This is a genomic window from Methanocalculus alkaliphilus (genome assembly GCF_024170505.1).
In the GTDB taxonomy this organism is placed as follows: Archaea; Halobacteriota; Methanomicrobia; order Methanomicrobiales; family Methanocorpusculaceae; genus Methanocalculus; species Methanocalculus alkaliphilus.
Window position 1 is genome coordinate 1 of sequence record NZ_JALJYG010000002.1, and the last position, 57671, is coordinate 57671.

General features: G+C 52.1%; 56 protein-coding genes and 1 pseudogene (1 of these 57 running past the window's edge). 28 read left to right on the top strand and 29 right to left on the bottom strand.

Going from position 1 to position 57671, the window contains the following annotated elements:
- Positions 1 to 142 precede the first annotated feature (142 nt).
- Positions 143 to 1117 (top strand): sensor histidine kinase, encoded by a 975-nt coding sequence (locus J2T58_RS01655; RefSeq protein WP_253486934.1) that lies wholly within the window; start codon positions 143 to 145, stop codon positions 1115 to 1117.
- Positions 1118 to 1268: 151 nt separating this feature from the next.
- A complete protein-coding gene (locus J2T58_RS11180; RefSeq protein ID WP_253486936.1) occupies positions 1269 to 3149 on the top strand; it encodes a HAMP domain-containing sensor histidine kinase in 1881 nt (626 codons plus the stop codon).
- Here J2T58_RS11180 and J2T58_RS01665 read toward each other — a convergent pair.
- Positions 3136 to 4560 carry an aldehyde dehydrogenase family protein gene (locus tag J2T58_RS01665; RefSeq protein WP_253486938.1) on the bottom strand — a complete coding sequence of 475 codons (1425 nt, stop codon included), beginning with the start codon at positions 4558 to 4560 and terminating at the stop codon, positions 3136 to 3138. The genes J2T58_RS11180 and J2T58_RS01665 overlap by 14 nt on opposite strands.
- Positions 4561 to 4651: 91 nt before the next feature.
- On the opposite strand from J2T58_RS01665, the gene J2T58_RS01670 reads away from it, so the two are divergent.
- Genes J2T58_RS01670 through J2T58_RS01680 form a run of 3 tightly spaced genes read left to right on the top strand, consistent with a single transcriptional unit; the run spans position 4652 to position 6739 of the window.
- On the top strand, positions 4652 to 6172 hold the full coding sequence (locus tag J2T58_RS01670) for an MBL fold metallo-hydrolase (RefSeq protein WP_253486940.1): 1521 nt from the start codon (positions 4652 to 4654) through the stop codon (positions 6170 to 6172).
- A 31-nt stretch (positions 6173 to 6203) separates the two neighbouring features.
- Complete coding sequence (locus tag J2T58_RS01675; RefSeq protein ID WP_253486943.1) at positions 6204 to 6413, top strand: DUF5683 domain-containing protein; 210 nt, start codon at positions 6204 to 6206, stop codon at positions 6411 to 6413.
- 2 nt (positions 6414 to 6415) lie between these two features.
- Positions 6416 to 6739: a DUF3784 domain-containing protein gene (locus tag J2T58_RS01680; protein ID WP_253486945.1), complete on the top strand. Its 324-nt coding sequence runs from the start codon at positions 6416 to 6418 to the stop codon at positions 6737 to 6739.
- A 4-nt stretch (positions 6740 to 6743) separates the two neighbouring features.
- On the opposite strand, the gene J2T58_RS01685 is transcribed toward J2T58_RS01680, so the two are convergent.
- Both J2T58_RS01685 and ftsA read right to left on the bottom strand, forming a co-directional pair.
- Positions 6744 to 8387 (bottom strand): AMP-binding protein, encoded by a 1644-nt coding sequence (locus J2T58_RS01685; RefSeq protein WP_253486948.1) that lies wholly within the window; start codon positions 8385 to 8387, stop codon positions 6744 to 6746.
- 66 nt (positions 8388 to 8453) lie between these two features.
- Positions 8454 to 9809, bottom strand: a complete 1356-nt coding sequence (gene ftsA, locus J2T58_RS01690; RefSeq protein ID WP_253486952.1) for a coenzyme F390 synthetase — start codon at positions 9807 to 9809, stop codon at positions 8454 to 8456.
- Between the two features lie 100 nt (positions 9810 to 9909).
- Here ftsA and mutS point away from each other — a divergent pair, with 100 nt between their 5' ends.
- Genes mutS through J2T58_RS01715 form a run of 5 tightly spaced genes read left to right on the top strand, consistent with a single transcriptional unit; the run spans position 9910 to position 17354 of the window.
- Positions 9910 to 12534, top strand: a complete 2625-nt coding sequence (mutS, locus tag J2T58_RS01695; RefSeq protein WP_253486954.1) for a DNA mismatch repair protein MutS — start codon at positions 9910 to 9912, stop codon at positions 12532 to 12534.
- Positions 12535 to 14322 (top strand): DNA mismatch repair endonuclease MutL, encoded by a 1788-nt coding sequence (mutL, locus tag J2T58_RS01700; RefSeq protein ID WP_253486957.1) that lies wholly within the window; start codon positions 12535 to 12537, stop codon positions 14320 to 14322. It abuts the gene before it with no gap.
- 49 nt (positions 14323 to 14371) lie between these two features.
- On the top strand, positions 14372 to 15682 hold the full coding sequence (locus J2T58_RS01705; protein WP_253486960.1) for a protoporphyrinogen/coproporphyrinogen oxidase: 1311 nt from the start codon (positions 14372 to 14374) through the stop codon (positions 15680 to 15682).
- The gene (locus tag J2T58_RS01710) at positions 15679 to 16659 is read left to right on the top strand and encodes a glycosyltransferase family 4 protein (protein WP_253486962.1); all 981 of its coding nucleotides are present in this window, start codon (positions 15679 to 15681) and stop codon (positions 16657 to 16659) included. Before J2T58_RS01705 ends, J2T58_RS01710 begins: the two co-directional genes overlap by 4 nt.
- A complete protein-coding gene (locus tag J2T58_RS01715) occupies positions 16656 to 17354 on the top strand; it encodes a glycosyltransferase family 2 protein (RefSeq protein WP_253486964.1) in 699 nt (232 codons plus the stop codon). Before J2T58_RS01710 ends, J2T58_RS01715 begins: the two co-directional genes overlap by 4 nt.
- 53 nt (positions 17355 to 17407) lie before the next feature.
- On the opposite strand, the gene J2T58_RS01720 is transcribed toward J2T58_RS01715, so the two are convergent.
- The 4 genes and pseudogenes from J2T58_RS01720 to J2T58_RS01730 all read right to left on the bottom strand — a co-directional run bounded on the left by J2T58_RS01720 (position 17408) and on the right by J2T58_RS01730 (position 20228).
- Positions 17408 to 17902: a DUF4411 family protein gene (locus J2T58_RS01720; protein WP_253486966.1), complete on the bottom strand. Its 495-nt coding sequence runs from the start codon at positions 17900 to 17902 to the stop codon at positions 17408 to 17410.
- Position 17903: 1 nt separating this feature from the next.
- The gene (locus J2T58_RS01725) at positions 17904 to 18911 is read right to left on the bottom strand and encodes an ImmA/IrrE family metallo-endopeptidase (protein ID WP_253486968.1); all 1008 of its coding nucleotides are present in this window, start codon (positions 18909 to 18911) and stop codon (positions 17904 to 17906) included.
- A 3-nt stretch (positions 18912 to 18914) separates the two neighbouring features.
- Positions 18915 to 19067: pseudogene (locus J2T58_RS11185) on the bottom strand (helix-turn-helix domain-containing protein); the annotation flags it as partial.
- Positions 19068 to 19196: 129 nt separating this feature from the next.
- Positions 19197 to 20228: a radical SAM protein gene (locus J2T58_RS01730; protein ID WP_253486969.1), complete on the bottom strand. Its 1032-nt coding sequence runs from the start codon at positions 20226 to 20228 to the stop codon at positions 19197 to 19199.
- A gap of 152 nt (positions 20229 to 20380) precedes the next feature.
- Between J2T58_RS01730 and J2T58_RS01735 the strand changes: the two genes are divergently transcribed.
- Together J2T58_RS01735 and J2T58_RS01740 are read left to right on the top strand one after the other, a co-directional pair.
- Positions 20381 to 20599 carry a hypothetical protein gene (locus tag J2T58_RS01735; protein ID WP_253486970.1) on the top strand — a complete coding sequence of 73 codons (219 nt, stop codon included), beginning with the start codon at positions 20381 to 20383 and terminating at the stop codon, positions 20597 to 20599.
- A 55-nt stretch (positions 20600 to 20654) separates the two neighbouring features.
- Positions 20655 to 20990: a hypothetical protein gene (locus tag J2T58_RS01740; protein WP_253486971.1), complete on the top strand. Its 336-nt coding sequence runs from the start codon at positions 20655 to 20657 to the stop codon at positions 20988 to 20990.
- Here the strand turns inward: J2T58_RS01740 and J2T58_RS01745 are convergent.
- Both J2T58_RS01745 and J2T58_RS01750 read right to left on the bottom strand, forming a co-directional pair.
- Positions 20987 to 21769: an ABC transporter permease gene (locus J2T58_RS01745; RefSeq protein ID WP_253486972.1), complete on the bottom strand. Its 783-nt coding sequence runs from the start codon at positions 21767 to 21769 to the stop codon at positions 20987 to 20989. The genes J2T58_RS01740 and J2T58_RS01745 overlap by 4 nt on opposite strands.
- Positions 21770 to 21774: 5 nt before the next feature.
- The gene (locus J2T58_RS01750; RefSeq protein WP_253486973.1) at positions 21775 to 22680 is read right to left on the bottom strand and encodes an ABC transporter ATP-binding protein; all 906 of its coding nucleotides are present in this window, start codon (positions 22678 to 22680) and stop codon (positions 21775 to 21777) included.
- A 154-nt stretch (positions 22681 to 22834) separates the two neighbouring features.
- Here J2T58_RS01750 and J2T58_RS01755 point away from each other — a divergent pair, with 154 nt between their 5' ends.
- Positions 22835 to 23203, top strand: a complete 369-nt coding sequence (locus J2T58_RS01755; protein ID WP_253486974.1) for a hypothetical protein — start codon at positions 22835 to 22837, stop codon at positions 23201 to 23203.
- 2 nt (positions 23204 to 23205) lie between these two features.
- On the opposite strand, the gene J2T58_RS01760 is transcribed toward J2T58_RS01755, so the two are convergent.
- On the bottom strand, positions 23206 to 24618 hold the full coding sequence (locus J2T58_RS01760; RefSeq protein WP_253486976.1) for an MFS transporter: 1413 nt from the start codon (positions 24616 to 24618) through the stop codon (positions 23206 to 23208).
- 263 nt (positions 24619 to 24881) lie between these two features.
- Between J2T58_RS01760 and J2T58_RS01765 the strand changes: the two genes are divergently transcribed.
- The 8 genes from J2T58_RS01765 to J2T58_RS01800 are packed head-to-tail and all read left to right on the top strand — an operon-like array spanning position 24882 to position 32652.
- Positions 24882 to 25673, top strand: a complete 792-nt coding sequence (locus J2T58_RS01765) for a 2-amino-3,7-dideoxy-D-threo-hept-6-ulosonate synthase (RefSeq protein ID WP_253486978.1) — start codon at positions 24882 to 24884, stop codon at positions 25671 to 25673.
- A gap of 5 nt (positions 25674 to 25678) precedes the next feature.
- Complete coding sequence (locus J2T58_RS01770; RefSeq protein ID WP_253486980.1) at positions 25679 to 26464, top strand: 2-amino-3,7-dideoxy-D-threo-hept-6-ulosonate synthase; 786 nt, start codon at positions 25679 to 25681, stop codon at positions 26462 to 26464.
- Complete coding sequence (locus J2T58_RS01775; protein WP_253486981.1) at positions 26461 to 27447, top strand: 3-dehydroquinate synthase II; 987 nt, start codon at positions 26461 to 26463, stop codon at positions 27445 to 27447. The genes J2T58_RS01770 and J2T58_RS01775 overlap by 4 nt, the downstream gene beginning before the upstream one ends.
- The gene (locus J2T58_RS01780) at positions 27425 to 28279 is read left to right on the top strand and encodes a prephenate dehydrogenase/arogenate dehydrogenase family protein (RefSeq protein WP_253486982.1); all 855 of its coding nucleotides are present in this window, start codon (positions 27425 to 27427) and stop codon (positions 28277 to 28279) included. The genes J2T58_RS01775 and J2T58_RS01780 overlap by 23 nt, the downstream gene beginning before the upstream one ends.
- A complete protein-coding gene (locus J2T58_RS01785; RefSeq protein ID WP_253486983.1) occupies positions 28273 to 29064 on the top strand; it encodes a prephenate dehydratase in 792 nt (263 codons plus the stop codon). Before J2T58_RS01780 ends, J2T58_RS01785 begins: the two co-directional genes overlap by 7 nt.
- Positions 29064 to 30341: a 3-phosphoshikimate 1-carboxyvinyltransferase gene (gene aroA / locus J2T58_RS01790; RefSeq protein WP_253487276.1), complete on the top strand. Its 1278-nt coding sequence runs from the start codon at positions 29064 to 29066 to the stop codon at positions 30339 to 30341. Before J2T58_RS01785 ends, aroA begins: the two co-directional genes overlap by 1 nt.
- Positions 30326 to 31657: a shikimate dehydrogenase gene (gene aroE / locus J2T58_RS01795; RefSeq protein ID WP_253486984.1), complete on the top strand. Its 1332-nt coding sequence runs from the start codon at positions 30326 to 30328 to the stop codon at positions 31655 to 31657. The genes aroA and aroE overlap by 16 nt, the downstream gene beginning before the upstream one ends.
- Entirely contained in the window at positions 31657 to 32652 is a 996-nt protein-coding gene (locus J2T58_RS01800; protein ID WP_253487277.1) for a chorismate synthase, read from the top strand. The genes aroE and J2T58_RS01800 overlap by 1 nt, the downstream gene beginning before the upstream one ends.
- An 8-nt stretch (positions 32653 to 32660) precedes the next feature.
- Here the strand turns inward: J2T58_RS01800 and J2T58_RS01805 are convergent, their stop codons facing one another.
- Genes J2T58_RS01805 through J2T58_RS01830 form a run of 6 tightly spaced genes read right to left on the bottom strand, consistent with a single transcriptional unit; the run spans position 32661 to position 40245 of the window.
- On the bottom strand, positions 32661 to 33302 hold the full coding sequence (locus tag J2T58_RS01805; protein ID WP_253486985.1) for a type I 3-dehydroquinate dehydratase: 642 nt from the start codon (positions 33300 to 33302) through the stop codon (positions 32661 to 32663).
- Positions 33299 to 35866 carry a U32 family peptidase gene (locus J2T58_RS01810; RefSeq protein ID WP_253486986.1) on the bottom strand — a complete coding sequence of 856 codons (2568 nt, stop codon included), beginning with the start codon at positions 35864 to 35866 and terminating at the stop codon, positions 33299 to 33301. Before J2T58_RS01810 ends, J2T58_RS01805 begins: the two co-directional genes overlap by 4 nt.
- Before the next feature lie 57 nt (positions 35867 to 35923).
- Positions 35924 to 36637 (bottom strand): phosphate signaling complex PhoU family protein, encoded by a 714-nt coding sequence (locus tag J2T58_RS01815; protein ID WP_253486988.1) that lies wholly within the window; start codon positions 36635 to 36637, stop codon positions 35924 to 35926.
- Positions 36638 to 36642: 5 nt separating this feature from the next.
- Positions 36643 to 37407 (bottom strand): phosphate ABC transporter ATP-binding protein PstB, encoded by a 765-nt coding sequence (gene pstB, locus J2T58_RS01820; protein ID WP_253486990.1) that lies wholly within the window; start codon positions 37405 to 37407, stop codon positions 36643 to 36645.
- Between the two features lie 7 nt (positions 37408 to 37414).
- Complete coding sequence (pstA, locus tag J2T58_RS01825) at positions 37415 to 39352, bottom strand: phosphate ABC transporter permease PstA (protein WP_253487278.1); 1938 nt, start codon at positions 39350 to 39352, stop codon at positions 37415 to 37417.
- Positions 39353 to 39378: 26 nt separating this feature from the next.
- On the bottom strand, positions 39379 to 40245 hold the full coding sequence (locus tag J2T58_RS01830) for a phosphate ABC transporter substrate-binding protein (RefSeq protein WP_253486992.1): 867 nt from the start codon (positions 40243 to 40245) through the stop codon (positions 39379 to 39381).
- 137 nt (positions 40246 to 40382) lie between these two features.
- On the opposite strand from J2T58_RS01830, the gene J2T58_RS01835 reads away from it, so the two are divergent.
- Both J2T58_RS01835 and J2T58_RS01840 read left to right on the top strand, forming a co-directional pair.
- Positions 40383 to 41387 (top strand): phosphate signaling complex PhoU family protein, encoded by a 1005-nt coding sequence (locus J2T58_RS01835; RefSeq protein ID WP_253486994.1) that lies wholly within the window; start codon positions 40383 to 40385, stop codon positions 41385 to 41387.
- 52 nt (positions 41388 to 41439) lie between these two features.
- Positions 41440 to 41826, top strand: coding sequence for a thioredoxin family protein (locus J2T58_RS01840; RefSeq protein WP_253486995.1), 387 nt, complete (start codon positions 41440 to 41442; stop codon positions 41824 to 41826).
- Here the strand turns inward: J2T58_RS01840 and J2T58_RS01845 are convergent.
- Complete coding sequence (locus J2T58_RS01845; RefSeq protein WP_253486996.1) at positions 41788 to 43188, bottom strand: deoxyribodipyrimidine photo-lyase; 1401 nt, start codon at positions 43186 to 43188, stop codon at positions 41788 to 41790. The genes J2T58_RS01840 and J2T58_RS01845 overlap by 39 nt on opposite strands.
- Before the next feature lie 69 nt (positions 43189 to 43257).
- Here J2T58_RS01845 and J2T58_RS01850 point away from each other — a divergent pair, with 69 nt between their 5' ends.
- Positions 43258 to 44145, top strand: coding sequence for a winged helix-turn-helix transcriptional regulator (locus tag J2T58_RS01850; protein ID WP_253486997.1), 888 nt, complete (start codon positions 43258 to 43260; stop codon positions 44143 to 44145).
- A 13-nt stretch (positions 44146 to 44158) separates the two neighbouring features.
- Here J2T58_RS01850 and J2T58_RS01855 read toward each other — a convergent pair whose 3' ends face one another.
- A complete protein-coding gene (locus J2T58_RS01855; protein WP_253486998.1) occupies positions 44159 to 44635 on the bottom strand; it encodes a pyridoxamine 5'-phosphate oxidase family protein in 477 nt (158 codons plus the stop codon).
- A 43-nt stretch (positions 44636 to 44678) separates the two neighbouring features.
- Positions 44679 to 45854: an MFS transporter gene (locus J2T58_RS01860; RefSeq protein ID WP_253486999.1), complete on the bottom strand. Its 1176-nt coding sequence runs from the start codon at positions 45852 to 45854 to the stop codon at positions 44679 to 44681.
- Between the two features lie 115 nt (positions 45855 to 45969).
- Between J2T58_RS01860 and J2T58_RS01865 the strand changes: the two genes are divergently transcribed.
- Positions 45970 to 46686 (top strand): HAD family hydrolase, encoded by a 717-nt coding sequence (locus J2T58_RS01865; RefSeq protein WP_253487000.1) that lies wholly within the window; start codon positions 45970 to 45972, stop codon positions 46684 to 46686.
- Here J2T58_RS01865 and J2T58_RS01870 read toward each other — a convergent pair.
- Together J2T58_RS01870 and J2T58_RS01875 are read right to left on the bottom strand one after the other, a co-directional pair.
- On the bottom strand, positions 46672 to 47382 hold the full coding sequence (locus tag J2T58_RS01870) for an HFX_2341 family transcriptional regulator domain-containing protein (RefSeq protein WP_253487002.1): 711 nt from the start codon (positions 47380 to 47382) through the stop codon (positions 46672 to 46674). The genes J2T58_RS01865 and J2T58_RS01870 overlap by 15 nt on opposite strands.
- A 337-nt stretch (positions 47383 to 47719) precedes the next feature.
- Positions 47720 to 48079: a DUF1622 domain-containing protein gene (locus tag J2T58_RS01875; protein WP_253487004.1), complete on the bottom strand. Its 360-nt coding sequence runs from the start codon at positions 48077 to 48079 to the stop codon at positions 47720 to 47722.
- 99 nt (positions 48080 to 48178) lie between these two features.
- Here J2T58_RS01875 and hxlB point away from each other — a divergent pair, with 99 nt between their 5' ends.
- Genes hxlB through J2T58_RS01890 form a run of 3 tightly spaced genes read left to right on the top strand, consistent with a single transcriptional unit; the run spans position 48179 to position 50927 of the window.
- Entirely contained in the window at positions 48179 to 48781 is a 603-nt protein-coding gene (hxlB, locus tag J2T58_RS01880; RefSeq protein ID WP_253487006.1) for a 6-phospho-3-hexuloisomerase, read from the top strand.
- 10 nt (positions 48782 to 48791) lie between these two features.
- Positions 48792 to 49886, top strand: coding sequence for a pyridoxal phosphate-dependent aminotransferase (locus J2T58_RS01885; protein ID WP_253487008.1), 1095 nt, complete (start codon positions 48792 to 48794; stop codon positions 49884 to 49886).
- A 9-nt stretch (positions 49887 to 49895) separates the two neighbouring features.
- Entirely contained in the window at positions 49896 to 50927 is a 1032-nt protein-coding gene (locus J2T58_RS01890; protein ID WP_253487010.1) for a M42 family metallopeptidase, read from the top strand.
- A 6-nt stretch (positions 50928 to 50933) separates the two neighbouring features.
- On the opposite strand, the gene lysS is transcribed toward J2T58_RS01890, so the two are convergent.
- The 8 genes from lysS to J2T58_RS01930 all read right to left on the bottom strand — a co-directional run.
- Positions 50934 to 52442, bottom strand: coding sequence for a lysine--tRNA ligase (lysS, locus tag J2T58_RS01895; RefSeq protein ID WP_253487011.1), 1509 nt, complete (start codon positions 52440 to 52442; stop codon positions 50934 to 50936).
- Positions 52443 to 52567: 125 nt separating this feature from the next.
- A complete protein-coding gene (locus tag J2T58_RS01900) occupies positions 52568 to 53263 on the bottom strand; it encodes a TIGR00266 family protein (protein WP_253487012.1) in 696 nt (231 codons plus the stop codon).
- 67 nt (positions 53264 to 53330) lie between these two features.
- Positions 53331 to 54242, bottom strand: coding sequence for an energy-coupling factor ABC transporter ATP-binding protein (locus J2T58_RS01905; protein ID WP_253487013.1), 912 nt, complete (start codon positions 54240 to 54242; stop codon positions 53331 to 53333).
- Positions 54239 to 55003 carry a cobalt ECF transporter T component CbiQ gene (gene cbiQ / locus J2T58_RS01910; RefSeq protein WP_253487014.1) on the bottom strand — a complete coding sequence of 255 codons (765 nt, stop codon included), beginning with the start codon at positions 55001 to 55003 and terminating at the stop codon, positions 54239 to 54241. Before cbiQ ends, J2T58_RS01905 begins: the two co-directional genes overlap by 4 nt.
- Before the next feature lie 25 nt (positions 55004 to 55028).
- A complete protein-coding gene (locus J2T58_RS01915; protein ID WP_253487015.1) occupies positions 55029 to 55502 on the bottom strand; it encodes a hypothetical protein in 474 nt (157 codons plus the stop codon).
- Positions 55489 to 56127: a cobalt transporter CbiM gene (gene cbiM / locus J2T58_RS01920; RefSeq protein WP_253487016.1), complete on the bottom strand. Its 639-nt coding sequence runs from the start codon at positions 56125 to 56127 to the stop codon at positions 55489 to 55491. The genes J2T58_RS01915 and cbiM overlap by 14 nt, the downstream gene beginning before the upstream one ends.
- A 98-nt stretch (positions 56128 to 56225) precedes the next feature.
- Positions 56226 to 56870: a PGF-CTERM sorting domain-containing protein gene (locus J2T58_RS01925; protein WP_253487017.1), complete on the bottom strand. Its 645-nt coding sequence runs from the start codon at positions 56868 to 56870 to the stop codon at positions 56226 to 56228.
- A gap of 220 nt (positions 56871 to 57090) precedes the next feature.
- Positions 57091 to 57671, bottom strand: partial view of a hypothetical protein gene (locus J2T58_RS01930; protein WP_253487019.1) — the 3' portion only. Its footprint extends 7 nt past the window's final position; 581 of the gene's 588 nt are visible here — the last part of the coding sequence; its start codon lies off the right edge, out of view; the stop codon is at positions 57091 to 57093.

The following is a 57671-nucleotide window of genomic DNA, read 5'->3' on the forward strand; positions in this document are numbered from 1 at the left end:
TCCTTAATTGCAAAATTAAAGAACGTGCTCATTGAGTACTGATCGATCACACACTATAAAGTACTTTCGATGGAACGAGGTTATTCGAAGTTCTCTGACGTATACAACAGCACCTGTACAGGAGAAGCTAAACAGCCTCTTCATGTCGCATCTGATCATCGCCGGCTTTGCGTTAATCTTCTGCGGTGGTGTCGCCTTTACCACGACCCGATTCATCACAAGGCCGATCGATCATCTCGTCGAGTATACCCAGGCTATCAGAGCGGGTAATCTCGACCACCCGATCCGGCAATCCCAAATTCCAGAAGTTCGTTCCCTCTCCCTCTCCCTTTCCGAGATGGTCGATTCCCTGAAAGATATGATGGAGCGCCTTCAGGCATCTGAAGAGGAGCTTCGGCAGCAAAATGATGAACTGGAGGTGAAGGTGGAGGAGCGTACGGCAGCCCTCCGTGACGCCCATGATGAGGTTCACTTCTATCTTGATATCATCACCCATGATATCAACAATACCAACCATACCGCCCAGCTCTACCTTGAACTCCTTTCTTATGAAGTGAACTCAGAAGGAACCCCGTTTATTGATGGTGTGCGGCAGGCAATCGGAAAGAGTGATGATATTATCAGCAATATATCAACACTCAGGCATATCAAGGACGTGAAGAAAGAACTCAAACCAATTCGATTGGCTCCACTACTGGAAAGCGAGTGGTCCAGTGACTCCAGGATAACGGTCGCCCTGGATGGTCAGGATCCCATGGTCCTGGCCGACTCCCTCATTTCACAGTCATTTACCAATATCATCGAAAACGGCCTCAAGTTTGGTGGAGATGATGTTATTGTAACCATAACCGTCACCGAAGGAGAGGATACCATTGAGGTCAGAATATGTGACACGGGCCCGGGCATTCCTGACTCTCTTAAACACCATGTCTTTGCCCGTTATCAGCGTGGAGTCACCGAACGGGTCAGGGGCAAAGGACTTGGCCTCTTCATCGTCCAGACACTCATTCAGGATCGATATGGAGGATCGATCCGGGTAGAGGATCGCATATCTGGAGACTATACACAAGGGGCGACATTCATTGTTACACTGAAGAAGGCGACAAATAACAAATAAATTCTTCTCCTTCTTGATCCGTTGCTACTATACCCCTCTTGTTTCATGGGAGTTATCCCGACTGTATAATTAAATGAGGGTAATAGCAATGTTTATCGTTTCTCTCAACTTTCTATTGTTCCGTACTATTCATTAAAGAGGGAGGATGGTTGTGGTCGGTAGTTTTTTTGGAAATGTCTCGTTTCGCTGGCTTCTGATGGGGATCATCATCGTCATCATCCTCCTGATCACAGGGGTCATCCTAAACCTCAACTACCAGAGCTCAAAGAATACCCTCGAGACACACACCCAGAACCTCCAGGAGAATACCGAATACAGTCTTCTCCAGTCGATGATCCTCACCGATCAGGGGCTCCGTCTCTTTGACCAGTCCCTTGATTACCGCCTCCGAGGGGAGATGGATCGCTTTCTCACCGCCTATCGTGAGAGTGGGGGCGATCCTGCTGCGATGGATCTTGAAGGGCTGAAGGCATCGTTTGGGGATGGCTATGAGCTCTATATCATCAACGAGAAGGGTGTCGTTGAGTACACCACATATCCACCAGATCACCTGATGGACTTCTCTGTATATCCATCTTTTTACAACCGCCTGACCAGCATCCGGGAGGGAAACGTCTTCGTCTCTGACAGGATAACCGCCGAGTTCCAGACGGGAAAACTACGAAAATTTGTCTATCACCCGACAGCGGACAACCGGTATATCCTTGAGATAGGCTACATCGATGATGAGATCAAAATGATGCGTTCCGCCCTCCTGTTCAGAGAGGCGGCGACGAAGATTCAGGATATGAATCCATACCTGACATCAATACGGATCTTTAACTTCCTCGGTGATGAGGTCGGGAACTCATCGTATATATCCGAGGAATTCAGAACAGAGATCATTCAATCTGTCCTTGAGACTGGTGAAGGGTATGTCATCGAGGATCCAGAGAGAGCAACATTCACCCGGTATCTCTTCATCGATCTCACCGGAAATGACAATCCCCCTGAGATGAACCTCGTCGCTGAACTGACGTATACAACAGCACCTGTCCAGGAGAAGTTACATAATCTCTTCATGTCGCATCTGATCATCGCCGTGTTTGCAATCCTGGTCGGTGGTGCAGTCGCCTTCACAACGACCCGGTTCATCACCCGGCCGATCGATCATCTCGTCGAGGATACCCATGCCATCAGAACAGGGAACCTTGATCACCCGATCCGCCAATCCCAGCTTCCGGAGGTCCGTTCCCTCTCTCTCTCCATGGCAGCGATGGTTGCATCCCTCAAGGATATGATGGAGCGCTTACAGGCTTCCGAAGAGGAGCTCCGGCAGCATAATGATGAACTTGAGATGAAGGTTCTGGATCGCACCGCCGCACTCCGGGATGCCCATGACGAGGTGAACTTCTATCTTGATATCATCACCCATGATATCAACAACACAAACCATACCGCCCAGCTCTACCTTGAGCTCCTCTCAGAGGAGAGTGATCCGGCTCTGGCTTCCTTTATCGAGAAGGTCAGGCTCTCCCTTAGAAAGAGTGATGAGATCATCGGCAATGTGACGACACTCCGAAGGATCCAGGAGATGGAGAGCGAACTCACCACCGTCTCGCTCCGATCAGTACTCGCAGGTGAAGAGGAACGCGATGACAGGATAACGCTGAGGATGAAGGATGGCATTCTGGTCCTTGCAGATCCCCTCATCTCACAGGCATTTACCAATATCGTCGATAACAGCCTGAAGTTTGGCGGTGATGACGTTACAGTCTCAATTGATGTTGAAGAAGAGGATGATGAAGCTGTTATTCGTATCAGCGATACCGGACCGGGCATTTCAGATTCGGTTAAACCCCATATCTTTGCCCGATACCAGCGTGGTACCACAGAACGGGTCCGGGGCAAAGGACTTGGCCTCTTCATCGTCCAGACGCTCATCCAGGATCGGTATGGGGGATCGATCCGGGTCGGGGATCGAGTCCCTGGTGATCATACACAGGGTGCATTGTTCACCATCAGGCTGAAGAAGGCTTCTAACGGTTTATGAGAATCGTCTTCTCTTCAGTATAGGCATCAATGAAGGCGAGGCCATTCTCCCGGCCAGATCCACTCTTTTTGATGCCGCCAAACGGAACCTCGGGCGGGAGCTTCATATGCTGGTTTACCCAGACGATACCCGCCTCCAGCGCCTCAGCAGCATTCTCAGCAGCTGCAATATCACGGGTCCAGATCGATGCACCAAGGCCGTACTGCGTATCATTTGCGATCATAATGGCATCATCGAGATCAGCAGCCCGTATGATCGGAAGGACGGGGCCAAAGATCTCCCCCGCCATAATTTTTGAGTCCTCCGAAACTCCGGTACAAAGGACAGGATGGTAGAAGAAGCCATTTTCAGGGAGACCCTCAGGCATTCCCCCCCTGATGATGGCTGCCCCTTCGTCTTCGAGCGCCTGCACGGCATCCTCGACTGACTGTCGGACCGCGGCATTATTCAGCGGCCCCATCATCGAGCCGGGATCGGTCCCATCACCAACCCTGACATCCCTGATCAACCGTTCGAGATGGGTGGTGAATGCATCATGTATCCCCTCCTCGACGATGATACGCTTTGGTGAGGTACAGATCTGTCCTGCATTGTAGAGGCGTAAGCGGAGGGCGGCGTCTGCCATCATTGCAGGATCCATATCCGAACAGATGATCATCGGATCATTGCCGCCGAGTTCCAGGGTAAGACGCTTCATCGTTCGTGCGGCCACCTCCGCAACATGCTCTCCGGTCTCGATCCCGCCGGTGAAGGAGATCTTCCTGACATCAGGGTGTGCAATGAGGGGATCACCTGCTTCTCTTCCATTCCCGGTGACGATGTTGAGGACACCCGGTGGAAGCCCGGATCGGATCATCACCTCTCCGAGGCCAAGGACCGCCATCGGAGCATTGATGGAGGGCTTCAGGACGAGGGTGTTTCCGGTGATGAGGGCGGCGCCTATCTTCCATGCAGCGATCAGAACCGGCATATTCCATGGAATGACCGCCCCACAGACACCAAGGGGCCTCCTCTGAACTACCCCGTACCCGTATCGCGGAAGGCGGTCTGCATATCCTGCGGTGATGAGGGATGCCGATCCGGCATAATACTCAAAGACTGCTGCTGCCCCAAGCACCTCGTCCTTTGCTTCCCTGAGAGGCTTTCCCTGTTCGGTGGTGAGAATGAGGGCAAGCCGGTCTGCTTCCCTCCGGATCAGCTCTGCAGACCGCCAGAAAACCATCCCCCGCCGTGATGTGGGGAGGTCTGACCATGAACGGAAGGCATCACCGGCTGCCATGACCGCACGATCAACATCCTCCTTTCCGCCTTTAGGAACCTCACCTGCCGGCTTTCCGTCTGCCGGATTGATAATCCGGGTTCGTTCTCCTGAGATCGATTCGGTGAATTGATCTCCGATCATCATCTGCATATACCCTGATCACCGGTATAAACAGATAATTGTGATGGAGAAACCGGGTCAGAAAGTATAACGGTCTTTGGATCGAAAGAATACCCTGACAATGGAAGAGAAATATTCCTTCATCGCCAGAATGCCGGATGAACCGGGGTCACTCATCAAAGCCGCAGATCTCATCAGGCAGCAGAATGGTAATATCAACCGGATATCGTTTGACAGGAGGATCGATAAAAATACGGTCTTCTTTGAGGTGACTGCAACAAAAGAGAGGTATGGAGCGATCCGGGAAGGGCTTGGCCGACTCGGCTATCTCCAGTCCAGTATCCCTCCGGTGAATATCCTACTCTTTCACATCTATCTTCCGATGCCTCACCAGCCGGGCGCTCTCTATGATGTCCTCAACACCTGTGCGGAGGCTGGTGCGGATGTTGCAGGAATCGACTTTGATGATACCGGCCAGCATCCTGACCGCCTGACGATCCGTCTCAATGTCATCGACTCTCCAAAGGTCGATGATGTGATCAATGCCATCAAGAGCAGATACCGGCTGGAGATCCTTGAGTATGATATCCTCGGTGAAGCACTGGACGAGACGATCTTCTATATCTGCTTCGCCCAGAAGATTCGTCCTTTCATCGGGGAGATGAATGATGACTTTCTTCTGCCGTTCCTCGGCGATATCAATCATGTCGTCCAGGAGCTGGCAAACCGCGGCGAGGATCCACACATCGTCTTTGAAAAGATTCACCGCATCGGGACGTTCCTCGCTGAAACATCCGGCCCCGGGTTTTATGCTGATATTCAGCAGATCGAAGTTACCGGTGACTGTAACCTCACCTGCATCCAGCCTCCCGGTGGAGGGAGCATCTTCCTCCTTGATATCGGTGAAGAGCGGCTGATGATCGATACCGGGTATGGCATCTATCATGAGGATATTGAACGCCTCCTCTTTGAAGCCGGTCTCCGTGGATTTGGGGAGATCTCCCGCCTCATCTGTACCCATGCAGATGCAGATCACTGTGGGGGTGCAGGGTTCATAAGGAGCAGATCCCATCTCCATCATGGGACAGCGGCGATCATCGACTGTTCGAACAGAGGATATGGATCACGAAGCGAGGGGCTGATCCTTGAGGCCGTCTATACCGGGATCATCAACCTCTTCTCCCGGTTCACCCCGCCTGAGGATCCGGTCCTCTTCCCAACCACCATTCTTGGCTATCGCGGAATCTTTCCGATCATTGATACCTTCACCCTTAACGATCACCGCTTTGAAGTGCTTGAGAGCCTCGGTGGCCATATCTACGGTCAGGTCTTCATCCTCGCCCCTGATCTCGGCCTCCTCTTCACAAGTGATGCCCTCATGAACTTTGGCAGCCTGACCGAGGATCGGAAGGAGTATAACTCGATTGCCGATTTCCTTGTCACCTCGGTCAATGTGGACTCCGATCTTGCACGCCAGGAGCGGCGGGCACTGCTTGAACTGGCAGAGGAGATCGATACCACGATGAAGCAGCGGGGAGGTCGCTGTATCATATGCGGCGGCCATGGGGCCGTCTCCATCCTCGGCGAAGATGGCAGGCTGACTGCGCATGGGGAGATCAGGAGATACAGCCATCCTGCATAATTCTTTTATCTTCGGCGGTTGATTTTCTACCATGGCATCTCCCGTTCTGGCAGTCATCCTCTCTTTCTTCATCCCCGGTCTTGGCCAGTTCTATACAGGGCAGTTCTTAAAAGCAATAGCCCTCTTCATCCTTGCGGTTATCTTTGCAGGCCTCTCGACGGTTCTCATCGGGATCCCGTTCTATCTGATCGTCTGGATTTACAGTATGTATGATGCGTATACAACTGCGGAGGGGAGGTGACAATGTTCGAAGCCCCCCTCCTCCTCCTGCTCATCACCGAGTTCATCGCCATCGTCTTTGTGGCACTCGGGTACCTGATCAAGGTGAAGCGGAAGACAAGCCTCATCGCCGGCTATGATCCAAAGACCTGTGCAGATCCCGATGGGCTGATAGCATGGGTAGGAAACAGCCTCATCGCACTCGGTATCGGCGCGGGAGTCATCTTTGTCGCGATGATCATCATGCCGGCATATTCTGTTATCCTCTTCCTCGCCTATATGGCAGGGGTCGTCCCGATTGCCGCAATCATCACCGCAGTTGGTGCCCGGCGGTTTGACAAAAAATAGATGGTTATCCGGAGCTGTATTTTTCAAGCTCCTTATCCCGTAGCTCTTTTCGCTTTATCTTTCCAGAGATTGTCTTTGGGAGGTCATCCACAAACTCGATGGCACGTGGGTATTTGTACGGGGCGGTGACATTTTTGACATGATTCTGTATCTCACGTATCAGCTTGTCGGAGGGTGTACATCCATCCTTGAGGATGATAAATGCCTTGACGATCGTCCCCCTGATCGGATCCGGAGCACCCACGACGGCTGACTCCTTCACCGCAGGGTGCTCAAGGAGAGCAGACTCCACCTCAAAGGGACCGATTCGGTACCCCGAACTCTTGATGACATCATCATCACGGCCGACGAACCAGAGGTACCCGTCCTCATCCTTCGTCGCCTTGTCGCCTGTGTAGTAGTAATCCCCGGCAAAGACCTCGTTTGTTGCCTCCTCATTCTCGAGGTATCCCCGGAAGAGACCGACCGGCCGCGGATTCGTCCTGATTGCTATCTTTCCAACCTCGTCAACGGGAACCGGGGTATCATCATCATCCAGGAGCTCAATCTCCCATCCGGGTGCCGGCCGTCCGATAGACCCCGGCTTTGGCTCCATGCAGGGGAATGTACCGACGCAGAGGACCGTCTCGGTCTGGCCATATCCCTCAAAGATAGTGACACCCGTCGCCTCTTTCCAGACACGGATAACCTCCGGGTTCAATGCCTCTCCTGCACTGATACAGTGTCGTAACTCCGAGAGGTCAAAGGCCTCAAGATCTGCAAGGATCAGCATCCGGAATATCGTCGGCGGTGCACAGAAGGTTGTGATCTCATACTTTTCGAGGAGAGGGAGGATCTCGGTCGGGACAAACTTCGTCCTGATATCATAGACGAAGACACAGGCACCACAGATCCACGGGCCAAAGAACTTGCCCCATGATGACTTGGCCCAGCCGGTATCAGCAAGGGTCAGGTGGAGATCATTATCCCTCAGGTCATACCAGTATTTTCCTGTAATGATATGGCCGAGTGGGTAGCTGTGGTCCTGAAGTACCATCTTCGGCTCTCCGGTTGTCCCGGAGGTGAAGTAGATGACCATGGGATCGGTTGCTTTTGTCTTCCTGAACCCGGAGAGCGGGGTGAGGCGATGTGATACCGGGGCAGGATAGTCCAGCTCTACCGGGTAACTGACCCAGTTTGGCAGCTCACCATCAACCACGAAACGAACCTTCAGTGACGGGCACTCCTCACAAATCTCCTCAACTTTCCATGCATTCTCCATATCGGTGATAATCATCTTGAAATGGCCGAGGTTCACCCGGTATTTAAGATCCTTTGGTGTCAGCATCGTCGGACATGGGCAGAAGACTGCTCCGAGCTTGATGGATGCAAGTGCAAACGTCCACCACTCAGGCACACGCGGGAGCATAATAAGGACCCTGTCCCCCTTCCCGATATCCCGTTTCATGAACATATTGGCGATCTGGTTTGAGAGGTTTCTCAGGTGGCGGAAGGTGTAGCTCTTCTCCTCTCCGCTCTGGTTGACCCAGATCATTGCAAGTTTATTGCGGTCTTTTTTTGCCCATTCGTCGATGACATCAAACCCAAAGTTATAGTACTCCGGAACATCGATTGTATAATTGGCATAGCCCTCCTCATAGTCGGGCATATTCGGCTCGGTTTCCACCATATATAGAAATATATCCTGAGGGGTCAAGAACCAGATGGTTTTGGATCACCGGCGATCAACAATCCGCTTTGGCCTCCCCGGCACATTATAGAGTTCAAGCTCTCCAGGACCGGTGAAGTGAAAGAGGATCTCAAGCGATCCACTGATGTATATCTCTTGTAGCTCTGGTTTGAACCGGAAGAATGCCTTCAGGAAGACCTCCTGGATCATCTCTGTATCCGAGGTCCTGGGATCAGTGCACTCCAGACTCACACGGAGGATCGTTGTGTCTGTATCTCTTCCCCCATAGAGGAAGGCCTCATACTCACCGGTGAGATACTCCATATTCTCCTTCTGAAAGACTCCCCGTTCGACATCGACACGGTTGAAGGAGCGATCCTCAACCCAGAACCGTTCCCCCTCACGTTCTGGTGTTTTGATGCGGAGCGATGTCCTCCCGCAGATGCACCGGTCACGGGAGACGACGGCCGTTGCATCCTCAGTATCATAATTAATGAGGAGTGTTCCGCACCGTTCCCCGACAGGAAGAAGTTTCGTCAGGATGATTCGCCCATACTCACCGTCTTTTACAAAGTGATCCATCCGGGGATTATAGAGATCCATGTGGATGAGATCTTCAGGGACATGAAGACCTGCTTTTGCATAACACTCCCCGCACATCGTCCCCTCAGTACTCCCATAGGTGTTATACACCTCACAGTCCCAGAGGCTTGCGAGATACTTCCGCGACGCCTCCGCAAAACTCTCACCCCCGACGACGAGCCTGTTGACTCCCGATGCCTTCGGGTCAATCCCCTCATTTGCCAGCCGCCTCGCAAGCCGGATCAGCTTGAAGACCGATCCGATGATGACCGTCGGTTTGTAGTTCTTCACTACCCGGATAGGAAATGTACATTTACCTTCCGGTATGATGGTGCTCCCGGTCCGGCGTGCGGCAAGGGTCATCATATTCGCACCGACATTCATCCCGTAACTTGCACAGACGACGATCCGATCCCCGGGTGCAACCCCATATGATCGGAAGATGCGTGCGTATTTCTCAGAGTAGCGGAGCCAGTCCTGCCAGGTGAGGAAGAAGGCCTTTGGAACCCCCGATGTCCCGCTTGTTTCATGAATGGTATAGATCTCGTTTAATCGTGCGGAGAGAAATTCAAATTTTTCTGTTACAGGAGGCTGATTATTCCGGATTGTGCTCCCCGAGATGACAGGCAGCTCCAGGAGATCCTCATGCTCCCTGATTGATGAGATATCAATGGCATGATCCCTGAACCATTTACGATAGAACGGGGAGTGCTCGTTTGCATAGTGAATCGTATACCTGACCCGCTCGTCGATGATGGCATCAAGTTCATCTCGCGGCATCGTCTCGATCTTCTCGCGGAAATACCCTGTATCGCCCATATGGTTCTTCATGTCAGATGACCGGATATATCTTATCATCGGACGGGGATGGTATTGGATCGCTTCTTTTTTCAGTGCACAGATGCGATCTGGTATAGGAATGGCATCTCATACACAACTGACCCCGGCGATGAAACAGTTCTGGGATCTGAAGAATCAGTACCCCGACTGTATTCTCCTCGTCCGGATGGGGGATTTTTACGAGACGTTTTATGAGGATGCTGTTATCTGTGCACGTGAACTCGATATCGTCCTGACGACACGATCAAAAGATCCCGAAGGGAACCCCATCGCCCTTGCCGGTGTTCCCTACCATGCCGCAGAGACCTACATACCACGCCTCGTGCGAAAAGGGTACCGCGTTGCCATCTGCGAACAGGTTGAGGATCCCAAAAAAGCAAAGGGAGTGGTCAAGCGGGATGTCGTCCGTGTTGTCACCCCGGGGTGCGCCATCGATCCGATGATCATCGATGCCCCGGAGTCACGGTACCTGATGGCGATCCTGCCGGACAGGAAGAGCGACTCCTTCGGCATCGCCTGCCTTGAGCTCTCGACCGGTGAGTTCTTCGTCAGGATGATTGAGAAAGGGGAGGGGCGGATGGGGATCGCCTCTCTCATCGAGGCGTCCCGGCCTGCCGAGTGCCTCATCCCTGAACGGACCGATCCGGCAGTTATCAGCCTTATTACCTCTCTTGGTGTGGTCATTACCGAGAGGAGCCCGGCGGAGTTTGATCCCGCTGATAGCGATACCCTCCTCTGCCGGCAGTTCGGTGTCGCATCGCTTGAGGGCTTTGGCCTCCGTGATATGCCGCTTGCAGTGGGGGCTGCAGGTGCTGCATTTTTGTATGCAACCCTGACACAGAAGACTGCTCTTCCCCACCTCTCCGAGATCAGGGTGATGCAGCCATCTGAAGGGATGATCCTTGATGCCGTCACCCAGAGGAACCTTGAGATCACCCGGACCGAACGTGGTGAGAAGAGCCGATCAACGCTCCTTGGCACTCTTGATCTGACGAAGAGCCCGATGGGGCGGCGGCGACTCTCCATGGAGATTACCGCACCCCTAACCAGCATCTCTGCCATCAATGATCGTCTCGATCTGGTGGAGTGGTTCATGCATCACCCCTTCATCAGATTTGATATAGAGGAGAACGTATCAGAATGCAGCGACATTGAGAGGATCGCAGGAAGGATCGCATATGGCAATGCATCCCCACGGGATCTCCTCGCTCTCGCCGGATCCCTCCGTTCCCTTCTCAGGATCAGATCCTGCCTTCCCGGAGAGATACCCCTCCTTCTGGATCAGCTCTCCGCGGATATCGGGCAGTTCGGGGATCTCATTGCGCTGATCGAATCAGCCATTGCAGATGATCCCCCGCTTCTCATCAGAAATGGTGGTGTTATTCGTGATGGCTTTGATCCGGCTCTTGACGAGCTCCGGAGAACCTCCGGATCCGGGAGAGAGTGGGTTCTCAGCCTTCAGCAGTCTGAGAGGGAACGGACCGGGATTAAATCACTGAAGATCGCCTATAATCAGGTTTTTGGATATTATATCGAGGTGACAAAGCCGAATCTCCCAAAGGTCCCTCCCGAGTATGAGAGGAAACAGACGACAGCAACAGGAGAACGGTTCACGCTCCCCGAGCTTCGTGAGTATGAACGGACGATAGCCACCGCCGACGAACGGGCCCTCATCAGGGAAGGGGAACTCTATCACCATCTCATCGAGGACCTCCGTCCGATGGTTGGGTCTTTTCAGAAGGCCGCACGGGCTACCGGGATGATCGATCTCCTCCTCTCATTTGCCCTCGTTGCTGAGAGGCAGGGGTACACACGCCCGATCCTGACAGGGGGTGGATCCATCCGGATTCGTGAAGGCCGCCACCCCGTCGTCGAGGCGACCGTTGCCGGAGGATATGTTCCAAATGATACAGACCTCGATACCGACGGGGATCAGATCCTGATCCTCACAGGAGCGAATATGGCGGGCAAATCCACCTTTATGCGTTCCGTTGCCCTCATCTGTATCATGGCACAGACCGGGAGCTTTGTTCCGGCTGATGCAGCGGAGATCGGGGTGATTGATCGGATATTCACCCGTGTCGGTGCTTCCGATGATCTCGCAGGGGGTCAGAGCACCTTTATGGTCGAGATGGTTGAGCTTGCATCCATCCTCCGCAATGCCACCGAACGGAGTCTGATCCTGCTTGATGAGATCGGGCGGGGGACGAGTACCGTTGATGGGTACAGTATCGCCCGATCCGTCCTTGAGTACCTTCATGGAAAACGGTCCTCAGGGCCAAAGACCCTCTTTGCGACACATTTCCATCGGCTCGTCGAGGTTGAGGGGGAGTTATCCCGGGTCCGGAACTACCACTTTGCTGTCAGGGAGACGGAGAAAGAGATCACGTTCCTTCGAAAACTCATCCCTGGTGCGACAGATCGGAGCTATGGTATCCATGTCGCACGCCTCGCCGGAGTTCCTGAGAAGGTTCTCACCCGTGCCGATTCGATCCTGAAGGAGACGCTGGCTGAAGAGGAGCGGGGGGGGACGGAAGGAAGAAGGAGGCCCCGGTACACCCAGCTCCTCATCTCGGATCTTCAACAGGAGGCCCCCATGGAGAGTCCCCTTCTTACAGAACTCCGGGAGATGGATATCGATCGTCTCAGCCCCATTGAGGCGTTGAATATCCTCTCCGATCTTCAGAGGAGGGCTGGTGGTTAGATGATGGAGGGTCCAGTCATCCATATTCTTGATGAGGAGACCGTCTCACATATCGCAGCCGGTGAGGTGGTGGAGCGGCCGGCATCGGTTGTGAAGGAGCTTGTTGAGAATGCAATTGATGCCGGGGCATCGCGGATCCGAATTGATATCAGGAGTGATCGGACCGAGGTTCGGCGGATCATCGTCACCGATGATGGCATCGGAATGAGCCCCGAAGATGCCCGGCTTGCATTTCGACAGCATGCAACAAGCAAGATCAGGACGGCCGACGATCTCGGGCTGATCAGAACGCTCGGTTTCCGGGGAGAGGCACTTGCAAGCATCGCTGCGATATCCGAAGTGGTTCTCACCACGAGGAGGCGAGACGATATCGCAGGAACAGAGGTTCGTCTCTCAGGTGGGGCGATCACATCAGTTTCTGAGTGCGGCACACCGCCGGGGACGACGATCAATGTCTCCGGCCTCTTCTTCAACACCCCGGCACGGAGAAAGTTCCAGCGAACCGTCTCAACCGAGCTTGCCCATATCTTCGATATGGTGGAGCGGACGGCGCTATCACATCCGGAGATCTCTCTTCAGCTTCTCCATCAGGAGAAGGAGAAGTTTCGTACCTCCGGGCGGGGGGAACTCCTGGATACGATCCAGAGCCTCTTTGGGGCGGATCTCTCCCGCCGACTCATCGAGGTTCTTCCTGCTCCGGGTAATGTTTCAGTGGCAGGATATATTGCATACCCCCTCCTGTCACAGAGGGGGAGATCTTCTGTGTATCTCTCAGTGAACGGCCGCCAGATAACATCCGCCACTCTTGCACGTGCGATCCGGGATGGCTTTGGGGAGAGTCTCCCAAAGGGTGAGTACCCGTTTGCTGTCATCGACTGCCGGATGGATCCCGAAGAGGTCGATGTAAATGTTCATCCAACCAAAAAGGAGGTTCGTTTCTCATCAGAACGGGCTGTCGCTGATACAGTTCGGGGAGCTGTCCGGTCTGCCCTGACAGAATCCGATTCATTCCAGGTGCCGGAGATCAGGCGGAATTCGGCACCTGCCCCGGTCGTAGAAGAAAACAACCACCATCCGGAACCGGTACTGAGGAGAACTTCAGCTGGTGTGGAACTGCCCCGGAAGACCGTCGTCGCCGAAGGAAAGGGTATGTATGGGCGGACCGACCGCCAACTCCGACAGACGGAGCTTCCCAGGGAGGGTCCGGAGATTGCATTCGTACCTTCAGTCCTCGGGCAGATCAACGGAACCTACATCCTCGTTGCGGGAAAGGATGGGGGCCTGTTGATCATCGATCAGCATGCAGCACATGAAAAGATCGTCTATGACAAGCTCCGAAAACAGGCAGATGGCCCGCCTGCATATCAGCATCTCCTTGTACCGGTGACGATCAGCCTCTCGCGGAAAGATTCAGCCCTCCTCAGGGATGCAATCGAGGATATTGCCTCGGCCGGGATCATCCTTGAGGAGTTCGGCGGTGATTCATGGATGGTACGGGCAGTCCCGGCAGACGGAGTGAAGATTGAAGAGCCAGATGAGATCAAATCGCTCGTCCTTGAACTGATTGAGGGCGTTCGAGGTCCTGCCGGAGATCGGCGCCTTCAGATGTACCAGACGATCGCATGCAGGGCAGCGATCAAGGGAAATACCCTCCTTTCGCAGGAGCAGATGGAGCGACTCATCTCCCAGCTCTTCACCGCTGCGCCTCCGTATACCTGCCCTCATGGACGGCCTGCTGTCATCAGCTATGCGCCATCTGATCTGGAGCAGCTCTTCAGGAGACGATAAGCAGAAACAGGGCACATTGATTATCACCTCCTCCCTCACATGATATACTGTGAAATGGGGGATTCTTGGTGGCGGGCTGACCGGTGTGACGCTCGCCCGGCTGTTGCATGAGGCAGGGGAGGATCCGGTTGTCTTTGAGAAGGAGGATCGGATCGGTGGTCTCTGCCGCTCGATGTATAAGGATGGTTTCACCTTTGATCAGGGTGGTTCACATATCATCTTCTCACGTGATACCGATGTACTCAGCTTCATGCATACCGTTCTGGATACCAATAAAGCGGAACGGAAGCGGAATACAAAGATCTTTTATAAGGATCTCCTGGTCACGTATCCTTTTGAGAACGGGCTCTATGAACTTCCCAAAGAGGATCTCTTCTTCTGCATCAACGAATATATCAGGACACTCATCGCTGCCGAAAAGGGGGAAATGCCTGCCCCTGGAAACTTCCGTGAATGGATCTATTGCACCTTCGGCCGGGGGATAGCCGAATGCTATCTTGTTCCATATAACGAGAAGATCTGGAACTATCCGACAGAAAAGATGTCGGCACACTGGATGGAAGGACGCGTTCCACGCCCACCCGTTGAGGATATCATCAGGTCTGCAACCGGGATTCCAACAGAGGGGTATACCCACCAATCGGTCTTCTGTTATCCTGTCGAGGGGGGAATCGAAGCCCTGGTATCGGCAATTGCAGATCCGATACAGGAGAAGATATATACGGAGTATACCGTCAGATCTCTCCGGAAGGATGGGGACACCTGGATCATCGGAGATGGAAAGGATGAGTATCAGGTCGATGCTGTCATCTCCACCATCCCGCTCCAGTATCTCCTGCCAACACTCCCGGATATACCACCTTCTGTTCTTGAGGCATGTAAGAACCTCCGCTACAACTCCCTCATCTCGGTCTGTATCGGATTCGAAGGATCTGTCCCTCCCCTCTCCTGGGTCTATATCCCCGACAGCGCCACCGCTCATTTCAATCGGATATCGTTTCCATCAAACTACAGCGATTCAGTCGCCCCCCCCGGCCATGCGTCGATCCTTGCCGAGATCACCTATAATGACGGCGATGCCATCTCAGAGCTGACCGATGAGGAGATACTCGATGATACTATCTCCCACCTGACCCGGATGGGCTTCATCCCTGAGGGTGCCAGAATTGCTACCCGTTCAGTCGCCCGTTCGGAGTTTGCCTATGTCGTCTATGATCTTGAGTACCTCAGGAATATTCAGATTGTTCGGACCTGTCTTGAGGATCTCGGCATCCATCTCGTCGGGCGTTTCTCGCAGTTTGAATATCTCAACATGGATGGCTGTATTCGTAGCGCCCTGGAGTTTATGGAGCGATTATGAGAGTAAATATCTTCGTTGAGGATATCTTCTTCTTCAAGTATCTTGGCTGTTCAACCCTTGCAAAGACACTCTATAGCGGAATAGCCGCATCAAAAAGCGTTGACACCCGCTGGAACTCTTATGATGCCGATTTTGATCTTGTTCATTACCATAGTTTCGGGCCGATGACACTCACCCATAAGGCATACAGTGATGGTGTCAAAGTCCTGACGGCGCATTCAATTCCCCGTTTAAATGACGGGAATATCGCCTTCTCCTCCTTCATCAATAACCAGTATCCAAAGATCTATTCGAAGTTTGATCATATCATCGCCATCACCCCACCAAGCCTGCGCGAGATCAATGAGATGCTCCCCGATATGGAGACGACCCTTATTCCAAACGGGGTGGATCGGGAAAAGTTCAGGCCCGATAAGGAGAAGAGGGGTCGATTCCGGCAGCTGATCGGGGTATCAGAGATGGATACCGTCGTCCTGACCGTTGCGCAGGAGACGCCGAGGAAGGGGATCTATGATTTTCTGACCCTTGCAAAGCTCTTCCCTGATATCATCTTCGTCTGGGTGGGGGGGTATCCATACAGCATCTTTTCAAAGGATTATGCCAGGATCGAATACTGCAAGCGAAATGCAGGAAGGAACGTCATATTCACCGGATTTGTTCCTGATATCACCGAGGCGTATGCAGGAGCTGATATCTTCCTGATGCCGTCGTTTGCCGAGATCATGCCGATGGTCCTCCTTGAAGCCCTCTCAAGCGGTGTTCCGATCATTGCCCGTGACATACCGGAGTTTCGGGAGGTCTTTGGGCCTGCTGCCCTTCTCTTCTCTGATATTGAAGGGGCGGCAGCTCATCTGAGGGATGAACCTGAGATCAGGCGTATCAAAACGATCGCCCGGCCATTCACGGAACGATATGATATCAAAAAGATTGCAGGTGAGCATATCGCAACATACAATAAACTGGTGAACGAGGCATGATATCTGTCATTGTACCAACCTATAACGAAGAGGGAAATATCGAGGACTGCCTCCGAAGTCTCTCAGACCAGACGATCCCACGATCGGACTATGAGATCATCGTCGTCGATGGCAACTCACGCGATGCAACCCGAACCATCGCAGAGAAGTATGCAGACTCGGTCTTCATCCAGACCAGTGCAAAGGTCGGTGGAGCACGCAACGATGGTGCTGTTGCATCGAAAGGGGATATCATCGCAACAACGGATGCCGACTGCCTCCTGCCGAGAGACTGGATCGAGCGAATTGCGGCAGGATTCGAAGATCCCGAGGTAGTTCAGCTCTACGGCCTTGTCGATCCGCGTGAGCCAGGAGTCAGGCATATCCTCTCGCTCGCCTTTGCCAACGCCTTCTCTCGGATTGGGCACTCTACGCACACACTCTACTACACACTCGGGTGCAACACGGCATTTCGGCGGGAGGCCTTCTTTGAGGCAGGGATGTACCGGACCATCGATGCAGGGGATGACCTTGAGATTGCGCGAAGGATGAGAACGCTTGGGCGTGTGAAGCTGGATGGAAAACTCAGGGTGAGGTTCTCAATGCGCCGGTACGTCCAGTTTGGGACGCTCAAATCCCTGTATGAATGGCTCTATATCACCGTGAAGGGCGGGGATGATGAGAAGTACCAGTACTCAAGGCGTGAGTACAAGTGATTAGAAGAGGCGGATTCTGGCTTAGTTAATATAATAATCGATCTGTTTTATAATTATATCTTTAATTTAACCTTTTTAGCTTTCATTACTTCAAAGATATTGGTATACTTCACATCGAAAATCTCACAGATATTTGGAATTTTCACCTTCTTTGTCCCTCCTCCAGCCTTTGATTCATGGGTCACAACCGTGTAGCCTTTCGCCATTGCTGTAGCGATGAGCCATGGATCAGCTTTCTCAAGGAATCTGTACTTATTTTCCGGGGAGAAGACTTCGTGTTTTAATATATAATTAGCAATCTTCCTTTGATTGGCCTGTATCTCGACATCAGTATCGATGAACTGCTGTAACGGGAATCTTTTCAACCATGCCTCTAATTGATCATCATGATATGAGCTGATAATTTCTTCCCTGACCTCTTTTATCGTTAAAAAGGACTGCTCATCAGATAGTAATGCAAGCCATTCCCAGAACCCTTCAGCAATCTCAAACGAATAATACCTGTTCTTCGCTTCGATGAAAATATTGGCGTCAAGAAGGTATTTCATGTTAATATCCAAGCTTTCTGGAAAATTCTCTCAGACTGTCAGCGCTTTTCACTCCAAGCAGCCTGAATGCATCACGATATAACATCCGGTTAGCCTGTACCTCGGAGATGACAGCAAGAGCCAGGTTTCTTCCCGTTTTATATCTCCTGATGATATAGGGATCCGGGTGTGCATTTTTCTCCTTGTTTTTATTCTTCTGGGAATCAATCCGCGCCATCTCTTCCGATAACAGGTTCTCCTTCTCGTGATAGCTTATCAGATTCAATTGATATGCACGGAATATACAGACCAGCCTGCTTACCTTCAGTTTCAGCCGGAGATTATCAATGTTCCTGCTGCTATCTGTTCCTGCATCCCAGATTGACAGAACACGATCCTTTGGAGTGAGAAAATCCGCAGCTGCCATATTGCACCAATGCTCCTCGGGAATGGACGGGTTCGCTTCAAGCGTATTGTCAAGCACCCCGCTTTTTCCAATCAGAAGATGTGCTATCTCGTGCATGAGAGTGAACATCTGTGCGGCTTTGGCGTCTCTCCCATTGATAAAGATAAGGGGTGCATACTCATCAGAGAGGACGAATCCCCGGAACTCATCGGTATCAAGTGGACGATGTGTATTGTTCCTGAGTGTACTATTGACAATAACGGTTATCCCGGCATCTTCTGCATGGTTGATCAGATACCGAAATGCAGTCTCCCAGTTCTGGCAGCTATGATATTCATCATCATTTATGCACAGAATTCTTTTCATCTCTTCTGCTGCGGTTTTTGGACTTTCAAGAATGTTGAATGAATGGATAAACTCAAGAGGTTCTGCATCTTCGGAGAGAAGATAATCACGATACCACTCCTGTTTCAGCTTCGCATCACGTATCGTTTCAAGTAGTTCAGGACTCGGTTTTCTGATAATCCCCGTTCGATGAGTTCTGAAATCAGGGATTGGTATCGTCTCATCCGGTGGGTTGTCTGCATACAGCAGGCCATACGGTAACAATGCTATTTTTGCCAAGGCTTTGGCTTTTGTTATTGGAATTGGGACCTCCCCTGCTTCCCAACGATTGATACTATCTGATTGAACCTGTAATCTGGATGCAAGTTCATCCCGGGAAAGTCCTGCTCGTTCCCTTGCCCACCTGATCATTAACCCGTTAATTATGGTGTCCATCCTACGCCCTTTCACTGGTATTCTTCGATTTTATTTACATTTGTTACAGGTTATGATAATATTTCCTGATTACGACGGGTATCAATCCCGATCTCGGCCCCCACCTGATCTCCTCTCCGCCGCATCCGCTCACCCAAGTTGCCCCTGCACCCTCCCTCCGACCACAAGATACGCCCCGGCCCGTTTCATCACAACACCTGCTTCCCTGAGCATCTGCTCTGTCGCTACCCTTCCAGAACTCCTCAGGCTGATAACCCGATCTGCCGCCTTTGGGCCTATTCCCGGAATCCTGATCAGCTCCTCCCATGTAGCAGAAGAAGGATCGATTCGTCTCTTACCAGAACAATTGATCTTCGGATCACCCGGGAGAAGCATCCCATCCTCCCCGAGGGCAGGAATGATCTCCTCTTCGCTGTAACCATAGGAGCGGACAAGCGCATCGATGGCATAGAGCCCTTTTACGCGAGCAGGATCTGCTCCTTCTCCCCTTTGAAGCGGGGTATTATCAAGGGGGGTAAAGCCGGAATAATAGATCCTGGCAGGTTGATACTTCCGGTACTCAGATGTCATGAACGAGAGGATCTCATCATCCCCCTCTCCCGCTGCCCCGACGACAATCTGAGTGGTATGTCTCCCGGGTGCTTCGTCTGCAATCCATGCATGCCTTCTCAGGAGGTCGGATTCGTAGGTTTTTACAGAGGCAATCTCAGAGAGGCGGCCGCTCCCTGTCGCTTCAAGATTGATACTGATTCGATCTGCAATTCGTGCTGCCTCGGTGATATCGCTCCGCACCGCTCCGGGCACAATCTTCAGGTGGAGGTATCCGGTAAAGCCTCCCTGCCTGAGGAGCTCTCCGGTCCGGAGGAGCTTCTCCATACTCTCATCGGTCTCACGGGGGATGCCGGTGGAGAGGAAGAGCCCGTCTATCATCTGCTCTCTCCACAGTGTAAGGACAAGGGAGGCGAGCTCGTCCGGGGAGAAGGCGGCGGGTGATTCATTTCTGCAGACTGGACAATATGCACAGTCAAAACTACACCCTCCGTCAAGGAGGCATTTCAGATACCGCCCCTTCACCATCCCTGAGCGGCTATCCCCGGATGGGAGGCTGATATCGAAGCAGGATCGGGAGAGTGTTCTGAGCTTGTGCAGCTGCTCTGACATTCCAGGTGATCATCTGAGGGAAGTACTGATTAATCCCTGTCACCGGAGTGTGAAAGTGTTCCTTCTTTCAGATTAGGGGCACATAAGCAGGTTTTGGCGAAGAGGCGAAGCCTTATATTTCTTCTCCACCTTCCACTTTTCTGGAGAAGAAGATGAGGGAATTAGTCTGTACTATCTGTGGAAAGAAGGCAGTGGGGTGTCAGGTGTTTGGTTGCTGCGGATCCTATGTCTGCCATGAGCATGCAGATAAACCCCTGCAGGAGCTCAAACCCGGGGAGAAACTCGATCTCGGAGGAAGGTATTACCTTCGGTTGAAGGAGGAATCTGATGAAGAAGCTGAGAGATCCAAGAGTTCCGAGGAGAGGGAGTAGGCATCCGGAGACATGGATCATAGGATTTTTATAGTTACCATAATATTTTGAGATCATGGATGTTTCACTTGCACTGATGTATGTCCTCCTGGGGGCAGTCCTCGGAGCAGTTGGCCAGGGCACGCGGGCAATCGTAGGTATCAAGAAAGCCTCGGATGAGGCCGCTGAAAAGGGCCAGGAGATGAAAGACTGGTTTAATCTCAGCTATCTGATATTCAGTCTGATCCTCGGATCGATAGCCGGGGTTCTGGCAGCGGTTGGTCTTCTTGGATCTGAGATCACCCGCGAACTTCTGTTTGGACTCATCATTGCCGGATATGCAGGCGCAGATTTCATCGAAGGATTTGCAGAACGCTTTATCCCAAAGACCGGGGCTCCCCCGGCACCCTAAATGACAAGTCTCCTCCTCATCAGGTTTAGCCCGATGATAAAGAATAATGCCGCAACCCCGATGATCCAGATGATGTTATAGAGGATCAGGGGTGAAAATTCCGCTGCTGTGATGGCCCGGTTCAGGCTGACGACGTTGGCAAGGGGGAGGAGGCCGAATGCAAAGTACTGAAGTGACTCCGGGAGTATGGAGATTGGGAAGAATGTCCCTGAGAAGAGGAACATCGGGGTGATGAAGAGGAATGCCGGGTAGTTGAGGGAGTCGATGCTTGGGGTTATAGCAGTAAAGCAGATGCCGATACTGGCAAAGAGGATGCCTGCCGGTATGGCACAGGGGATTAGAAGCAGCGACATCGGCAGATCGATGACACCAAAGAGGAAGAGGACCGGGATCATAAGGGCTGCATAGATCGTCCCCCGTGTTGCTCCCCAGAGGATCTCGCCAGTGACAATATCCTCGATCGAGAGTGGCGTTGCGATGATCGCATCAAAGGTCTTCTGGTAGTACATCCTGACATAGCTTGAATAGGTGCACTCGAAGAAGGCTGAGTACATAACTGAGATCGAGACGAGTGCAGGTGCGATGAAGACGGGATACGGGATGCCGTTGACATCCTCGATGAGTGCTCCGACACCGTAACCGAGGGCGAGAAGATAGAGGACCGGCTCCACAAACGGCGGAATAAAGTTGACTTTATATGTCCGGATGAATGCGTCAAAGTTCCTCCGCCAGACTGCCAGTGACCCTCTTGAGATCTCAGATAACCCAAAGTATCCCATATCTGCTACTCCCGAAGCGTCCTTCCGGTGAGCTTCAGAAAGACATCCTCAAGCGTCGCCCGTCGGACTGTAACATTCGTATGGCGGCATGACTCCATCAGCGTTTGTGCGATGGTCTGGGGTGTTGCGGTCTGTACCTGGAGGAGATCGCTAAAAATATCATAGGGGATATCCCCGGCTTCCAGGCAGGCGATGGCTTCGGGAGTGGGGGTAGTCTCAATGATCTCAGATCCTGCATACTCCCTGACAAGTGTCTCCGGACTCCCCTCAACAAGGATCTTTCCATGATCCATGATGACAAGACGATCGCAGAGCCTTTCAGCTTCATCCAGGTAATGGGTCGTCATCACCTGGGTACATCCTGCTGCCTTCAGATGGCGTAACTTTTCCCAGATGAGGTGGCGGGCCTGGGGATCGAGGCCGATGGTGGGTTCGTCCAGTATGAGGAGCTGTGGATCATTCATCAACGCCCGTGCAATGATCAGTCGCCGCTTCATCCCGCCTGAGAGCTTCTCGATCAGGACATCCCTCTTCTCTGAAAGTTGCATAAACTCAAGAAGCTCATCTGCCTTCGTCTCGGCGTCATGGCGGGGTATCCCGAAGTAGCGGCCATAAATCGTCAGGTTCTGGAATGCAGAGAAGTCAGGATCAAGATTATTCTCCTGAGGTACAATACCGAGTCGTTGCTTGATCTTCCGTGGTTCTCTTTCCACATCCATTCCAAAGACGGAGAGGGTTCCTCCGGTCTTTGGTGAGACGCAATGGATCATCTTCATTGTTGTCGTTTTTCCGGCACCATTTGGTCCAAGAAACCCAAAGATCTCCTTCTCTTCCACCGAGAAGCTGATCTGATCAACAGCTGTCAGGTCAGGGAACCGCTTCTCCAGCTTCCGTGCTGTTATCACCCCCATACATCACCCAGGTATCTGCCAGAGCTCTCCTGTATCCGGGCATCACCCCGCTGCTCCAGTCTTATCCGCGAATACAATGATCGTATCCGCTCTTATGTTTATACGTCAATAGTACCTGATTAATGGTTCTGAGAGGCCCTTATCAGGAATAACCATGAGCTGGCAGGATATTTCAATATCGATCATCACCTTTCTCCTCGCCGTGATGCTCCTTCCCCAGCTTGACGATGTCATCAGGAGGGGTGCTGTGGTCAACTTCTTCACAGCCTTCTTTACAAGCTTTCTTGCCTTCCTTCTGACATTCATCTTCGCTACCCTTGGCCTCTGGACAGCAACTATCGGTCAGACGACTGTTGCCACGGTCTGGCTGCTTCTTGCCTACTTCTCCATCAGAAATATCCGTGATACCCAGTATCCAAATCAACCGGTATTTATTGTGGCATGGGATCATCTGGGTGTCTGGGTGATGGGTCTCTCATTCTCAATAACCCGCCTTCTTCAAAAAGGTATGAAAAGAGGGTGATATCATTCCTTTCTGTTCCGGGCAAGTGAGATGATCACCCCGAACGAACAGAGCCCCATGTATATCAGGAAGGCCATCCTCTGGGCTGCTATGAAGTCGGCGGCCTGTTCAGGTCCGATCTCCATCGAGCCAATAAAGATACCAAAGAGGAAGAGGGTGATCCCCATCGAGAGGACCATCCCAAGCTGCCGCATCGTCGCAACGGTACCTGCAGCAACACCATACTCGCCGATATGAACCGAGCTCATCACCGCATTGGTATTCGGTGATGAGAAGAGGGCAAATCCAAATCCGAGAAAGAGGAGTGCGGTAATGATTGTTGGTATTGTTGTCTCGGCAGTGATGGTTGCAAGAATAAGGAGTCCTACTGCGTTGAGCCCCATGCCTGCGGATGCAACATATTTCGGATCGATCCGATCTGATAATCGTCCCGCCCATGAGGAGAAGAGGACCTGCATCAGGGGCTGACTGACCAGGATCAGTCCGGCACTCTGTGGATCGAGCCCCTTGACCACCTGGAGGTATAAACTCAGCAGAAAGGCGATGGCAAAGGTAGCACTATAGTTGATGAGGGCGGCGATGTTGGAGAGTGCAAAGACTCTGTTTCTTAAAAATATCCGGATATCAAAGACAGGATACACTGTTCTTCTCTCATAATGGATAAAGATCGGAACGAGAATAACCGCAGAGATAAGGGCGATGATCCCTGTCGGTGATCTGATGGCTGTGATACCATATATCCCAAGGCAGATCATCCCGGCATACAATCCTGCCCCTGCGAGATCAAATGGCGGGGCTTTTGGATCTCTCCAGTCTTCATGGAGGTACCGGTGTACCATAACAAAGACGATGATACAGAGTGGGACAAGCGCAAAGAAGATGCTCCGCCATCCGAGATAGTGGGTCAGCACCCCGCCGATGACAGGTCCGAGGGAGAGGCCGGCGTAGACGCCGGTAACATTGATCCCAAGGACCCTGCCGCGCTCCTCCTTCGGATAGGCTGACGTAAGTATTGCAACCGCTGTTCCGAAGATACAGGCACTGCCGAATCCCTGGATGGCCCGAAGTGCTATCAGAACCATGACAGACGGTGAAAATGGAGCGAGAAATGCCGTTAGTCCGATGATGATAATTCCAAGAATGAATATCTTCCTTCTCCCATAAATATCAGCCATTTTCCCTATCGGGATGAGGAACATCGCACTTGCCAGGAGATAGACAGTCGGTATCCATCCAAGAAGTATTGCATCCGCACCAAACTCAGAGCCTATCTGTGGGATTGCAAGATTGATCATGGACCCGATGAATGGAGTCAGAAACGATCCCATCGTCGAGACGATCAGAACGGCACGAAGAACGGATCTGTCATACATGGTATCCTGCATCCTGCTCACAAACCTGTTGGGAGTCTCCATGGATGACCCCTCCGATACACATTCGGGACAGCATTATATACTCTGAGGAATAACAATATTTTATGCGTGGTGGATGCTTTTTCGCCGGTGAATGTTTTTATCTCCGGTAGCAGAGCGTCTGAACATTCCGCAGATCAGTTTTCTATTCAACCTGTAAAGCCTGTAGCTTGGGCTTTTTACGGTTTTCATCGCTTTTTTAGATATGCCTGATGAGACAGCCGGCAGGTTGTTCTCAATAGGCGTGTATCAGGAGGTTTGGTAGTATGTATGGTAAAGATATCCGCATTGAACGTATCATGGATCGAAAAACAAAAAAAATGATCATCGTCCCGCTTGACCATGGGGTCTCACAAGGTCCGATTCACGGCCTTATTGACCTCTGTGGAACTGTTGATGCCGTGGCTGAGGGTGGAGCTACAGCCGTCCTTGGCCATGTGGGGCTCGCCCTTCATGGCCACCGGCGATCCGGAGAGGATATAGGGCTCATCCTTCACCTCTCCGCGAGCACATCTCTTGGACCGGATCCAAACAACAAGGTGATCGTCAACAGCGTCACCCATGCCCTGAAGATGGGGGCAGATGCCGTCTCGGTTCATGTGAATATCGGAGCAGACTCCGAGGCAGCGATGCTCTCGGATCTCGGGAGGATCTCGATTGAATGCATGGAATGGGGGATGCCGCTCCTTGCAATGATGTACCCGAGAGGCAGGAAGATTGAGTGCGAAAGTGATGTGGAACATGTCAAGCTCGCTGCGCGGGTTGCAGCAGAACTCGGTGCTGATCTCGTCAAGACCGTCTACACAGGCGATCCCGACTCATTCCGGGAGGTGACAGAAGGATGCAGTGTCCCCGTCGTTGTTGCCGGGGGGTCGAAGATGAATGATCGTGAGATGCTTGAGATCGTCGAAGGATCGATGCTCGGGGGTGCCGCAGGAATTTCCATAGGGAGAAATGTCTTCCAGCACAAAAATCCTGCTGCATTCCTCACTGCTGCCCGCGCAGTACTGATGGAGCACCGTTCGGTTGAAGAGGCATTAGAAATACTTGAGAGGTGAGAGATATGATAGGAAAACAGATACGACTTGAGAGAATAATGGACCGGAATACTGGCCGCAGTGTCATCATACCGATGGATCATGGCTTCACGCTTGGCCAGGTTGAAGGGCTCCTTGATATGCCAACGATCGTTGATGATGTCAGTGCCGGCGGGGCAAATGCCATCATTCTTCACAAAGGTATGGTGAAAGGGGGGCACAGGAAGAGAGGCAGGGATATCGGGCTTATCGTCCACCTCTCTGCAAGCACCTCAATGAACCCGGATCCAAATGATAAGGTGCTGATCTGCACCGTGGAGGAGGCGATCACCCTCGGTGCCGATGCCGTCTCGATTCACATCAACCTTGGTGCTCCACAGGAATCGAGGATGATCGAGGCGGCCGGCATCATCTCACAGGAATGTAACCGGTGGGGGATGCCGCTTCTCATCATGATATACGCCCGCGGAAAGGATATCGATCCGGATGATCCCGTCGCCATCGCACATTGTGTCAGGGTTGCAGAAGAGCTCGGTGCGGATCTCATCAAGACAAATTACCCGCGGGATAAGGAGGCCTTCAGGCGGATCGTCGCCGCCTGCTCGGTCCCGATCCTCATCGCCGGGGGGGAGAAAGGGGGCGATCTTGCGGCACTTGAGATGATCGATAATGCCATCGACTCCGGGGGATCAGGTGTCTGCATGGGGCGAAACGCATTCCAGCGTAATAATACCACAGAGTTTGTCCATGCAATCTGCCGGGTCGTTCATGACCGTGATAATCCGGCGGCAGTTGAGAGGCGGCTTTCATGAAGGAGTTCTGGGTTGAGATCCGGCCCTGGAAGAAGGAGGCCGCACTCGCCGCGATAGAAGGGGGGGCAACTGCGCTCCTCCTCGATACAAAGGAAGATGCCGCATCGCTTGCCAGGATTCCGATCATCGCACCTGACGGCGATCTCATTGAGGGAAGGGACTTTCAGAGGGTTGAGATCAGTGATAAGGCATCTGAGGAGAAGGCGGCTGAGCAGGCGCGTCTGGGTCCTGTTGTTGTGAGTACAACCGACTGGACGGTTATTCCACTGGAAAACCTTGTCGCCGTCTCAGATCATATCATTGCCAGGGTGGAGGATGAGGCTGAAGCCGAACTGGCACTTGGCATTCTTGAGAAAGGGGTCGGCGGCCTTCTCCTGAGATCTGATGATCCGGAGGTTATCCGGCATGTCGCTGCCCTCATCGAAGGGGATGCCGGCACAGTTCCGCTCGTCCCCCTGACCATCACCGGGATCACCCCTGTCGGTGTCGGGGACCGGGTCTGCATCGATACCTGCTCTCTCTTTTCTGAGGGGGAGGGGATGCTCGTTGGCAATACCTCATCCGCCCTCCTGCTGGTTGCCGCCGAGACGCTTGAGAACCCCTACGTCTCACCCCGCCCCTTCAGGGTGAATGCAGGAGCGGTCCATATGTATATCCTCGCCCCGGATGGCAGGACGCGGTACCTCTCCGAGATCGGAGCGGGAGATGAAGGGACTGCCATTGCAGGAGCAGGCAGGACCCGTACGGTCGCTGTGGGCCGCGTGAAGATCGAACGCCGCCCCCTTCTTCTGATCGAGGTGGAGGGGGAGGGTCAGACGGCAAGTGCCATTATCCAGAATGCAGAGACCGTACGGCTCGTTGGCGAAGACGGGGGTGCACGGAGTGTTGTGGAACTGAAGCCGGGTGATCGGATTCTCGGCCATCTGATGAAAGGAGGACGGCATTTTGGGATTGCCATCGATGAGACCATCCTTGAGAGATGATGGCCGCCTGGTCGGGATAATCGGTGGAACCGGCCGAATGGGTGAGCTCTTTGCCGGTGTCTTTGAGGGAGCGGGCTGTATAGTTGAGGTGATCGGCCGGGCTGATCCGGATGAGTACCGTGCCTTTGCCCGGCGTTGCAGCGTCATCCTGGTCTCGGTTCCGATCGATGTGACCGAAGCGGTCATCGCCTCCATCGCTCCGGTACTTGAGGAGGATCAGCTGATCGCTGACCTCACCTCTCTGAAGGTGATGCCGGTCTCGGCGATGATGGCATCACGGGCTGAGGTCATCGGCCTCCACCCGCTCTTTGGACCCAATATGGCCACGTTGTCCGGTCAGAAGATGATCATGACCCCGGCACGATCCTCCCGGGAGACGGCAGACTGGCTCAGGGAGATCTTCGAGGCGACCGGGATGTCAGTCGCCGAAGCAACACCAGAAGAGCATGATCATGCGATGGCGGTGATGCAGGGTCTCATCCATTTCCAGAGTATGGTCCTTGCGATGACCCTTAGGGGCCTTGATCTCCCAATATCCCGCCTCCTCCCGTACGCAACCCCCAATGCGCATGCATCTCTTGCCTTTATGACACGGACCCTTTCGCAGGATGGGGGGCTGTACGGTGGCATGCTCCTTGGGAATCAGGAGATCCAGAAGATCCTCGGCGCCTATGCCCTCTCTGTCAATGCATTGAAGGAGACGATAGACTCAAAAGATCCCGAGGCATTTGTCAGGGAGTTTGAGATGGACGCCACCTTCACACGGGAATTCTCTGATGCCGCGCTTCTACTCACCGACCTTCTCCTCGACATGGTGGTGAGGGAATGGTGATCGCCGCCCTCGGGCCGGCAGGCACATTCAGTCACGAGCTTGTCGTCCGTCTCTGCAGGGAAGAGCCGCTCCTCCTCCCGACCATCTCACGGGTATTTGCAGTCGTGGAGAAGGGTGAGGCGACCGGCTTTGTGCCGATTGAGAACAGCGAAGCTGGTGGTGTGGGCCCGACACTGGATGGTCTCTGCGACTATGATGTCAGTATTACCGGGGAATGCTACCTCCCGGTCCACCATCACCTTGCCTCCTCCTTTGGGATGGATGAGATCACGGTGATATATGCCCACCCACAGACCCATGAACAGTGCAGTCGTGCCCTTGACCGACTCACTATTCCGGTGATTCATACAAGCAGCAATGCAGAGAGTGCGTTGCTGGCAGATGCAAAGGAAGGGGCGGCGGCGATCATCTCGGATGGTGCCGCAGCATACTATCATATCCCGATCATCCTCCGTGATCTCCAGAACAGCCGCTCGAATACCACGAGGTTCATCAGGATAGACCGGGAACCGTATACCGAGGGTGATGCGGTAAAATGCAGCATTCTCATCGATCCTGCGGAAGACACCCCCGGTCTCCTTCATGCGCTCCTATCACCGTTTGCAGAGAGGAAGATCAACCTCTCGCGGATTGAGTCACGCCCTTCCGGCCGGGGTATCGGGAGCTACCGGTTCTTCCTCGATTTTGAGGCAGTACCAAACGCAGGTGACGCACTTGCTGTGTTGAAGAGGAGGGGGCTGGTGCGGGAATTTGGCTGTTATCCACGCCTTGAGGTGCCAACATGATGGTTCATCTCCGGAAGAGGGAGGACCCTGTTGATCTGGAGGTGCGGGCTCCCCCTTCGAAGAGCTATACTCACCGGGCCCTCATCGCCGCCGCCCTTGCAGATGGAAGATCGTTCATTGAAGATCCTCTTATAGCAGAGGACACTCTGCTGACCCTGCAGGCACTGAAGACCCTTGGAGTGGAAATAACCGAAGAAGAGCGGGGTATCCATATTCATGGAACCCGGGGGGATCTTCGGCCGGGGCGGCCTGTCACCATCGATCTGAAGAACTCAGGGACGAGCATGCGCCTCCTCGCATCCGTCTCACTCCTCGCGGATCATCCGGTTATCCTCACCGGAAGCCCCCGTATGTGTGAACGCCCCATCGGGGATCTCGTCGAAGCGATCAACAGCATCGGGGGGACAGTCAGGTACCTCGGCAGGCCGGGCTACCCGCCGATTGAGGTCTCCGGAAGACTTCTCGGCGGCCGGGTCGAACTCCCATCAGGAGTCAGCAGCCAGTTCATCACCTCCCTCCTGATGACCGCCCCCTATGCAGAGGAGCCGGTTGAGGTGAAGACCGGGGAGAACCCTGTATCAGCCAGTTACCTGGGCATCACCACCGACCTGATGAAGAACTTTGGTATCAATGTAGATGACAGAAAACCGGGTCTTTTTCAGGTTCCCAATACCTCGGAATATCTTTCCAAGAGGTACTCTGTTGAGGGGGACTATTCGTCTGCATCGTACTTCTTTGGTATCGGTGCCATCTGCGGAGGAGATGTCACCGTCACAAACCTGAAGGTCTCATCCCCGCAGGGGGATCGTGGCTTTCCTGCCATCCTCGAGACGATGGGGTGCCGGGTCCGGTCCGGAGAAACCTCCGTTCATCTCCGGATGGATGGCTCTCTCTCTGGAACAGAGGTTAATATGTCCCCGATGCCCGATACGGTCCAGACCCTTTCTGCGGTTGCCGTCTTTGCGGACAGCCCTACAGAGATTACGGGTGTTGCCCACCTCCGTCATAAGGAGAGTGATCGGATCGAGGCGATCAGGCGTATCCTTACGTCATTGGGTGCGGGAGTGTCCACATCAGGAGATGCAATCCGGATACAACCCGGCAGACTGCATGGGGGGGTTATTGATCCGGAGAATGATCACAGGACTGCGATGAGTGGTGCTCTTCTTGGTCTTGGCATTGGTGATGTCAGTCTTCTGGATGCAGGATGTGTCGGCAAGTCCTATCCGGCTTTCTGGGATCTCCTGGTGGAGGCGGGGTTATGGGACGGTATGTGATCATCGGTCTTCGGGGCACAGGGAAATCAACGGTTGGAAGAATGCTGGCGGAAAAGCAGGATATTCCTTTCCATGACACCGATGCCCTCATCCAGAAGCAAACCGGCCTGGAGATCCCCGAGATCTTCTCCCGGTATGGTGAGGAGGAGTTCCGAAGGATCGAGAGGGAGGTGATCGCCTCGCTCCCGGCCGGCCCCGCAGTGATCGCTACCGGGGGTGGTGCGGTGATGGACCCGGAAAACAGGCTCCTCCTCAGGCAGGGTTCGGCGATCATCCTGCTGACTGCGGATCAAGCAACCCTCGCAGCCCGTACCCGGCGGAGTGATCGGCCGCCTCTCACTGATCTATCCGCTGAGGATGAGATACATCATCTTGGAAAGACACGCGGCCCCATCTACCGTGGTTGTGCTGATCTCTGTATCAGCACCACCGGGGAGAATCCGGCCCGGATTGTTGATCAGATCCTAAGAAACCGGGGGATGACGGATCGGAGTATCCCCCCTGCCTGTCAGTTTCCTCCGGGGATCTCTCCTGCTGATCTCAGGGATATCCCGCTTGTGTATGCCATAACCGGAAATCCCGTCTCCCATAGCAGAAGCCCGTTTCTCTATAACAAGCTCTTTCCGGGGTATGGGATTCCCGGACGGTATATCTTCCTTCCGGCTCTGTCAGCAGAGGACGCGATCAAGGGGATGCGGGTACTTGGTGCGAAAGGACTATCTGTCACGATCCCATTCAAAGAAACGATGGTCTCCTGTATCGATGAACCCGATGAGGATGTCACCGCGATTGGTGCCCTGAACACGGTTGTTCGCTGTGGCGAACGCCTCTATGGCCATAATACCGACTGGATAGGTATTCGGGAGCCTCTGTGGGATCTGAGAGGATCCGATGCTCTCGTCGTCGGTGCAGGGGGTGCCGCCGCTGCCGCCGTCTATGCCCTCCTGTCACTGGATATGCGGGTGACGATAGCCAACAGGACCCCGAAACGGGGGGAGGCACTTGCAGAACGGTTCGGATGTACTGCACTCCCTCTCCAGGAGATCAAATCCGCAGATCTGATCATCAATGCCACATCGCTCGGTATGAAGGAGAGCGACGGCTCGCCGGTCTCCTCCTCCCTTCTCAGGCCCGGCGTCACTGTCTTCGATCTCGTCTATACACCCCCCATGACCCCCCTCCTCAGGGAGGCGGAAGCGGCGGGATGCAGAATAATCAGAGGGACGGAGATGTTCATCTACCAGGCGGCGGCACAGTTTTCGCTCCTCACCGGCATCGATCCCGATCCCTCGAAGATCAGGGGGGTGCTTGGATGATGAACACTTTCGGCCACCTCTTCAAGGTCACGACCTTTGGGGAGAGCCATGGCCCTGCCCTTGGTGTTGTGATAGATGGCTGCCCTCCGGGTATTCCTCTGCATGAGAGTGATATCCAGCCTTTCATGGACAGGAGACGACCCGGACAGGGGCCAACGACCACACCACGCAACGAGCCGGATCTGGTTGATATCCTCTCCGGAGTCTTTGAAGGGCGAACCACCGGGATGCCCATTGCAATCCTGATCCGATCAACGGGTGCTATGAGCAGGGATTATGAGGCTCTCCGGTCGGCCGTCCGGCCCGGTCATGCTGACCAGACCTACCAGAAGAAGTACGGGATTCGTGATCACCGTGGCGGGGGGAGAAGTTCCGGCCGTGAGACCGCGGCACGGGTCGCGGCGGGGGCTGTTGCGATGAAATGCCTTGGCATAAAGGGGATGAGGATACGAAGCAGGATCACCGAGATCCATGGAATTTCAGATCCCGCACTCTTCGATGCGGAGATTCTGAAGGCAAAGGAGCGGGGGGACTCGGTCGGTGGATGCCTCGAGGTGATAGCAGACGGCTGCCCTCCCGGTCTTGGCGATCCGGTCTTCGGGAAGCTTGATGCTGCTATCGCAGCGGCGATGATGGGGATCGGTGCCGTCAAAGGGGTCGAGATTGGGGAGGGATTTGCCTCTGCCAGAATGTATGGGAGCGAGTGGAATGATCCCCTCTTCAGATCCGGCCCGGCAACGAACCATGCAGGCGGAATCCTTGGTGGAATCAGCAATGGAGAACCGATCTATCTGCGGCTCGCCATCAAGCCGACACCCTCCGTCTCCATCCCCCAGGAGACGGTTGATATTGACGGCAATGAGATGGCCCTTGAGATCAAGGGACGCCATGACCCCTGTATCGTCCCCAGGGCACAGGTTGTTGCGGAGTGTATGCTCGCCCTCGTTCTCATTGATGCACTGCTGATGCGGGATCGGTTCAGTAGTTTTCCATAAATCATGCCTTACTCCGGTGTCCGGGTGAGGAGCGAGATGATCGCCCGCATCTCCCTGATATGGTACTGCCCGGTGGCAGTCGGCTCACCGGCATGGCAGTAGGCAAAGGCAGATCCCATCATCAGAAGGAAGGGTCGGAGCCAGGCATATCCCGATCCCATGATCGAGATACAGATCGGCTTCTCCGCATCGAGAAAATAGCGGAGCAGGAGCAGTGCATCTTCGTCGCTTCCGGGGGCAAGGACGATCTTGGGAATATCCCCGAATCGTCTGAGACGGGTGGAGAGGTCCAGAAACTGATCCGCATCAAGCATCAGTCTGGCATGGTAGGAGGCGATGACCACCTTTTTTTGGCCCCTGATCCATTCTGCATGTTCAGCGAAGCGCTCCTCAATATCGACCATATCACAGAACGGAAGATACGCTGCAATTTTTTGCCTCCACTCATCCGGATCACCCGTGAATTTCCCCCCTTCTGGACTACTTCTGAGGGTGAGAAGAATCCTTCCATCCCAGACCTGTCGCACCCTGGCCAGATCATCAGCGGTCAGTCCGTCGATGAGATCCAGCCGGAGCTCAATTGCCCAAGGGTCCTCTCCGATGACAGCCTCGAGATCTGTGAGTGAATGCAATGACACAATCAGGTTCATTGGTCACCCCGCTTCAGGAACCGGCCGGTGGTGATCCCGCCCCATGCAACCATTCGTATCTCCTCTTTCAATGCCTTCAGCTCTTCTGCATCCGCGTGCAATGCCTCGTGATATGCCCTGCAGACGATCCGGGCATACTCTTTTGTCCTCCCCCGAAGCTCGATCCCAAGGATGCCAATCCCGGCATCGAGGATCAGGGGGAGATGGTCGATGAGACAGGTCTCCACCGCATTGCTGATGATGGTCCGGCACTCTGCATCCGCCCTGACGGGGAAGATCCGCCCGGTATGATCTGCGAGTGCGGTGAGTCGTCCACCTCCGCTGCCGGGGCAGGGGAATCTCCCTTGTGCAGGGCAGTGTTCCGTGATCATCGCTGGTACCGATCCCTGGACGAAGAGCTCGATCATCTCGCCACCGGAGATGCCAAGGCGCTGAAGTTCTCTATATGAGATCTCATGCGAGAGGGCGAGTGATCGATGAAAAGGTCTCATCTCTGCGATTGCTGCGCGGTTCATCAGGTTCAGCCCGGATGAGCCGGCAATCTCCATATCCGGTACAATTTCGTGGATCGCCTCTGCCATACCCACGCCCCCGACCATCACCCCCCGAAGTCCTCTCGACCGGGCTTCACCCAGGATCGGCAATGCATAGTCGAGGAACCGTTTTCTGGCAATCTCTGGAAACTTCCAGAAGAAGGTTGCTTCATACTCATTGCAGAGGGCTACCAGTGTGGAGAGATCATGAAGCACCGTCTCCTGCCATCTCTCTTTTGAGATAAGGGTCCGCTTCTCGCAGGATGTGATGGGATGAGCCGGCTCATAGTAGATCCTCTTCGCCCCGCCTTCAAGGGCTCCGGCCACCTCATCCATCGAAGAGGCATAGACGGCAAGTATCGGGGTATCAGCCCTCTCTGGTTGCCTCTCCTCTTTCAGTGATCTGAGACAATCCTGCCATCTCTCTTCTGCCGCTTCCAGATCCCGGGGGGGGCCCGCCCTGAGCGCGGCATCTGCGGCAGAGATGAGATCACGCCTCAGTTCTGTGAGCACCCTGATCGGGAGGAAGAGACCTCCGGGATATGAGATAGATAGAATTGCAATCGTAAAGCCGGTCTCGCCGGTTCTTGTGATGAGATCGATGATCGTCTCTTCAGTGACCGGCCGGTTCTCTGCCGGAACCATCGGCGAAGAAGATCGTGCCGAGATGGGGATCCGGCCTCCCCAGGGTGCGGATACGTATCCGTCAAGCCTGAGATGATCCCCCTCCATCGTGATTGAGAGATCAATTTCGACCTTTCTGCCACACCCACGATGATATGAAGCGATGGTTCCTGCTGCCTGCTCTTCAATGGCACGCCGCTTATTGATCGCCACATCCATCCCCGTCTTTACCGGAACCGGTGTCTTCAGACGGAGCGTCCCTTCCTGTATCTTTGGATGGGTATGAACGTCACAACCAACATCATCCTCACCTTCTTTGTAAAAGACGACCCCGTCACCACGTTCGGGATACGGCTTTGAGAGATCCCTGATGACCGCCTCCCCTCTGCTTCGATCGTACCAGGTGACAGTACCAAACCGGACTCCACGATTATCAGGGCGATCCTCTGAGATGAAGGATCTACCCTTCGCCCCGAAGAGATGGCCTTCGGTGAACCCCCTTGAAAAGACGAAGGCAGTATTGCGGAGTGCCTCCTCATCAGCGACAAAGCTGCCCGAAGCTATCTGATCAAGCGCCTTCCGGTACAGGGAGACCACAGTGGCAACATAGGCCGGTGACTTCATCCGCCCTTCAATCTTCAGTGCCACGACTCCCGCCGAAATCACCTCAGGCAGTCGGGTATACGTGGCAAGATCACGTGGTGAGAGGAGGTACCGAGGCTCAGTGTTTACCCCTTTTCTCAGAACTGGTCGGCCATACGGGTCCACAGTACCGATCACCGGCTGATATTGTCGCCGGCAGGGTTGTGCACAGGATCCCCGGTTGCCGCTCCTCCCCCCGATGACAGATGAGAGTAGGCACTGGCCTGAATAGCCCATGCAGAGTGCTCCGTGGGCGAAGATCTCAATCCCGACACCGAGCGCATCTGCATGGCGTGTTATCTCCCTCACCTCATCCAGGGTGAGTTCACGTGCGAAAACAATCCTTGATATCCCCTTTCCGGCGGCATATCGCAGACCCTCTATTGAATGAATCGTCATCTGGGTGGATGCATGGAGCGGGAGATCCGGAAGAATGGTCCGGGCAATCCGCAGAATCCCCTGATCCTGAATAAGTATGGCATCTGCCCCAACCCGGTAGAGATAGAGGAGATATTCACCGATATCAGAGATCTCATCATCGGAGACGAGGGTGTTGACGGTCACATATACCCGGATTCCTCGTCCATGTGCATCAGATATGACCTCTCTCATGGCGTCATCATCAAAGTTCGCCGCATATGCCCGGGCACCAAACCGGGTGCCGGAGAGATAGACCGCATCTGCTCCTGCGGCAACGGCAGCCTCAAACGCCTCCCGTGATCCTGCCGGGGCAAGGAGCTCAGGGATATCAGTATGCCTCTCCATCACGAGTACTATGGTATCTCTGGAGATAAAGAAAAGGTTCGATCAGGGGATGGATACCTATCTGATATCCACCCTCTCTCCCGTGACCATATAGTGGATCTTCTCGGCGGTCTTGCAGGCATGATCCGCACACCGCTCAAGATATCGATCCACAAGGAGATACGTCGCACAGTAGGGAATCGTCCGGGGATCTTCCTCCATAATCGTTATGCAGTCTTCATAGATCATATAGCGCAACTCATCGATGACATCATCACGGCGGGAGAATCCTTCCAGAATGCTGAGATCACGAGTGTCGAAGGCATGCAGGGCATCCTCGAGCATTGATAGTGCACCCTCCGCCATCTCGGGGAGGCGTACCATCCCCCTGATATGTATTCCCTCGGGGAGTTTGTAGGTGCAATGGCAGATGTCCTTCCCGTATCTCCCGATCCGCTCGGCTGAGGAGATGAGGTTCATACAGCAGGATATTGTCCGGAGATCGGATGCAACCGGCTGGTGAAGGGCTATCAGTTTCAGCCCCTGTTCTTCGAGCTGATCGCTGCGCAGACTGAGAAAGACCTTTCTGGGTACACGCACGTCCTGGTGCATCTCCGGTTCGCCGGTCTGAATGCAGACATTCTCCATACCCCCTGCTATCTCGCATGCCAGTTCCCTGTCGAGGGATGAGAAGGCGTCAAAGGCGTCACGAAGCATCGAGATGGCAAACCGGCTATAGCCTCCGACTGATACCTGGTATGCTTCGAGCTCCCTGTGATAGTGATCTTTCATCAGTTTCACCCAAATCTTCCTGTAATATAATTTTCAGTCAGCTCTTCTTTTGGCTTTTCGAAGATGACCGATGTTGTATCAAATTCTATCAGCCTTCCCATATACATAAATCCTGTGTGGTCGGAGACCCTGGCTGCCTGCTGCATGTTATGGGTCACAATAACCACGGTATACTCATCTTTCAGTTCAGTGATGAGGTTTTCGATCTTCGCAGTAGCAATCGGATCGAGGGCAGAGCAGGGTTCATCCATGAGGATAATATCCGGGCCGACGGAGAGCGTTCGTGCGATACAGAGCCGCTGCTGCTGGCCACCGGAGAGGCCGCGAGCCGCATCATGGAGCCTCTCTTTGACCTCCTCCCAGATGGCAGCCCCTTTCAGGCTCTTCTCTGCTATCGCATCAAGCTCTTTTCTGTCTTTTACACCATGCACCTTCGGTCCATAGATGACATTCTCATAGATTGATTTTGGGAAGGGGTTTGGCTGCTGAAAGACCATGCCTATCCTCTTCCGGAGTTCGACAACATCGGTGGATCGTCCGGTAATCTCTTCCCCATGGTAGAGAATTGATCCTGAGATGGTACAGTCAGGGATGAGATCGTTCATCCGGTTGAAACACCGGAGGAGTGTCGATTTTCCACACCCGGACGGACCAATCAATGCGGTCACCTGGTTTTTTGGGATCTGTATATCAACATCGATGAGTGCCTGTGCTGATCCGTAATAGAGATTGAGTGCTTTTGTTTCAAGCGCTTTATCCTGTTGTTTCATGGGTTGGTTACCACCTCACTGTCTTCTGTGCATGCCTCCTCATCAATACTGCAACGGCGTAGATGCCTGTCACAAGGACGAGGAGAACAAGGGCTGTTCCATATTTTTGTGTCTCTGCGCCCGGTACATTGGTTGCCAGGATGAAGAGGTGATAGGGGAGGGCCATCACCGGCTCAAAGACCGAATCCGGCAGGAACCTCTTTGAAAAGACGACCGCTGTGAAGAGGAGGGGGGCAGTCTCTCCGGCGGCCCTTCCGATGGAGAGGATCGTTCCTGTGAGAATACCCGGAGCCGCAGCCGGGAGGACGACCCGGGAGATGGTCTGCCAGCGGGTAGCGCCGAGTGCAAGGCTCCCATGACGGAGGGAGTCGGGGACGCTCTTTAACGCCTCTTCACTCGTCCTGATGATCGTCGGAAGAACCATCAGGGCAAGGGTGATCTGTCCGGCGAGGAGCGAGACTCCGAGGCCGACGAAGATCACAAGGAAAGCGAATCCGAAGAGACCAAAGACGATCGATGGGGTTCCATTCAGGAGATCATTCCCGGTCCTTATGATCTTCGTCAGCTTTCCTTCGATGGTGTATTCATTGAGGTAGATTGCAGCCCCGACCCCTATCGGAAGAGCAATTGCAATCGCACCGATAACCAGGTATATTGTTCCGACGATTGCCGGGAAAATTCCTCCGGAGCGACCGAGGTCACGGGGTCCTTCAGTCAGAAACTCCCAGGTGATCGCCGGGAGGCCATTACTGACGATATCAAAGATGATGACAAAGAGGGTAAAGAGGACGAGACCTGTCGCTGCGGTTATCAAACCAAAAGCAATCTTTTCGGTTATCTTTGGTGAGATGATCCTCTTAATGAAAAGATACGCTCCTATTGCACCAATGAAGAGGAGAGCCCCTCCAGGTCCCGAGATGACAGCAAGTATTACGGCAGGAAGAGCGAATGCCAGCCATGAGCATGCTGTTTTTACCTTCCCCCTCACTTCATGGGAGAGGAGCGGTGGCTTTCCGGTCCCCATCTGCGCGTCTCGGATCCGGCCGAGGATGACGGTGGCTGAGAGGTTGATGATGAGCGCTATCAACAGGAGAACGAGTGCGACTGCAAAGAGTGCATGGTAATGCGTACTTCCTATCGCAACCTCACCCATCTCAATACCCAGCGTTGCTGTGAGTGTCCGGACGGGTGAGAGGATATTCCAGATGGGATCCGGGATGACGGCGGCATTGCCGGTGACCATCAGGACAGCCATCGTCTCACCGATTGCCCTGCCCATACCCAGGATAACCGCAGCGGTGATACCGGAGAGAGCCGCAGGAATGATGACACCGGTGATCGTCTGCCACCGGGTGGCCCCCAGTGCAAGAGAGGCAGCCCGGTACTCTTGGGGAACACTCGTAATGGCATCCTCAGAGACCGAGACGATCGTCGGAAGCGCCATTATTCCCAGAATGATCGATCCGGCAAGCCAGGTGGCGCCGGAAGAGAGATCAAACGTGATGCGAAGCCAGTTTGTCAGTACAACAAGCCCGAAGAAACCGTACACAACCGAGGGGATGCCTGCAAGAAGCTCGATAGCTGGTTTTATTGCCTCCCGGACTGAACGGGGTGCGATCTCAGCGATGAATATGGCACTCCCGATACCCAGAGGGACAGCGATCACCATCGCACCGAAGGTGACGAGGAGTGTGCCGACGATTAATGAAAGGATTCCATAGCTGGGTACGACACTCGTTGGTGTCCAGATCTCCTCGAAAAGAAACTCCCGTAAACCGATCTCAAGAAGTGCAGGAAGTCCTTCCTTTAACAGAAATCCAAGGATCAGGATGATGGTGATAACGGCAACAAGGGCTGTGGCCAGCCAGATACCGGTAATGACACTCTCTTTCTTCTGCCTGCTGATACCCGCCGGATTGCTGAGGGACGATGAATGAGCCTTCATCCTATGCATAATGATCAGAAAAAAAATTACTTGACAGGGACGAATCCCTGTTCAGCGACGATACGCTGTCCATCTGCACTCATCAGGAAGTCAAGGTAGTCCTTCACGAGACCTGATGGCTGGCCCTGGGTATACATATTGAGACCACGGGCGATGGGATAGGATGCATCCTTGATGTTCTCAATAGTTGGCACGACAGGCTTTCCATTGACATTAATGGTGACAGTTGCAACGGTGGTATCAAGATAGCCAAGGCCGACATACCCGATCGCATCCGGTGTCTGGGCAACGGTCTGCTTCACGGCACCATTTGAGTTCAGTTCCTGCTGGGTTCTGACGAACTCTTCTTTGTGCATAACCACCTCATAGAAGAACTCACGGGTACCTGAGGCGCTGTCACGGCCAACCGGAACAATTGAGCGATCATTTCCGCCAAGATCCTTCCAGTTGGTGATCTCACCTTTATAGATCGCCTTGACTTCATCCATCGTCAGGGTTGTAACAGGGTTTGACGGGTGAACGATCAGTGCAATACCATCAACAGCAACGATATGTTCAACCAGGGTTGGATACTGTTGCTTTTCGTTTGCTGAGATGTCACGGGAAGCCATTCCAATGTCAGCTGTTCCTTCACCGACAGCTTTGATCCCTCCACCTGACCCACCACCTGAGACGAGGATCTCATCATAGCGGTGTATATCCATATAGGCATCTGCTCCTGCCTGGCCGACCGGAAGCACGGTTGTTGATCCGATGACGGAGATTGTTCTTCTCTCCTCATGAGAGTTGTTTCCTACGCATCCGCTCACAAACAATGTGACGGCAAGCAGAAGGACCGCCGCACCGACACAATATATACGAGGGAATCTGGGGTTGCTGACCGAATCAGTCATCAACATACTCCTTGGAAGCAAAGAAGTATATCTATTCCTAATATTGAATATAGAACTATCATAAAATATAATGTAATATAGAGTTCTATAATTTTTATAGAGAAAGATATTCTAACCGGGGAACTTATAGGTATATCATGGATATTCGGAAGATTCAGGTCACCGGCGGCTCATCGTACGTCCTCTCCCTCCCAAAGAGCTGGGCAGTATCCCATAACATCAAAAAGAATGATCCCATCGGCATCATCACCCAGCCGGATGGTAATCTCCTGATCACAGCGGACATCAAAGGGTCGCAGTCCCAGCGCGAGAAGGTGTTCATCATCAGTGATAACCATGACCCCGAGTGCCTCTTCCGCTGTCTCATCGGGGCATATATTACTGGATTTACAACGATCAGAATACAATCCAGGGCGCGGATTCCCCCCCGGATACGCCAGATGGTCAGGGCATATATCCAGATGGCGATCGGCCAGGAGGTTGCAGAGGAGGCTGATGATTCAATTGTTCTCAAGGATGTTCTTAACCCTGCTGAGATGCCGCTGCATAATACCATCAAGCGAATGTACTCAATCGTCAAAGGGATGCACGAAGATGCGATGACTGCGCTTCAGGAGAAGAGATCAGATCTCTGTGCCGATATCATCTCACGCGATAATGATGTTGATCGCCTTCACTGGCTCATCAGCAGACAGTACCATCTGATAACCCACACGCCCGCCCTCTCAAGAAAGATGAATATCAGTCTCCAGACGGCAACGACATTCTTTCAGATATCGCGGACAATTGAGCGGATAGCAGATCACGCCGTCACCATAGCAACAAATGTTCAGAATCTGATGGACTCTGACCTCAGTGAGGATCTCATTACGCAGATCCGCAGGGCTGATGAAACCGCTCTGGCAATATTCAAAAGGAGCATGCGATCCTTATATGATAATAATATTGTCGAGGCGAATGCCAATATCAATTCTGTTCATGAACTGACCGTCCTATATAAAGAACTGAAGAGGGAGGTCACCCTCCTGCAGAATCCTGATAGCATCTTCTGCGGCTATATCGCCAACAGCATCGCCCGGATCGGGGAGTATTCAACCGACATCTCAGAAGTTGTGATCAACCAGTGCATCAGTGAGGGATGAGAACATTCAAGGTCTCCGGCGGAAAGGAGTGATCATCTGAGGTGGCTGCCAGATGTCAGAAGTTCGTGAACTCACAGACAAAACCTGGGAGAAGAATGTTGAGAAGGCGACAGATCCTGTTGTCATTCTCTTCTATTCTCCAACCTGCTCGCACTGCAGGACGATGATGCCGTACTTTGAGGAATATGCAAGGGAGCTTGAAGGATCAATCGCTTTTGTCAGAATCGATATCAGTGCAAATCCATGGACGGCTGAGCGATATGCTATCATGAGTACGCCGACCTTTGCGGTCTTCTGCACCGGAAGATCTGTTGCCCAGATTGTTGGTGCCGTCTATCCGGCCCTTATAAAGAAGATGATCGAGGATGGCATCAGAAACGCAAAGGAGTGTGCAGGGGGCTCAACGGTGATCGACTATGAGATCACCGGCTACGGATAATTCCCAGAGTTCTTCTATCTTCTCCGTATATCCCACAATATCCCCTTTTCTTTTCAGTCCGTTTGCATTCATGTATCGCACCGTTCCAAAAACCGGCCGTTCCTTCCAGGGGCGATCATGTTTTCCAAAGCACCAGGCAACCCCGGTATACCCGTTTGGATCCCGGCCGTCAAGCTCATAGGCATCATTAAGAAGAATAGCCCGGGTATATCCGGACTCCGGGCTTTCGGACCATTCGAGGATCTTCTTTCCCCAGTACATCCGCATGTAATTATGCATCTTTCCGCAGATGAGCATCTCCTTCTGCGCTGCGTTCCAGTAGGGATCATGGGTCTCTGCGCGCCTGAGTTCATCGTCCGTATAAAGGTACTCCCGTTCATCCCCTGCATGCTTCTGCAGTGTCTTCTTCGGCCAGTCCGGCAGACCTTCGAACCCATCATACCGGGGATTATACCAGACAAAGTTGATCGCAAGCTCACGCCGGACAATCAACTCCTCCAGAAATGCGTCACTCCCTGGTTTTCCTGATACGGCACGTGCAACTTCGACTGGTGATATCTGGCCGAAGTGGAGGTAGGGGCTGAGCCCTGAGGTGACTTCCCTGCCGGGATCGTTTCTCTGTGCGGAATAGTACTCAATAGTGCTCCTGGAAAATGCCTGGAGGCGCCGTATTGCCTCTTCTCTTCCGCCGTCTGCGACCAGGGGGTTTTTCTGCTCAAGTTTACCGATTTTTTTGAGGATCCCATCTGTATCGGCAATGGGGAATGCGGGGGAGTCGATCTTCAATGCGTCGCTCTTCAAACCCCCCTCACCAATGCTGTGAAGATAATGCGGGATCTGTGGCGTTATCTTCCTCCTGAGTGTCGCTGCAGACCATTCTTCCTTGATGGATGCCGATCGCACCGGGACGACGGTTTCCGTCTCTACCTCGATGAGCGGACAGGTGAGACTCTCCGCAATCTCCCTTCTCCAGTATCGCTCATGCCTGAGGTACCCTCGATCAGTGATGACGAGGGCTGCATCTTCTGCACCTCGAGGGATCTCCCTGACGGGATCACCGATGGCTGGGAGAAAGAGGATCTTCCGCGCTCTCAATCGCTCCTCAGTCTCCCTGAGCCCTTCGAGCATGAACCTGTACGCCCGTCCGGGTGCATCGGGATACGCAGGGTTGATACAGAAGATGACAACAAGAGGGAGTGAGAGCCTGTTCGCCTCAGCTACGGAGTACTCCAGGGCATGATTCTCCTCTGCCCGCTGCGATCGCTGCATCCAGTAGATGATCCGATCACCCCGGCCGATCTCAGCTTCTGAAAGGTAATGGATCCGCTCTTTCTCTATCACAATCCGAACCTCTGCTGTCATTGGGGATAATACCCTCCATCAATGCCCGAAGAGAGAGTTTTTTGATCATTGGAATACGAGTACTCTGATGTGAACCAGACCCTTGATCAGGATCAGGCCCGTGCTGAAGGGGAACTACTCCGTACTATTGAAAGTGAAGGTTTCTCTCCTGCATCAACCTCCCTCTTTCAGGATCTGATCCTCTCATTCTACCGCTCATCCGGACGTGATCTCCCTTGGAGGAGGACGACTGATCCATACCATATCCTCGTCTCCGAGATTATGCTCCAGCAGACACAGGTTGACCGGGTGATTCCAAAGTACATTGAATTTCTTGGAGCTTTTCCGACCATCAACAATCTTGCAGATGCCGGGCCATCCCGGATCCTGCCTGTCTGGAAGGGGCTGGGCTATAACCGGCGGGCGCTCTCTCTGCAGAAGACCGCAATGACGATCCGGGATGAATATTCCGGCACTGTTCCACCGGATCCCGGGATCCTTGCAACATTTCCAGGCATCGGAGATGCAACGGCCGCTGCCATCTGCGCCTATGCCTTCAATATGCCTGTTGTGTATATCGAGACGAATATACGGAGGATTATGCTGCACTATTTCTTCCGGCATACAGACGGTGTCAGAGACAGGGACATTATCCCGTATATCGCGGCAACCCTCTATACCGAGAATCCGCGGGACTGGTATAACGCGCTGATGGACTATGGGTCACACCTGAAACAGCGCCTTGCCGATCCAAACCGGAGGAGTGCACATTACTCACGCCAGAGCCGGTTTGCGGGGTCGAATCGGGAGATACGGGGGAAGATTCTCTCCCATCTCATGAATCGGGGAGGGATAACGACTGATGCACTTGCCAGCTCCATCGGCAGCGATATACGGAGAGTACAAAAGATATGCAAAGATCTCTGCCAGGAGGGGTTTATCCGGGAGGAGGCTGGATCCTATTCAATAGAAAAGTAAGTAGGGGGATTAATCAAACGTTCTTCAGGGCAACGATATCTTTTACTCCCGTCAGCTTCCAGACCATCGATCTCTCTTCAAGCGCTATCGCCTCAGGCGGGTCCTGAGGTGAGTGACCAAGGGCCGCAAGGATATTGTTTGAGAGCTTATGATCCTTGATCAATTGAACGAACTTCTCCCTGATTATCTTCTTCTCAATCGAGTCTGTCACCTCTTCGATCCTCCCCTGCATCGTCACAAAGGTGTAGCATGAGAGATCCTTTGAGTACTTCTCAATCTCAACGGAGACATAGGGGCTCTCCCGGAAGAGGTTCATCTTCTTTCCATACTTGGTTGAGAGGAAGTAGAGGAATTTACCATCGAAGACATAGAGGAAGGGGGCAATATATGGGTATTTCTCCCCTTGAAACGCAATTCTTGATACATATCCCTCGGCGATCAGAGTATCGTACTCATGTTTCTGCATCTTTGGAATTTTGACGATATCCACCAACATTCACCTGTTGATGAGTAATATTTTCTTGGTTTTAAATCTATTGTTTTAATTCTCCGCGATAATTGTCGATTCCGGCAGACCTTGCCATTATGATGAAAATACCAACAGATATGAGAGATATTATTCCTGCAAGCTCAAAAGCGGCTCTGATATCGAAGAGATCCATAATGAACCCCGACAGTACCGGCGCTGAGACCATACCAACACTCATCGCTGTATTGAATGCTCCCATGCATGCCCCCTGCCCATAGGTTCTCCCGGCAATCGTTACAACTGCCGTTGATGCCGGAATCGCAAGCGCACTTCCTATGCCGAGAATAAGAGAGAGGAGAAAGAGATCATAGAACCCGGATGAAAAGGGGATACCGATGAGGGCGAGTGATACAATGAGTGTCCCCCCTGCGATCAGGTTCGTCTTTGAGAAGCGATCGGCAAATCTCCCAAACGATCGCTGAAGGAGACCTGTTGCAAGGATCGATGAAGATATGATAATTCCTGTCTCAAATGCTGACAGTCCAAGCCAGAATGTTGCTATAACCGGAAGGAAGACCATGAATGTTCCGTTGGCATAGGCATTCATGATTCTGAAGAAGAGGACAGGCCGCATTCCGATACTGCCGGCCACCTCTCTCAGTGAGTATTGTGATATTTTGATGAGCGACCCCTCAGGGAGAAATATGGCACATATGATAAAGGCGATACATGAGAGGAGTGCCATCATCAGGAAGACCGGCGCAATGCCTGCAATATCAAATATCGATCCACCAATAAGCGGGCCACATCCAAGACCCAGGAAGAGGGAGGTGTTAAAGGATCCCATATAAAATCCTTCCATTCCCTCTGGTGAGAGATCAGCAACATACGCCATCGCAACCGGGATGACCATCGCAGAAGCGAACCCATGTGCCATTCTGATTGCTGTCAGTTCGAGAACCGAGGAGGCGAAGATATAGGCGACAGAGATGATGGTGAAGAGGCCAAGCCCTATGAGAATGAAGATCCTTCTCCCTCTTGTATCGGAAAACCTCCCGATGAGTGGCATGAAGATGGTCCGGGAGAGGGCAAAACCCGAGAATATAAGGCCGATTCCAAGCCCGGTCGCACCGAGTGTCTCCGCATAATATGGCAGAAGCGGAACGACGATACCGAGGCCGAGCATTGTGGCGAATACTGCGATGAAAAGGATCTGAATTGGGAGGAGCCGTCCTTTCATTTTTTTTTGATCTCTTCTGCCGAAATATGCACACATCACTATTCCTTCCAATGTAATTCCTGTTCTATCAAAAACTGTATCAGCATCTGCACGAAACGATCATGTATAGGTTTGTATGCAGGATCTTCTCGTACGTGACGATATGTTTGATGCCATCCTTTTTGATCTCGACAATACTCTTGTTGATTTCATATCGGCGAAGCAGAAAGCCTGCTCTGCTGTAATCGAAACCCTCGGTCAGGGTGATCCCGATATCCTCTTCTCGTATTTTCGTAGGGGCAGATATGGCTTTGAGGATTATGGGAATATCTTTGATTATCTCTCCGACATTGGCGTCTCAGGATCAAGGGAGTACCTCATGAGCTGTCGTATTTATGAAGAGGTGAAACTCTCCTCCCTCATGCCATATTCTGGAATCCGTGTGATCCTTGAGAGACTCAGAAGGGCTGGCCTCTCTCTTGGCGTCGTCACCGATGCAGACTCGGATCATGCCTCAAAGAGACTTGAAAAGGCGAAGATCGCTGATCTCTTCGATGTGGTTATAACGCCTGATATCAGTGGGAATCGAAAGCCCCACCCCTCTTCATTTATTTTGGCTCTTGACAGTCTCAGGGCTGAACCTTTTCGGACTGTCTGTGTCGGTGACAGTATTCGCCGTGATATTGAGCCTGGCAGGCGTCTTGGAATGCTGACGGTTCATGCCGGGTATGGCGACTGGCATCCTGATGAGACGATAGCTTCAACGATCAGAACGCTCAGGGTTGATCACCCGGGAGAGCTGATACCCCTCCTCCTTGGGAGGGAGGCATGGGCCAACTCAGATAACCTTTGAGATAACGATCTCAGAGAGCATCTTTCCAAGTTCTGTCAGTTTTATCGAGATATTCCGGCCTCTCTTCTCTTTTTTAATAAAACCTGCCTCTTCAAGCTTTGAGAGATGATGTGAAAGGCGGCTCCTTTCGCTTCGGAACTGCTTACTGTCCTTCTGGATATCAGGTGTGATCATGAAGATAATGCTGTCAAGTGAATCGACGCCATCTCCTATCAGGGTGATGATATGCCGCTGTTCTTCTCCCGGATAATCGACCGGGATAACCGGAATCTCAATAATCTCCTCAACACCGACCTCTTCCCCTGCATCGTCATATCTGGGTATGGATGTTATCATTCGGGACCGGGTCATGCAGGCTGCAATGTATGCACCGACTGAAAGTGTACGGAGGGATCCGGATGCGTTGAGGAGGACATCGTTTCCTTTCAGCTTCTCTTCCTGGATAATTTTCAGGAGCTGATTGGAGGCCTTGAGGACGGATTTCTTATCAATTCTTCTGACTTCGATGTCCCAAAGCTTATTCAGTTCGGTCTGGATATCGTTTGCAACTTTCTTGACGATCTGTTCGCCTGGCAGATTGTCATCCTCTCCTATGATGAGGAAGAGTTTTGAGAAGGGTATCTCACGCAGGGCACTAATCGACTCGATGAGACGATCCTTATGGTGACCAACGAAGACGAGATGTGTAGTTGGCATATTTGGATATATTGTCTATTTAATTATATATCTTTTTTGGCATAAGTTAACTGTATACTTATCCTTCTAGTCTACATAGTATAGTCTACATAAATATCTACATACTATAATCTACATCAAATCTACATTTTTTTAATCTACATTTTAATATTGTAATAACAATCTACTATTTTTATATCTATACAAGTCTACATATCGAATCTACAGATGACAATCTACTGTTGAATATCAATTCATTAGTATAAATCAAAATCTAAATAATATTGCAATATATAAATATGATCGGAAAAAATTTATTTATATGTGAATATTTTTAAAAGATTATGTATTTAATATTTCATTCTTTCTTTTTCTGTATTCGGTAAACATCCTTGATTGAGTATTCATTAGCTTCCTTAAGGAGGAAATGACTCAGAACGGTCCTTATCGCAACAATCGCTCCAAGCAGGAGGACATCCTCAATTGAGGGAGCAAGGATCGTTGCAAGGATGTCGGCTGCTATGATGAATTCGAGACCGAAGATCAATTTATTTGTGAAATCGATCCGTATTGTATTGTAATATATATTTGTCCGGTGTATCACCTCGATCAGGAGAACTCCGATGGCGGCACGAACTCCCCCATAGACGATCATGATAGCACCCATAACTTCAAAAAGAATGATGAAAACCGATACAAGCCAGTTCAGATGGTCCATATGGAGGATATCATCACGTGAAAATGTATAAAGACTATCGATTCCATCTCTTGAGATATTCTCATGTATCTTGGGACAGAAGAATAGTCAGGTACTTGTATGGATGCGAAGGGACGCGTACAGGATATGATGAGGCTGATGGCCTCAAAAGTAAGAACAGTTGCAGATACTATTGAGGATGATGAGGTGGACTCATTCATCAGGGAGATACTTGCTGCTGAGAGGGTCTATGTCATGGGCGCCGGCCGCTCCGGGCTTGTGGCTAAGGCATTTGCGATGCGGCTGATGCACCTTGGACTGCGATCCTATGTTGTCGGTGAGACGATCACACCGGCAATTGAGCCCTCTGATATGATCATTGCATTCTCTGGATCCGGAAATACAAAGACTGTTGCGGATATCTCGGAGACTGCAAAAGAGATCGGTGCCACTGTCGGACTGATCACCTCAAACAAAGATTCGCGGATCGGTAAGATAGCAGACTCAATCGTCGTTATCGAGAGCCAGCGTGATGCGGTGACTGACGACTCTCATGAGTATGAGATCAGACAGATGATGGGGGAGCACAGATCGTTTGCGCCACTCGGAACGATCTTCGAGACGACAGCAATGATATTCTCAGATGCCCTCGTCTCCCGGCTGATGGAGATCACCGCCACCGATGAAGGAGAGTTGAAGAGACGCCATACAAACATTGAGTGAGGTAACGACGATGCAGTTTGCACAACGGGTTTCAAATCTTGAGATATCCGGGATCAGGAAGCTTTTTGAGGCAGCCGGACCGGACTCGATTAACCTCGGGCTTGGACAGCCCGATTTTGATACTCCTGCTCATATTAAGGAGGGAGCAATTCAGGCGATACAGGAGGGCAGGACCGGCTACACACCTAATCTTGGGATACCTGAGTTGCGGGAGGCTCTCAGCAGGAAGTTTGGGAGGGAGAACGGCCTTTCTTATACACCGTCTGAGATTATCGTAACTGCCGGTGCCAGTGAGGCACTTCATATCGCGATGGAGGCGATCATCAACTCCGGTGATCGGGTACTCTTCTCAGATCCGGGCTTTGTATCCTATGGGGCACTCGCAGAGCTGGCGGGCGGTGTTCCCTCGCCGGTACCCCTTGATGATAATCTCCATATCGATCTGGATGCGACGTTTGAAGCGATGGATGGTGCACGGGCAGTTGTCCTGAACTCGCCGGCCAACCCGACGGGTGTGGTCGAGCCTGAGGAGACGATCAGGGGTATCGTTGAGTATGCAGATGACCAGGATGTTCTTGTCATCTCCGATGAGGTATATGAACATTTCATCTATGGTGCCACCCATTATAGTGCAGGGCGGTATGGCGGGAATGTTATCACCATCAATGCCGCCAGCAAGACATACGCGATGACCGGGTGGCGGGTCGGCTCCCTTGCAGCCCCACAGGAGATAATCGATGAGTGCCTGAAAGTTCATCAGTATATTCTCGCCTGTGCAACATCCATCTCACAGTATGCAGCACTTGCCGCATATACGGGAGATCAGCGTGTTGTCACGACCATGCGCGATGAATATCATGCAAGGCGGGACCTCCTTGCAGGTGGCCTGAAGAGGATGGGTTTTGACTTCCCCCTTCCTGAAGGCGCCTTCTACCTCTTCGTCCCGATGGATCAGGATCTCATCGACAGGATCATTCAAGCCGGTGTCATCATCGTTCCTGGAACTGCATTTGGCGAAAATGGTCAGGGATATGCACGCTTCAGCTATGCGGCGTCACGGGACATGCTCAATGCCGCCCTCGATAGAATTCAAAAATTAATCTAAGTGATAATTATGGTTATGGAACTGCTCAGGCGTCTCTCTGACGCACATGGTGTATCAGGATTTGAGGAGAACCTTGTGGATATTATCTCCTCTGAGATCAGGCCGTATGTGGACGAACTCAGTACAGATGCAATGGGAAATCTGATCGCCATTAAGAAAGGGGGTGACTTTTCGGTGATGATCGCAGCCCATATGGATGAGATCGGCTGCATGGTTCAGTATATTGATGATCGAGGCTTCATCAGGTTTGTTCCAATCGGTGGATGGTATACACCTGCCCTCTATGCCCAGCGGGTGATCCTTCATGGTACAAAGGGGCAGGTTACCGGAGTCCTTGGCGGGAAGCCCCCTCATATGATGAAGGAGGAGGAGCGGAAGAAGGAGATGAAGATTGAGGATCTCTTCATTGATGTTGGTGCGACAACCGCTGAGGAGGTGGCCGACCTGGGGATAGAGATAGGCACTCCGATCACAATCGATCGTGAGGTGAAGCCCCTTGCCGGAAAGAGGATCACCGGGAAGGCGTTTGACAACCGTGTCGGGGTTGCCATGCTTATCAGGACTCTCCAGCAGGTCGAAACGCCCCATACCATTTATGCAGTCTTTACCGTTCAGGAGGAGGTCGGATTGAAAGGGGCGAAGACAAGTGCCTATGCCCTCAAGCCGGACTGTGCCATCGCAACCGATGTGACGATCCCAGGCGATCACCCGGGGATTGAGAAGAAGGATGCCAGCATTGAGATGGGGAAGGGACCCGTAATCATCATCGTCTCAGCAAGCGGACGCGGTCTCATCTCAGATCCGAAGATGGTCCGATGGCTGAGGAGAAGTGCCGAGACGGCAGAAATCCCACATCAGATTGAGGTTGGAACCGGCGGAAATACTGATGCGACGATTATTCACCTTGAGCGGGGAGGAATACCCAGTGTGCCGCTCTCCATCGCATCACGATATATCCATTCACCAGTCGAAGTGGTCGATGGCGAGGATATTGAAAACGCTGTGCGTCTCCTCTGCGAGGCGCTGAAAACAAAACCGTGAAGGGCTTTACGCCTCTTCAATCTCTTCTTCTTTCTGTTTCAGGGGTTTCATTGATGGGAAGAGGATGACCTCTTTAATCGAGTTCTGCCCGGTTGCAAGCATGACAAGCCGGTCGATCCCGATCCCGACACCCCCTGTCGGGGGCATGCCGTACCCAAGTGCGTTGATGAAGTCATAATCGATCATCTGCGCCTCAAGATCACCTTTCTGCCGTTTTGCATCCTGATCTTCAAACCGCTCCTTCTGATCCAGTGGGTCATTTAACTCTGAGAAGCCATTTGCAAGCTCCATTCCGGCAACGAAGAGCTCAAACCGCTCGGTGAATCCTGGTTTGGCACGATGTTTCTTGGCAAGCGGGGAGTTTTCAATCGGGAAATCATAAACGAACGTCGGTTGAATGAGTGTATCCTCAACAAAATGTTCAAAGAAGAGGGCGAGATACTCTCCCGGTGTTGTGGCCTTCTCCCTTCCATCAATTGCATGCTCTTCTGCAATAGTCCTGAGCTCATCGGCTGAGTAGGCATGGATATCAATACCTGCGGCCTCCATGACGGCGTCTTCCATTGAGATCCGCTTCCATGGCGTTTCGAAGCTGATCGTCTGATCCTCAAAGGTGACCTCGGTAGATCCCGTCGTCTCCCTGATAATTGTCGATATAAGATCCTCGGTGAGCCTCATCATATCGTGATAGTCTGCGTATGCCTCATACATCTCGACCATTGTAAATTCGGGATTATGATGGGTATCGATATCTTCATTCCTGAAGTTCTTGGCTATCTCAAAAACCTTCTCAAATCCACCGACGATGAGTCGTTTGAGATAAAGTTCGGGTGCGATTCTGAGGTAGAGCTTCTGTTCAAGATAGTTATGGTATGTTGTGAATGGCCGGGCATTTGCACCGCCATAGATTGGCTGAATTGTTGGTGTCTCAAATTCCAGATACCCCCGATCATTGAGATATCCCCGGAGCCGCCCGGTCATCCGGCTCCGCAGATGAAAGATGGCTCGCGCTTCGTCGTTGGTGATAAGATCAACATATCGCTGTCGGTACCGGGTCTCAACCTTTGTCAGTCCATGGTACTTCTCCGGGAGGGGGCAGATCGCCTTTGAGAGGAGGGTGATCTCATCGACCCAGATGCTGACCTCTCCAACCTTTGTTCTGAAGATGTGGCCACGAACACCGACGATGTCACCGATATCGATGTTTTTGGAGAAGAACGTAAAGGCTTCATCTCCAAGGTCATTTTTCCTGATATAGAGCTGTATCTTTCCGCTTCCATCTCCAAGGTCTGCAAAGACGGTCTTTCCATGTGATCGTTTCGTGTAGAGCCTTCCGGCAACGGATACAGCCTCCTCACTCTTCTCATGGCCGATATCCACAAATTTTTCATGGATCTGGCTTGCGATATCGGTTCGCTCATACTTCCAGGGATAGACGGCTACTCCGTTCTCCTGGAGCTCCCTGAGTTTTTGTACTTTCTGTTCATCAAAATTCAGGCCGGGTGTTTCATTCATGAATAAATCCTCGGGTTATTATGGTTACATTCAGGATGGTATGCGATCCCGGAATGTGTAAGTCTCTATAGAGTGGTACTGAAGAATATTAAGCTGTGAGGGTACTGAAAAGAAAAAAAGATCGATTATCGGGATTTCGCCTGCACCCTCGGCTCAATGACCGACCAGATCATCTCTGCAAGTTCCCGCACGTTCTTGGTCTGGATATATATCTCCCCAGGCCCGGTTATCTCTGTGACCAGCCCTTCTCCGGAGAAGAGGGTCTCTTTGAGACCTCCAAACTTCATCACCCGATACTGGCAGGTATCGCTGAAGGCGACGAGATGGAAGTTATCGACGATCATCTTCTCCCCTGCCTTCAGCTGATGCTTATCGATTGCGCCAAATGTATTGATGAAGAGTGTCCCTTCACCTGAGACTTTTATCATCAGAAGACCCTGTCCAAAGAGCCCTTTCGTGAATCCCTCCCACTTGAGATCCAGATTGATACCCTGTTCTGCGGCAAGATACGAAGACTTCTGCACAATAAAACCCTTGCCGGGTGCGATAGCAACCGTCTCAATATCGCCAAGTGGTGCTGCACTTAATGCGACGTCGCCACTTTCATTTCCTGCAATATAATCTGTAACAAAGAAACTCTGGCCACCCAGAAGGGCGAGCCCGATGGATCCTAACAGGCTCTTCTCACGTTTTCGTGTTGATACCTGAATGGATGGATGCATATATGTCATCGCACCAGCTTCGGCGGTGATCCGTTCACCAGGCCCGAGGGCGACAACGAGAAGGGAAAAAGATGGCTTGTAACGAATCTCATAATTCATCAGTTCTTCACCATCTCTGTATCTCCACAGAAGATGATGAAGCTATCCGGGAATGATAAATGACAGATTAATATTCGAAAGTATCCATAACTTTTTGTATTTTATCACCTGTGGATTCACTTTTTCTGAGGTGAATGCTGCCACCGTTCTCCTCAAGCGAGGCATCAAATGCAGATGGGGCATCGGTGGTCGAGAGGGGATGTTTATGGCAGCATGTATAGCCATAACAATCAAGAATCCTGAAGAGTTTATAAATCTCAGGTGCTTCAAGATTATTTGCTTTTAAAAGCCCGCCATCTGAAAAGATGGTGTGGGCATCTCCATCTGCGACGATTGTGGTATTGAGTACAATAACCCGGTCTGCAAGATGAGAGACTGCATTGACATCATGCATTGCCACGATTGTGGTGATCCCCTTCTCCCTGTTGAGCCTGTTGATGAGGCCGATCAGGATAGCCCGGTTTTTTGGGTCAAGGTTTGCCGTCGGCTCATCCAGAATGAGGATTCGGGGCTCCATCGAGAGGACCGCGGCGAGTGCAGCCCTCTTCTTCTCCCCATAACTCATGTGGTGGGGAACACGATCCTCAAATCCACTCAGGCCGACCGTCTCAAGTGCATCCCTGACACGACGCTCCACTTCATCCCGTGGAAGACCCATGTTTGTCGGGCCGAATGCCACATCATCATAGATGGTCGGCATGAAGAGTTGATCATCGGGATCTGCAAAGACAACACCGACCTTCTGAATTCTCTTCTCTATCGGCATATATCTGACGTTCTCACCGAAGATGAGGACATTATCATCCATGCTTTTAATCGAACCATTCAGATGGAGAAAGAGCGTTGTTTTCCCTGCCCCGTTCTGCCCGATAATGGCAATTCTCTCCCCTTCCTTGATCGTCAGGGTGACATCTTCGAGTGATACAGTGCCATCAGGGTAGTGATGGTTCAGATCCCGAATGGTTACAGCTTCAGTCATAATGGTACCAATGGATATACCTGCAGTCCTCCGGCAATAGCTATCAGAAGGAGTCCTGCAAGATAGTCGTGTATCTGTATTAAGAAAGGTGTGGTTGTGATATGGTTACCACGGTATCCCTTCGCCTCCATCCCCCGGTATACTCGTTCTGCCCTCTCATAACTCTTGACCAGAAGCATTCCAATCAGGTTGCCGATGATGGAGAGCCCGTATCTGTTCAGTCTGAATGCATATCCTTTCGACCGCATTGAACTCCATATCTGGAGAAACTCATCCATCATAACATAGATGTAGCGATACGTGAAGAAGAGCATCTGAATGATGACGCCGGGTACCTTGAGGAGTGAGAGTGCCTTGAGGGTCGTCTCAATCTTCTGTGTCCCAAGCAGGGTGAGAACGAGAATGATGGCAGCGAGGGCCCTGATCGTTATGAGGAGAGCGAGTGAGAGCCCTTCCTGAGTGAAGTTGACCGGTCCTGCTGACCAGATGGCTGTCCCCGGCACCGTCAACGGCATAAGAAGGAGAATTGGAAGGATGAAGATTAAAATGACCTTTGATCGTCGGATAATAAACCTGAAAGGCAGGCGGGAGATGAGCAGGAGGATGGCTGCCACGGTGAGCCCGAGAAGGGCTGCCTGAATAGTCTGGACAAAAACCACCGAAAAGATGAGGATGGTGAATGAGAGGATCTTTACCCGTGGCTCCAGATGGTGGATGGGGGACGTCAGCGTTGCATATCTGTCAATATCCGGGTAGTGCATGCCCCTCCATTCTGATTATTGATCCTCACGTGTTCCTCTGCATCTTCCGGGCGGTATATATCATCGCGATCCCCGCAATTCCAAGGAGATACCCAAAGCCTGCTATGATCCGGGCAGCGAGCGGGAGCTCATTTCCTGCCGCGGTCATTGATTCTCCCGACTCAAGATCAAGGGTCATCCGTGCACGATGGCCGGTATGTTCGACGACGATCTCATACTCAGTCACCCTCCATTTTGGTTCAAATGCATAAAAGCCCTGTCTATCGGTGACATCTTCTATGTAGATCTCTTTTAAGCCGTCATCAATTGCATAGATGGTGATCCGGGCCTCTGCCATCGGGGTGTTTCCTTCATACCATGCCCTGACCATCACATCATCATAGATATCGCCTGTCATAAATGCGCCAACAAAGGCTCTGTGAGCAGATACGGGGGCAATACATGTGGTACAGAGGAGAAGGGCGATCAGCCCGACCAGTATCAGATTATCTCTTTTCATCTCTTTTTCCTCCAAATGGAATGGGGAGCAGTTCCGGTTTGACCCGTGCAAGGTATCCAACGACTGCCCCGGTGACAATTGCTTCAACGATGATGATGGGCAGGTGGGCGATGGCGAGCACCCCGGCGATGGCATAGAACTGCTCACCGGATATGACAAGGACACCAATGAGGAGAACAATTGTCAGAATTATTGCAAATCCACCACAGAACGCTCCAGTAAGTGGTAACGGGAGTCTCCTTTTTGCGGCGAAGAGAAATGCCAGATAGCAGATAAGAGCAGGAATTCCGATCATGACGGCATTCACTCCGATGACGGTGATACCGCCATGCTGGAAGAGGATTGCCTGAAGAATGAGCCCGATGAAGAGGGCAATATAACTGAGTGGACCAAGGACGACTCCAACGAGCCCGTTGAGAATTAAGTGAGCGCTTGATGGCGGAATGTCGATATGGATAAGTGAGGCAACGAAGAACGCGCCAGCCATCACGGATACTTTGGGTATCTCTGCTGCGATATCACCCTGGCGGGCTGCCCAGCGGAGAGTGACACCCAGAAGAATAAAGGTGATAAGCCATCCTGCGACGATTACCGGCATCGGAAGAACACCGTCTGAAATATGCATCTACTTACTCTCCGATTATAACCAGATTATTCATTCACCATCGATCCAGAAGAAATGATACCCGGGTGGGGAGATTGTCCACCTCCCATCCGGGTGTATCAGGAGCGGCGTGCATATGCGACCGCTGCGATGCCGGCAAGAGCTGCAAGGACTCCAAATCCGGGGCTCTCTGCAGGCTGTGATACAGGTGCTGCCGCAGCATCAAGTGCAGTACTTAGGGCTGTTATATGCCTGTTCATATGTCTGACATCACGCTCAGCTGTATGGGCGGTATCATGGATGGCATCAGCATGAATCTGAAGGTTTTCTGGGACGCCCCCTTCAAGTGCATGGATCGCATCATGCTGTGCATCAAGGATACTTTTGTACTCCAGAAGATCCTCTTTGATATGATCAAGGAGGTGATCTATCGCTGCACGGTTACCGATGGGATCTACGGCGAGTCTGCCTATCTCCTCTGCATCATCAAGCATATCCTTTGCAATGAGCTCAAGCTCATCACCTGCACGATGAACTGCTGCTGCTATATCCCGGATTTCCTGATCGACAGATTCGTCATTTCTGATGATCCGCGTCTCATCCTGAATAATGACAGCATATGTCATGAAGTCTTCAGCATGTTCGATGACTTCAGCGACCTCAATTTCGATTGCTTCCTGATCTGCCGATACCGGCATACAGATGAGTGCAACAGCGAGCAGTGCCATGAACATGGCTTGTAAGGTGAATGTATTGCGTTTCATGGGTTAGCACCATAGATCGTTGTGATCTACTTCATTATTGTTGAGTAAGTTTAAAAAAAGTTGTGTTTGGTTTCTTTAATAATCTTATATATTATAAAATTTATGGTTTCGGTACAATCAGAACATCCTGTCATACCGACCTGTCTCCTGATGGAAAAAGTAATCGATCTATTTATTAAATGATGGGCTCTACCGTAAATAACCGATCTTGGTGGATAGTTCACACCATCCATTCGGGGATTTTGTGATACGACCTTCTCTTCCATGTTGTATGGACATCTGCCTCACTCCAGGGATCAGATCCTGTCATAGTTGCGGTTCCCAAAAGTTTCCTGTTGGGTTTTTCAATAAAATGCAATACTACCTTTTTGACGGTGCAATCTTCAACAAATGCCTGGAACTCATCATCGTCTGAGTCCTTCTTCAGTTTATCAAGCCAGCCGGGATCAAATGCATCACTCATCACATAAATCATCACATCCCTGGGTTCGATACCGTTGATCCGTGGCTCTTTCCAGAATTCGGCAACCTCCATTTCGATGCTCATTGAATGGTCCGACTCATATCTGATAAAATTGGTTCTTGTTATAAAATCAACATCATCACTGTTATTAAGAGTAAAAACCGCAAATTCAATCGGCTTTTCTTCCCCGTCCGGTTCAATGAGGGGTGCCTCTGTTCGTTCTGGTTGTGGTGCAGGTATTAGAGTGGAAATGGGTTTCGTCTCTGCCTGTGAACTGCACCCTGCCATGATAACTGCAGAGATGATTAAGAGTGTGGTCAGTGACCCGATCATCAGTT

Coding starts and splice junctions, on each gene's coding strand:
- J2T58_RS01655 (WP_253486934.1), top strand. CDS start 143: ATGTCGCATCTGATCATCGCCGGCTTTGCGTTAATCTTCTGCGGTGGT.
- J2T58_RS01665 (WP_253486938.1), bottom strand. CDS start 4,560: ATGCAGATGATGATCGGAGATCAATTCACCGAATCGATCTCAGGAGAA.
- J2T58_RS01670 (WP_253486940.1), top strand. CDS start 4,652: ATGGAAGAGAAATATTCCTTCATCGCCAGAATGCCGGATGAACCGGGG.
- J2T58_RS01675 (WP_253486943.1), top strand. CDS start 6,204: ATGGCATCTCCCGTTCTGGCAGTCATCCTCTCTTTCTTCATCCCCGGT.
- J2T58_RS01680 (WP_253486945.1), top strand. CDS start 6,416: ATGTTCGAAGCCCCCCTCCTCCTCCTGCTCATCACCGAGTTCATCGCC.
- J2T58_RS01685 (WP_253486948.1), bottom strand. CDS start 8,387: ATGCCCGACTATGAGGAGGGCTATGCCAATTATACAATCGATGTTCCG.
- ftsA (WP_253486952.1), bottom strand. CDS start 9,809: ATGGGCGATACAGGGTATTTCCGCGAGAAGATCGAGACGATGCCGCGA.
- mutS (WP_253486954.1), top strand. CDS start 9,910: ATGGCATCTCATACACAACTGACCCCGGCGATGAAACAGTTCTGGGAT.
- mutL (WP_253486957.1), top strand. CDS start 12,535: ATGATGGAGGGTCCAGTCATCCATATTCTTGATGAGGAGACCGTCTCA.
- J2T58_RS01710 (WP_253486962.1), top strand. CDS start 15,679: ATGAGAGTAAATATCTTCGTTGAGGATATCTTCTTCTTCAAGTATCTT.
- J2T58_RS01715 (WP_253486964.1), top strand. CDS start 16,656: ATGATATCTGTCATTGTACCAACCTATAACGAAGAGGGAAATATCGAG.
- J2T58_RS01720 (WP_253486966.1), bottom strand. CDS start 17,902: ATGAAATACCTTCTTGACGCCAATATTTTCATCGAAGCGAAGAACAGG.
- J2T58_RS01730 (WP_253486969.1), bottom strand. CDS start 20,228: ATGTCAGAGCAGCTGCACAAGCTCAGAACACTCTCCCGATCCTGCTTC.
- J2T58_RS01735 (WP_253486970.1), top strand. CDS start 20,381: ATGAGGGAATTAGTCTGTACTATCTGTGGAAAGAAGGCAGTGGGGTGT.
- J2T58_RS01740 (WP_253486971.1), top strand. CDS start 20,655: ATGGATGTTTCACTTGCACTGATGTATGTCCTCCTGGGGGCAGTCCTC.
- J2T58_RS01745 (WP_253486972.1), bottom strand. CDS start 21,769: ATGGGATACTTTGGGTTATCTGAGATCTCAAGAGGGTCACTGGCAGTC.
- J2T58_RS01750 (WP_253486973.1), bottom strand. CDS start 22,680: ATGGGGGTGATAACAGCACGGAAGCTGGAGAAGCGGTTCCCTGACCTG.
- J2T58_RS01755 (WP_253486974.1), top strand. CDS start 22,835: ATGAGCTGGCAGGATATTTCAATATCGATCATCACCTTTCTCCTCGCC.
- J2T58_RS01760 (WP_253486976.1), bottom strand. CDS start 24,618: ATGGAGACTCCCAACAGGTTTGTGAGCAGGATGCAGGATACCATGTAT.
- J2T58_RS01765 (WP_253486978.1), top strand. CDS start 24,882: ATGTATGGTAAAGATATCCGCATTGAACGTATCATGGATCGAAAAACA.
- J2T58_RS01770 (WP_253486980.1), top strand. CDS start 25,679: ATGATAGGAAAACAGATACGACTTGAGAGAATAATGGACCGGAATACT.
- J2T58_RS01775 (WP_253486981.1), top strand. CDS start 26,461: ATGAAGGAGTTCTGGGTTGAGATCCGGCCCTGGAAGAAGGAGGCCGCA.
- J2T58_RS01780 (WP_253486982.1), top strand. CDS start 27,425: ATGAGACCATCCTTGAGAGATGATGGCCGCCTGGTCGGGATAATCGGT.
- J2T58_RS01785 (WP_253486983.1), top strand. CDS start 28,273: ATGGTGATCGCCGCCCTCGGGCCGGCAGGCACATTCAGTCACGAGCTT.
- aroA (WP_253487276.1), top strand. CDS start 29,064: ATGGTTCATCTCCGGAAGAGGGAGGACCCTGTTGATCTGGAGGTGCGG.
- aroE (WP_253486984.1), top strand. CDS start 30,326: ATGGGACGGTATGTGATCATCGGTCTTCGGGGCACAGGGAAATCAACG.
- J2T58_RS01800 (WP_253487277.1), top strand. CDS start 31,657: ATGAACACTTTCGGCCACCTCTTCAAGGTCACGACCTTTGGGGAGAGC.
- J2T58_RS01805 (WP_253486985.1), bottom strand. CDS start 33,302: ATGAACCTGATTGTGTCATTGCATTCACTCACAGATCTCGAGGCTGTC.
- J2T58_RS01810 (WP_253486986.1), bottom strand. CDS start 35,866: ATGGAGAGGCATACTGATATCCCTGAGCTCCTTGCCCCGGCAGGATCA.
- J2T58_RS01815 (WP_253486988.1), bottom strand. CDS start 36,637: ATGAAAGATCACTATCACAGGGAGCTCGAAGCATACCAGGTATCAGTC.
- pstB (WP_253486990.1), bottom strand. CDS start 37,407: ATGAAACAACAGGATAAAGCGCTTGAAACAAAAGCACTCAATCTCTAT.
- pstA (WP_253487278.1), bottom strand. CDS start 39,352: ATGAAGGCTCATTCATCGTCCCTCAGCAATCCGGCGGGTATCAGCAGG.
- J2T58_RS01830 (WP_253486992.1), bottom strand. CDS start 40,245: ATGACTGATTCGGTCAGCAACCCCAGATTCCCTCGTATATATTGTGTC.
- J2T58_RS01835 (WP_253486994.1), top strand. CDS start 40,383: ATGGATATTCGGAAGATTCAGGTCACCGGCGGCTCATCGTACGTCCTC.
- J2T58_RS01840 (WP_253486995.1), top strand. CDS start 41,440: ATGTCAGAAGTTCGTGAACTCACAGACAAAACCTGGGAGAAGAATGTT.
- J2T58_RS01845 (WP_253486996.1), bottom strand. CDS start 43,188: ATGACAGCAGAGGTTCGGATTGTGATAGAGAAAGAGCGGATCCATTAC.
- J2T58_RS01860 (WP_253486999.1), bottom strand. CDS start 45,854: ATGAAAGGACGGCTCCTCCCAATTCAGATCCTTTTCATCGCAGTATTC.
- J2T58_RS01865 (WP_253487000.1), top strand. CDS start 45,970: ATGCAGGATCTTCTCGTACGTGACGATATGTTTGATGCCATCCTTTTT.
- J2T58_RS01870 (WP_253487002.1), bottom strand. CDS start 47,382: ATGCCAACTACACATCTCGTCTTCGTTGGTCACCATAAGGATCGTCTC.
- J2T58_RS01875 (WP_253487004.1), bottom strand. CDS start 48,079: ATGGACCATCTGAACTGGCTTGTATCGGTTTTCATCATTCTTTTTGAA.
- hxlB (WP_253487006.1), top strand. CDS start 48,179: ATGGATGCGAAGGGACGCGTACAGGATATGATGAGGCTGATGGCCTCA.
- J2T58_RS01885 (WP_253487008.1), top strand. CDS start 48,792: ATGCAGTTTGCACAACGGGTTTCAAATCTTGAGATATCCGGGATCAGG.
- J2T58_RS01890 (WP_253487010.1), top strand. CDS start 49,896: ATGGTTATGGAACTGCTCAGGCGTCTCTCTGACGCACATGGTGTATCA.
- lysS (WP_253487011.1), bottom strand. CDS start 52,442: ATGAATGAAACACCCGGCCTGAATTTTGATGAACAGAAAGTACAAAAA.
- J2T58_RS01900 (WP_253487012.1), bottom strand. CDS start 53,263: ATGAATTATGAGATTCGTTACAAGCCATCTTTTTCCCTTCTCGTTGTC.
- J2T58_RS01905 (WP_253487013.1), bottom strand. CDS start 54,242: ATGACTGAAGCTGTAACCATTCGGGATCTGAACCATCACTACCCTGAT.
- cbiQ (WP_253487014.1), bottom strand. CDS start 55,003: ATGCACTACCCGGATATTGACAGATATGCAACGCTGACGTCCCCCATC.
- J2T58_RS01915 (WP_253487015.1), bottom strand. CDS start 55,502: ATGAAAAGAGATAATCTGATACTGGTCGGGCTGATCGCCCTTCTCCTC.
- cbiM (WP_253487016.1), bottom strand. CDS start 56,127: ATGCATATTTCAGACGGTGTTCTTCCGATGCCGGTAATCGTCGCAGGA.
- J2T58_RS01925 (WP_253487017.1), bottom strand. CDS start 56,870: ATGAAACGCAATACATTCACCTTACAAGCCATGTTCATGGCACTGCTC.